Raw genomic sequence first — 57,671 nt, 5'->3', positions numbered from 1 at the left:
GGTTGGATTTGACCGTTTCAGGAGCAACTGCGAGTCTGGCAGCCGCTTCTTCCCTGCTAAGGCCTTCTATTTTTATCAGCTCATAGGCCAGACGCTGTTTTTCAGGGAGCCGGAGAATCGCCTTCTGCAATACAGCACGGATTTCCCGCACCTGTACATCATCATCCGGGCTCCCATCTGTAGCGGGATATTCCATAACAGCCTCCAGCGAATGCTTAGGTCTGTCTCCCATTAGCTTTACCATGTCGTACATACGGTTGCGGGCAATAATAAACAGCCAGGCACTAAAATCCTGGATGTCAACAAGCGTTTCACGTTTCAGCCATACCTTCAGAAAAACGTCCTGACATACATCTTTAGCACGTACCCGATCGCCCAGCAAATGCAAAGCAGCCGTATATAATGATGCCTCATAATGACGAAACAGCAACCGGAATGCATCCATATTGCCTTCACTTACCCGGTGTAAAATGGCTGGTTCGTTATCTATTGGTACGAAATTCAATTTTCCTGTTTTATCTCCAAATATAGAAATATAACAGTTATGCCCTAGCATAGGGCTACGGCATATACCAATTCCAATTTCATCCAGAACAATATTAACTATTTCACTAAACGCATTCAATTGACATGAATTAAGTTGTGTAATTAAAGCTGTTACATTAACGTGGTATTGATGCTGCTGTCTTCATTCAAAACGAAAATTGATAAATTTAAATTTCTTTTAAAGGAAACATAATTCATCCCTGTTTTATAATTGTAGCAGGCAGCAGTGAATTTTGATTATTTTAGCTTGTCAACTAAATCGTGCCACATATTGCTTTTTAAGGAACTATATCATGAGCCGCAACTATTATCTCTCGTAGCAACAGGAGATGAACGGGCATTTACAAAGATTGTGGCACATTACACACCGGTTATATACCGGCATCTGGTTATCTACATCAAGGATACCCAACGGGCAGAAGAACTTACACAGGACATTTTTATCAGCATCTGGCGGAACCGGGAAAAATTGCAGGCTATGGATAATTTTGCGGGCTATCTATATGTTATTACGCGTAACAAAATTCATATGGCCTTCAGAGAAAAACTGCATGCTACTGAAGAACCGCCTGCTGATATGCTACAAACCCTTTTTACCACCCCGGAAGCCGCCGTTGAATTCCAGGAACTGCGTGCTTCGCTGGATCACGCCATTGGGATGCTTCCCCCCAGGCGACAGGAAGTATTTAAGCTTAGCCGGATAGAAAACATGACCTATGAGGAAATTGCCCGCCAGCTACAGATCAGTAAAAGTGCTGTAAAACAGCATATCATCGAAGCACTTTTTTTTCTCAGGACTTATCTCAAGGAAGAACATGAGGTAATTGTTAGCATTTTACTATGGTTATCGGTTTGGCATTGATCAGGTCCAAAAAAAAATTTCGAGACGACCTGACCTCTCTCCTAAAAAATGCATTTATTATAATGTAAGATGACAAACAAACCTTTAGAATACTATATTGACCGCTATATAGACGGTACGATCAGCAAAGAGGAGTGGCAGGTACTGCGAACGCTTTTGGATCAGCCAGAATATGCGCGCCTACTGGATAAATTAATTGACAGGCAATTAATCGAAGCAAATCAGGAGGTATATGATCTTCCTGCCGTCACTGAGCGTGTGATAAGGGCGCTGCAGCCAGTATTGAATAACAAGCAAAAAAAACCACTGATTGTCCCCTATCGCACCCGCTTTCTGCGCCGTTGGAGCTGGGCGGCCGCCGTGGCTGTGTTAGTCTTGATTGCTGGTACTTTTTTCTGGATTCACCGATCAGCAAACCAGGATGTGGTCCGGGAACAGCCAACCACTGATATATCACCAGGCTCCAACAAAGCCATCCTGACCTTATCGGATGGATCCAAAGTAACTTTGGACAGCACCGGTAACCAGATGATCCGGCAAGGCCCAACGGTTGTACAGCAGCAGGGAGGGCAGTTGACCTACAATGCGCATACCGGAAGAACCGCACTGTCCTATAACACACTTACCACTCCTCGTGGAGGCCAGTTTCGTATAACACTGCCCGATGGTACCAGGGCCTGGCTGAACGCCGCTTCTTCTATTCGTTATCCTACAGCATTTAATGATAAGGATAGAACGGTAGCTATAACTGGGGAAATATATTTTGAAGTGGCGAAAGATGCAAGGAGGCCTTTCAGGGTTACCTCCGATAAACAAACTGTAATCGAAGTACTTGGTACTAGCTTTAATGTGAACGCTTATACGGATGAACCTTTTGTAAATACCACCCTGGTGGACGGGAGTGTGCTTGTGAGAACAGGTGACAAGTCAGTACAACTAAGCCCTGGTGAGGCAGCCCGTACGGTAGCTGGCGAAAAAATATCCATCGAGCAACATGCCAATATTGCCGCAGTCACCGCCTGGAAGAACGGCTTGTTCAATTTTTACGGAGCAGATTTACAAACAATCATGAAGCAACTATCGCGTTGGTACGATGTCGATATTATATATACGGGGAGTATACCCCAACGGAAATTCTGGGGCGAAATGCAGCGCACCCTGCACTTGTCCGAAATATTGGAAGTACTTAAAGAGTCAAATATTCATTTCAGGATAGAAGGTAAAACGCTGATCGTAGCGCCATAACATATTTATTCAGCCCAAAAATTAAGAACATGCAGGACATTTAGAGAATGCCTGCCGGAAAGTAAAACCGTCCCGGTGGGGCCAGGACGGTTATTGCCCGGTTATAGGCAGTTACAACAAACGTGACCGATTATTGAATTAACTACAAATCCAGACAAAGCAAATCTATGCAATTATTACCTTTTTGCTATAGGTCTGCCGGTATTTCCTATGCCTATACGGGCAGGGATCCTGCTGCCGGGACCTTATTAAATACAGTACAGCGAATTATGCGATTAACGATATTGTTGCTGATCATAGCCTGTTTAAAAGTAACTGCTGCCAGTTATGCACAAACAATCACATACAGTGGCCGGAACGTGCCGTTGGAAAAAGTTTTCGCCATTATCCGCCAACAAACGGGATACGTTACTTTCTGCGATTATACCATTCTTGAAAAAGCCAGGCCAGTTACAATAGAGGCGCAGGATACGCCATTGAAAGATTTTCTGGCGATGACGCTGAAAGATCAGGCTTTGCAATTTTCCCTGAAGCAACAAACGATTATTATCAGCCTGCGCCCAGAAATATCTTCTTCTGCCAATAGAAATGCAACAGCTCCAGGTGCAGACAGTGCACAGATCAGGCTAACAGGAACAGTGATGGATGCGGACGGTAACCCGCTGCCTGGTGCATCCGTACGGTTGAGAGATGGGCAACAGGGTACGGTAACGGATGCCAACGGATATTTCGTGGTGGAGGTTGCTGAAGGCAGTATACTGGAAGTGAGCTTTATCGGTTACCAGATACAACGTTTGCGTGTAAAGAACAGCAAGATGGTAGCCATGCAGGATGGCAGTAATGCCCATCTGTATACAAATGGCAGCTTACAGATAAAATTGGAGAAAGCTGAAAGCCAGCTAAACGCCATTACCATCAATAAAGGATATTATACGGAGAAACGACGTTTGTCTACCGGCAATGTAAGCACAGTAAGTGCAAAGGAGATTGCCTGCCAACCTGTGTCAAATCCGCTTGCAGCATTGGCAGGACGCGTACCGGGCCTTGAGATCACACAAAGCAGCGGTGTGCCAGGCAGCGGATTTAAAGTATTGTTACGGGGCCAGAGCTCACTGCTACAAGGCTCTCAGCCACTTTTCGTGATAGATGGGGTGCCATTTGCATCAGGCAATACCGCAATTAACCAGTTAAGCTCTGCAGCCGGGGCCCCTACTTCAGGTACCGGTATGAGCCCGATGAACATGATAAATCCGGCGGATATTGAAAGCATTGAAGTGCTCAAAGATGCCGATGCCACCGCGATCTATGGAAGCCGGGGAGCCAACGGCGTAATCCTCATCACCACCAAAAAAGGTGCAACCGGACCCATGAAAGCTGACGTAACGGTTTATAAAAGTTGGAGCAGGGCCGCGCGTACTATGGCGATGCTAAATACGGAAGAATATCGCGCCATGCGTTATGAGGCATTCCGCAACGATGGCGTTCCCCCCACGACAGCTAATGCACCGGACCTTTTCTGGCTGGATAGCACAAGGTATACTGATTTTCGCCAGCTGATGATCGGGGGAACAGCGGAAACTATCGACGGGCAAGTGCGCTTGTCTGGTGGTACTATACAAACACGTTATTCTGTAGGTGCCGGATATCATAAAGAAACTACTGTTTTCCCTACAGATCTTGGTAATACAAGAGCCGGGTTTAATACAACGCTTCAAAGTACTTCCGCAGACAATAAATTCAACCTCGATCTTACCGCCAGCTACAGTATTACCAATAACAAACTGGTAATAAGCGACCTTACCCGGTACACGAACACTAACCCGATGCTGAAATTATATAAAGAAGATGGATCACTGAACTGGGAAGAGCATGGAGAGCCCTATGCCAACCTGGGTATTTCCGATTCCAATCCAATGAAGTTCTTATTTGAAAACTATCATGGTCGGTTCCGCAATCTGAACAGCAACCTTCGTTTATCATATCTACTGCTGCCCCATCTGAAGCTGCGGGTAAACCTCGGATATAACGTGGTGCAAACAGACGAAAAGAGTGCGTCCCCCAGTACTTCTATAGACCCTTTTAGTCAGGTATTGCCCTCTGCTTCATTTGCAAATAAAACTCAGGCAAACTGGATCTTAGAGCCGCAGATCGAATATGGGCTACAGGCAGGGCCAGGCAAACTGTCTGTACTAGCAGGCAGCACCTGGCAGGAAAGCAGGCTATCGGGCGTTACCGTTTATGGATATGATTATACCAGTGATGTGCTGCTTGGTTCCATCGCGGCAGCAGGCCGAAGGGACGCTTCCAATACCGATAGACAATACAACTATCAGGGTGTTTATGGCCGCCTGAATTATAACGTCCAGGATAAATATTTAGTGAATATCAGTGGTAGAAGGGATGGCTCCAGTCGGTTCGGCCCCCAAAGCCGCTTCAGCAATTTTGGCGCTGTAGGCGCCGCATGGATCTTTAGTGAAGAGCAATGGGTACAGCGCGCATTACCGTTTCTCAGTTTCGGGAAATTAAGAGGGAGCATCGGACTTACAGGGAATGATCAGATAGGCGATTACAGATATCTGAATACTTGGAGCACTTCATCCTTTACTTACGATGGAACAAGCTCCCTAAATCCTACTGCACTTTTTAATCCGGTATTTGCGTGGGAAAGGAATAGCAAAACAGAATTGTCGCTTGATCTCGGTTTGCTGAAAGATCGTCTCATGCTATCCCTAACCTGGTTCCGTAACAAAGCCAGCAACCAACTAGTGAATTATACGTTGCCTTCGCAAACAGGTTTTGAATCAGTGCTGGCAAACCTGAATGCGTTAATTGAGAATAAAGGATGGGAATTGCAGGTAACCGGGACGGACTTGTTAAAGGGAGCATTCCGGTGGAATAGTAGTTTCAACATCTCATTTCCAGTCAACAAGCTTCTTGACTTCCCGGGGCTGGCAACATCTTCCTACCGCAACACCTACATCATTGGCAAAGCTGTATCAATGCTGCAGCAGTACCGTTACCAGGGCATCGATCCTGCCACTGGCAGCTATCTGGTAGAAGATGTGGATGGCGATGGGATGTACGGCATTGCAGACAGGGTAAGCATTATCAATAGGAACCCAAAGTACTATGGAGGTTTTCAGAATACATTCCGTTACCAGAATTTTGAACTCACCGTCGCGCTTGAATTCAGAAAGCAGACTGGCACCAATTACATGGGAGACTTTACGAACAGCGTACCGGGATATGGTACTTCTAATCAGCCACGGAATGTGCTGCAGCGTTGGCAGCAGAAAGGAGATGAAACCATTATACCGCGCTTTTCCGCCACCAACACAGATGTACTGATGACCGCACTTAACTACCGTATGTCTGACGGCATATATACAGATGCATCTTTTATACGCGGTAAAAATATTTCCATTTCTTACCATCTCCCAGGGAAATGGATGAAGAAAACATTCATCGGTAGTTGCCGCATCTACTTTGATGCCCAGAACCTCTTTGTGATCACAGGATACAAGGGCGCTGATCCAGAGAATCAGGACCTGTATACATTGCCGCCGTTAAAGACTATTGCCGGTGGAATCCAGTTAAATTTTTAAATAGCGATCATGAAATACTCCTTTATATATAGGCTTTTAGCCGGGTTGATGATACTGACATCCTGCAGCAAATTCGTGGACATTGTACCTTCCCCTCAACTGATCATAAGTGAAGATGTATTTTCAGATGAACAAAGCGCCCTGTCCGCATTGAATGGTGTATACACGCAGATGCGCAACTCCAATCTCACTTTTTCAAATTCCGGGCTTACGATATTTGCGGCATTGAGCGCAGATGAATTGATCAGAAGCGCACCCAATGTAACCTATGATGTGTTCTACCGTAATAACATACCGGCAAACGATCCGACGATTAATACTTTCTTTTGGACAGCACCTTATAACATCCTTTACAGGTCAAACGCCATTATAAACGGATTGTCAGCATCCACAGGTATTCCGGCGGATGCCGTCCGCAGGCTATCCGGGGAAATGAAGTTTATACGGGCATTCACCTGCTTCTATCTGATAAATTTGTTTGGCCCGGTGCCACTGATCACTACTACAGATTATACTCAAAATGCAACTATTCCTCGTACAGATACAACGCTTATTTGGCGTCAGATAGTGACCGACCTGGAGGAAGCTGCTGCTGCACTGGAAGGAACGGCTACAGGAGCTGGAACCGGAAAGGTACGGCCAGGATTTTTCGCGGTAAAGGCATTACAGGCAAGAGTACATCTTTACAGGAAAGACTGGGTGGCAGCGGAGCGTGCAGCTTCCATCGTAATAAATACCGGACCCTTTGAGATAGAAATGGATCCTGAGCGTACCTTTCTGATCAACAGCACGGAAACGATATGGGAAATTGCAAGCAGGAATGGTACCGGAAATACCGGTGAAGCGACTAATTTCATTCCACTGACTACCGCAACCGTGCCTGCATTTCAGCTTACACCATCTTTACAGGCTGCTTTTGAAATGGGCGATAAAAGATGGCAATACTGGGTAGGACAGGGGGGCTCAGGCACTGCAACATATCCCTATCCCCGGAAATACCGTAACAGAAATGTGCAGCCCGTAACTGAATATAATATTGTGCTCCGCCTCGCCGAACTTTATCTTATCAGGGCGGAAGCACTTGCCATGCTTGATGAAACAGACAATGCTGTAAAGGACATCAATGTAATCCGGAACAGAGCAGGGCTAGAGGCCCTTCCTAAAGACCTTTCCCAGCAACATTGCTTAGAGCGCATTGCGCAGGAACGGCGCATTGAGCTGTTTGCCGAATGGGGACATCGATGGTTAGATCTTAAACGTACCGTCGCAGCAGATACTGTCCTGGGTGCTGAGAAAACCTGGTGGCAACCTTACGCTTCCCTTTATCCAATTCCTTTGAACCAGCTTTTGTATAACTATTATCTCAAACAAAATAACGGATATGAACAATAAACCAACATGCATGCGCTATATGAAGTATAAAATTATACTGTTTTTCTTCTGCTTACCCATGCTTGCAAGCAGCCAGCACCAAAAGCCGAAGAAAGGAGAGAAAGTACCGGATATTATTTTCGGTGAAACGTTCAACAACCCCAAGGCAACAACAAGGCTCTCAGACCTGCAGGGGAAACTGGTAATCCTTGATTTCTGGGGCTTTACATGTGCAAGTTGTTTGGAGGCGTTCCCTAAACTAGACAACCTTCAGAAAGAATTTGGAGAAAAAATAAAGATCGTAGCTGTAAGCAGGGAAAATAGTGAAAGCGTAGCAAAGTTCTTTAAAACACATGTAAAAGTGCATTTTCCCAACCTGCTGTTTATAACTGGAGATACAACGCTACGCAGTATGTTTTCCGGTATAAACGGCGGTTATGTATGGATAGACAGCAAGGGTACTTTTCTTTTTGAAGCCGATCCATATAACCTTACAGCAGAAAACATTCGGGCTATATTGGAGGATCGGCCCTCCTCCATCCAAGAGTCGGTACGCCGGGTGTCTATGAAAACTGCTTTCGATGAAAGGATCAGGGGACAGATTGCCTACTCCTCCATTATTACAAGACACAATCATAAAACAGGCGTTCGGCCTCCGGGTTCCGAGCCCGGTATGCAAACGTTAGCAGATTTGGGAAGCATACAATACCTCTATCAGCGCGCTTTTGAGCAAACAACAGGAAACGTAAGAGATTTTTTTGAACCGGGAAGAGTAATACTGGAAGTAAAGGATACATCTCATTATACCCCTCCCCCTGGCCTAAAAGGCCTTGCTCATATAGAGTGGACGGATCAGCATCTATACGGTTACCAGCTGGTTCTGCCGGAAGGCAGCAAACACGACCTTCATAAACTCATGCAACAAGACCTGGATAGGTTCTTTGGACTGAAGGGTAGTGTGGAAAAACGCTATGTAAGCAGCTATGTGTTAATAAGAAAAGGCAGGAAAGATATGCTGCAGACGAGGGGTGACACAGCAAAGGACAGTTTTATACCTACTTATATTAAGAGCAGCAAAATAGAACCTCTCAGAGTCCTCGTAAATCAGCCTTTCAGTGTATTGGCAGATAGACTCAAGACTCTCGTTATACTGGCTGCAAAGAAACCGCTGGTAAACAAAACTGGATATAAAGGTAATATAGACATCACCATGACGGGTGAAGAAGTGGACAGTGAGAATATTCAGCTACTTAAAAAAGCATTGAACCGCTATGGACTCGATCTGGTAGAAAAAAAGGTGAAGATGGACGTATTGGTAATCAAAGAAAAAACAGAATAATGATAACAAAATCATTTCGGGTAACGTTCCTGGCTATAGGCATAGCGGGGAGCGCCTTTGCCCAGATAGAGAATCCGGTTAAATGGCATTTCAGCGCACAAAAAAAAGGAGCGCGTGTATACGAACTAAATTTCACTCCAGAAGTCAGCCAGCAATGGCATATTTACAGCCAAAGCAGCGCGCCTGATGGTCCAAGCCCTACTACGATCCGACTCGATAGTAATCCGCTGGTGCTGGCAGATAGCAGTGTTTCAGAACATGGGACGGTTGTTAGTAAGTATGAAGACCTACTGGGGCTTACTGTAAAATATTTTAAGGGGCCGGTTAACTTTGTGCAGACAGTACGTGTAAAAGCAAAAGCAAAAACAAAAGTCACCGGTACGGTGGAGTATATGGCCTGCAAAGAGGAACAATGTCTTCCACCTCAAAAGATTAACTTTAGTATTATGCTGGAGTAAATTGATCTTTGTTCTTTATTACCACCAATGAAGGATATCGGAGCCATCCGAATCAATTTTGAGGCTCAAAAAAAGGCCCTCTCCCCTACGAGAGGGCCTTTCCAGGTGCCCCACATTAGAATGGCTGGCATAGGGATGTCTGGAACAATTTTACGCGGGAAGCATGAAGTAGCTTCCAGCTATCGTGTCTCTTCTAAATCCCGCTTCACACTTTGTCAGGAAATGCAGTGGCGGCAGATCGTATGATGTCGATAATCCCCTCGTTTTCTATAATCTTCATTCCGTGCCGGTCCGCACTGATCCCCTTGGTTAGCTGATAGGTGTATCTGGGTACATTCCCTTCCATAATTGTTGGCATAAATAAAAATTGAATATCATCCGTATCCTCCTGCAGGGCAGCGCCTACTTCAACAATATGGGTCGATACAAGAAAGAAGCAATTCCTGAATGTAGCAAAGGCCTTCGTAACACTCAAAGTAGCATCATAAGCATCTTTCACATTAGTGCCCTTGAAAAGTTCATCGAAAATGATCACCAGATCTTTTGACTTCGCTACCGCTTCTGCTACTTTTTTCACCCTGAGCACTTCCGCATAAAAGTGACTATAGCCCATCTGCAGATTATCCGGTACATTGATGGAAGAAAACAATCCATCTTTTACAGAAAAGGTCATTTCACTCGCGGCTACCGGAAAACCGATATGAGCCATGTAAACGGCAATTCCGAATGATTTCATGATAGTGGACTTACCCGCCATATTAGCCCCTGTAAGAAAAATCAGGTTGCTTTGAGCCGACAACTCAAGGGTGTTTCCAACCGCTTTCTTTATACCCGGGTGCCGCAGATCACTTGCGCGAAAAACATGCTTTCCCTTTTCCAATGCAGTAGCATAAGAAAATCCCCGGTCTTTCGCGATATTACTAACAGTTATAATTACATCCAACTGGTACATCATCGTCAGCAATTGCTTCATTTCCGTATAAAGAACAGCGCGGAACAGGTAATCAAATTTTGCGAGGAGGGAAACGGAATTGATCCGCTCCGCTTTTTCCTTCCATACAACTGCTATTCTTTTATCATCCAGTATACGTTTCAGCTCATTTATTGAAGCGGAAAATGGGTGATCACCAGCATGTTCATCAATCTTATTAACGAAGGTCCGCATCAACTTCAACACGGCTATTGTGGTCTGCACCCCGGAGACTAAGGCAACAAATGATTTATCGCCAACGAATGCTCCGGTTAACTTCTTTCCAACAATGGCCAGCAGCGTTGCGGGCAATCTTTTTTGGTGACCCGCCCCCAGATAATCTTCCATGGCATCCGCCTGTTCCCTTGAAAAAGGAAAAACCAGGGATAATTGCTGAAAGTAGCGAAAAGTATTGCTACGGTCATTCATTTCCTGCTCGTTCGTTAAAACGTTCCGGAACATTTCTTCGAGCAATCTTTCGCCACCGTTTGTTTTTACCTGATTGAACAGCGTAAACACAGCATCAGACCTGTATCTATTCAGAATACCGAGGTCATCCAACGTTTGCTTGTCTGCAATAAAACTCATTATCCTGGTATTTGTGTTTTCGGTTTTTGCAAGAGCTCCAGAATGCCTTCGTTGTGGATGATAACCATACCATGCCTGTCGGCAGTGATTCCATTCTCCAGCCGGTAAGTGTATACAGGAGTATTACCATTCATCTTTGTCGGCAGGTACTGAAAGCTGATAGCAGGATTCTTTTCTCTCAACACTGCTCCTGCTTCGATAATATGTGTGGAAATGATAAACTTGCTCCGGTGATTCAACGCAAAAGCATTCACAATTTCGATAGTGGCTTCATAAGCATCTTTCACATTGGTCCCCCTGAACAATTCATCAAACATTACAAACAGCTTTTTCTGCGACTGTAGTTCTTTAGCTACTTTTTTTACTCTTAACACTTCAGCATAGAAGTGACTGGCGCCCATCCCAAGATTATCCGGCAGGTTGATAGCAGTAAAAATGCCGTCCAGTACAGAAAGCTCCATATGTTTTGCAGGAACGGGAAATCCCATTTGTGCCAGGAAAACCGCAATACCCACCGATTTCATGAAAGTGGATTTCCCGGCCATATTGGCGCCTGTGAGAAACACCATATTCTTTTCACGAATCATTTGAAAATTATTGGAAACAGCATTTGCCACCAATGGATGAAAGAGCCCCTGTATCACTAATACATTTTCCGTGACAGGCTTTACAGCAGGAAAACAGTAATTGAGCGCTACTGCCACCTGCGCAACGGAGATATAAACATCCAGCTGATAGCAGCATTGCAACAGCTGTCTCCATTTATCCGGATATCGAAACCTGAACTGCTCATCCAATGCCGCGGTTGTTTCATAACTTAACTTTTGCTCTATCCCAACCTGTAACGCCGATTGAATAGCAGGTTCTGCTAACAGGTCTTCGATATACTTTTGGTCCCCGCTATAAGCGGTGTCGTTACCGGTATTCAGGGAACGGATAAACAACTGCAGCAAATGCGCTATTTCAATAAGCGATAGCACACCTTTCTGTATTCCTTTGAACTTGGTATCTGCCGTTATAAGTGAAGCCAGTTTTTTGGCAGACGACTGATCTTCCGGCGTCAGTTTTGTTCGTTCATCAGTTTCAGCAAGGTATTGTTCCGATGCATCAAAGAGTGCAGCGGGAAAAGGGAAGGACATTTTCTTTGTGCCAAAAAACCGGAACAGGTTGCTTCTTTTTTCAATGGCTTCCTGGTTTGATAACGGATACGTAAACATTTCCTCCAGTACGGCGGCTCCTTTGCTCGTTTGGGTGCGATTGAATAACGCGTATACTGACGGCGACCCTGGTTTGCCAAAAATCCCCAGATCAGTAAGGGTTTGCTTATCTGTTGTAAAGGCCATAACAGTTACTTAATTATTCCTGCGTTTTAAAAGCAAGATGGTGGCAAATATCAGGAGCGCTCCTGGCAGTATCCAGATCCATAACAGTTTCAGCACAGAAAGGCTCCTATCGGTGAGACGCACTTTCGTATCCTTGTTAGGAGGTCTTAAAGTCTCTACCGGGTAGCGGTCATTACTCAGCCATCCGAATACCTGTGTACCAAAAGCAAAATTGTCAATCCTGGTGTCTTTCATGTTGCGGAAAAGTAGCACTTCAACATTGGAGAGAAAGTCAACATCTCCAGTTACAACAATCCGTTGCTCTTTACCGTTCACCTTACGGGTTAAAGCAGCAGCGGTAGTGAAGGTGCCTTTTTCATCTCCTTCGGATGCGGAGAATACAGGGTTGTTAGTATTCTCTGACTGCTTTGCTTCCGTAATCTGGCTCGTCTGAAAAGTTTTTACTTCCACTGTTTTTCCAGTATCAGAACTGGCGGCATCAAGATTCATCAAAGGATTTCTTTTTAGCCAGGTAGTGCTGCTGTTTGTCTCCAACAATGGTTTGATATCAAATGCTCCCTGCTGATATTTCAATCCGGCTGCTTTATTCATGGCTACTTTCGCTCCGCTTTGCTGCATAGCAAACATCTCTCTCGATAATCCCGCTGTTGTTTTGGTCACATCTGTCAATACCAGGTCAGGTGCAAAATCATCTGTTGGCTGTACCAATGTTCCATCCATCAATTGTATACCCAATGGCGCCAGTACCGGGTTCAGCAGCTGTTGTTTGCCAGGTTCGCCCCCAATGAGTAAGTTACCGCCACGGTCAATATACTGGCGAATATTTGTCATTGCTTCCGGAGAAAATGCTTTAAGCGGATCTGCAATCACCAGAATGGAAATATTAGCGGGCACCTGATTGGCGGAAGATACCGTCTCTACATCAAAGCCCTGATTGATCAGTGCATTTCTGAAACCTTTTTCATTGGCAAGTAATCCCATATCTCTGTCGCCCAATTTCTTTGAACTACGTTCCATTTCTCCTTCTAAGAAGCCAACCACGGGAAATTGATCATCCGTCAGGCGTTTGAATGCTGCCATCGTTTCCTGTTCATTGGGAAATATCATCTGATCTCTGAATAACCTCAGATAAGTACTTCTGCCATTATAGGAAACTCGCATTACATATCGCTTTCCTTCGGGCTCTAGGTCAATTATTTTTTCCATTTCCGCCGGCGTCTTAAATCTGCTCATGCCAACCTTATAGATCTTGGCCCGCTGTTCAGCAATCTGCTGCAATGATTTCCCTTTATTTTCCTTGTATATCAGCGGATCATAAGCAGTGCTATCATAATAGTATACATAGTTCAACCTGATATCGGATTTGAATCTGACATAACGCGCCCAACGCCCTTCCACATCATTCATTCTGGCCTTAGGTAATCCGCTTCCGAAGTTCTCTCCCAGCAGGTTAATGTAAGCCGTTATTTCTACAGGGCCTTTATTCATGCCTGCCAGGATCTTTTGGCCATTGGAAGAAATTGTATGGGCCTTGTTGGCAGATACATCGAGGTAAGCAATAAACCCGGGACGGGACGAAAAATAAATCACCATTGAAACACCCCCAAAAACGGCCAGGTATCTTCCGATTCTCACAAAAGCAGGTTTTGATTCTCTCGATGCTCTTAGCTTAAAATAACTGAAGGTCAGGAACATAAAAATAATTGACAGGAAATAAAGCACATCTTTGCTGCTGATCAATCCGCCAATCATTTTGCTTACGCGACCTGCAATAGAGAGATAGTAGGTGAACTCACGAACCGTATCATTATCCTGCCAAAGCTCGCCGATGTAGGCAAACAATGCAAAGGCTACAAATGTGCTCAGCGCCGCCACCACCTGGTGGCTGGTAAGGCAGGACATAAAAAGCCCGATAGCAGCATAAGTGCATAACAACAGGAACAGTCCAAAGAGACCAGACAAGATCTGTCCATAATCTACCGATTCAACAGTAAGTATAGCCGTTATACCAAAAATGGACAGAATAGCTATCAGCAAAAGGCTGAAAAATATCATGGCAGCAAATTTGCCTAAAACGATGTCCCGTACTTTTAATGGAGAAGAATACAACAGCTTGATTGTTCCGCTGCTGGTTTCGCGGCTGATCAGCCCCATTGTTATCAGGGGCAGATACAGGTAAAGCTTACTGGTAATAGTGGTAAACAGACCGCGATACCGGTCTTCAAACAAATCAGCCGTAACAAAAGAGTTATACCAAAAACGTTTACTATACAATTCCTGATTCTGAATCACTCTTGCCATTCCATCAGAGAACTGTATGCCGCACTGCACCAGAAATATAATCAACAGAAACCATGCTATTGGTGAATAGAACAATGTATTCAGTTCCATCTTAGCAACTCTGATTATCTTTTTCATCCGTAAATTGTTTTTTTTGGTAGGATGGAACTTCGTTTCACCCTACTACTTTTATTATAAAGTGGTTAGTTTTTACGATGGTTGGATAGGTGGGCAAATATTTCTGTAAGTGAGCTTTTTTCTAAGTTTATTTCCCGTAGCTCCCAACCTTGCTGTACGCTGAGCTCGACAATCCGTTTGGTGATTTCAGCATCACCATTGAACCACAGCCTGATTTGCCGCTCTGTCAGAAATTCCACCGCAGTGATATCGGGTATATTCTTCAATTCATCCTCGGTAGGCGGGTTATCCATTTGAAGCAGTATGCTATGCGGTGCAATATGATTATTGAATGCATCCATGGAGTCGGCAAATACAATCCTCCCGCCATCGATCATCCTGATATCCTGGCAAATCATCTGCACTTCAGATAAAATATGGGAGGAGAAAACAACTGCCCTTTCGGTAGCTACTTCTTTTATCAACCCTCTTAATTCTATGATCTGATTGGGATCGAGCCCATTGGTAGGTTCGTCCAGCACCACCAGTTTAGGCTTGTGTATGATTGCCTGCGCGATGCCTACCCGTTGGCGATAGCCACCAGACAGGTTCCGCAAGATTCTTTTACTGAAATGACCAATACTGCAACGTTCTTTCGCTTCATGAATGGCTTGCCTGATCTGGTGTTTTGGCACTGAGCGCAGGTGTGCACAATGGTTCAGGTATTCATCCACCGTCATATCCATATAGAGCGGTGGTGTCTGTGGCATAAATCCGATCTGCATTTTTGCTTGTTCCGGATTTTTCCGCATGTCGATACCATCTATATACACATTACCTGCTGTTTGATTAAGCACACCACAGAGAATATTCATGGTGGTGGATTTACCAGCTCCATTGGAACCTAAAAGCCCAACAATCCCCCTATAACCAATTTCAAGATTGATATCTTTCACAGCCCACGAATCGGTGTATTTGTGTGATAACCCTTCTATTTTCACCAATGTATCATTCATATGCATTTTTTTAGGAAATAAGTGTTGCATAGCGGTAGCTGCCTACCACTACACCCTATTGGAATATCAAAAGGAGCAATGCGCTTATTCTGTATATCCGGGATTTTGTTCAAGGAAGGTGTTCAGCCTTCTTTCGCCAAGGGGAATCGGATATAGCGCATCGGTAGATTGCCATTCCGGTTTTATCGCACCAATCACCTCATTGACAGTGCCGTTACGTTTCAGATCAAACCAGCGGTTGCTCCATTCGCAAAACAGTTCCGTTCTTCGTTCTTTCATAATGGCATTCAGAAAAGCTGGTTGCGTTGCAGGTGTAATTTCGTCCAGTCCGGAACGTACGCGTACCTCCGTGAGGTATGGCTGGGCTTCTCCCAGTTTCCCCTGCCGCGCCAGTGCTTCTGCCAGTATCAGGTATTGTTCTCCTAACCTGAATACCATATAATCTTCCCTTGGTGTGGCGGCAGCAGTGTTATTTTTATATTTGAAGGGATAGTAGAAATCGGTTAGTACCCCGTCTATATCCATGGTACTGACTGCTGTCCATTTTGTTTTACGCTGATCTTTTGATTCAAAAGCATCTAATAAATGTGTTGACAGATAATATTTAGGAATCATGAAAGGGAACATTGGAATCACGTCATTAGCTTCCACCGTCTGATATAGCTGGCTTTTGATAGTAGACAACTGCCAGATAGCCTCCTTGCTTCCAGCTACAAAAACATTGTTAAGATCTGTTTCAAGATTATATATTCCTGCACCGAGCACTTCTTTCGCCATCGTTTCGGCGCCACTCCAGTTTTGCTGATACAAATAAACTTTTGCCAGTAAAGCGGTAGCAGTATGCAGGTTGGGCCTTTCCCTGCCGGTGGTAGGGTAAGCAGGCTGCAACAGTTGTCGTGCCTCGGTAAGGTCAGCAACAATTTGTTGATACACTTCATTTACAGGGGTCCTTGGGATAGTTGCATTCACCCTGAAATCCGTACCCTTTATCAATGGTACTGGCCCAAACACATTTATCAGGTTAAAATAATAGAACGCACGCACCACTTTTAATTCTCCGATAAACTGCTGCTTATTCTTTTCACTAATGCCTGTACTATTATTGATCCCTTCTATACAGGCATTGACCACATACAGATTTGTATAGGCAGAACTCCAAACGCTGGCAACAGCATTATTATCAGAGCGCAAGGTATTATTGGCAAAATCCACAAAAGTATTGTCGGCGGAACTGGTCAGCAGCTCATCCGACAGCAGCCCTGTCTGCATGGTCATTACTCCGTTGAAGATCGCTCCCTGAGAGAGTTCATAATAACCAAAATTCAGGTAAACACCTTCAATGGCTAATACAGCTCCGGCACTATCTTTAAAAACGTCTTTGGGTGTTAACCTGTCTACCGGATTTGGTATTTCGATGAGTTTTTTACAGGCAGCACTTCCCATACACAGCAGCAAAACTGCCAGCAGCGTTTTTATATTATTGAAAGAAAAAATCTTTTTCATGTTATCTCCGGTTTAGAAAGTAAAAGATAGACCTGCAGCAATAGTACGTTGGGGGGGAATGCCATACAGCACACCAGGCATTTCAGGGTCCCCCACTTTGTATCCGGTGATGGTTAACAGATTTTGTGCATTGACAAATACACGACAATCGGTAATGCTGACTTTCTTCATCCATTTTTCCTGCATCGTATATGCCAGGGATACGTTCTTCAACCTGATATAAGAGGCATCTCCGTAAGCACCGGTCGAATTCACAAAATTGGCCTGCCCGGTTGCTGCAGCCGTACCAGCTTTAGTAGTGAGCTTTTGAACATCCGTTTCATCTCCGGACTTTTGCCAGCGATGCAGCGCTTCTACCGGAAGATTCATATAATAAGGATTTCCTAAATTGCTGATATTGTAAATACTATAGAGATAATTACGGTCTGTTTGTTTGGCAAACTGTAAATGGCATGTAAGCTCGAATCCTTTGTAGTTAAAGGTATTGGTAAGACCTCCGGTAAATTTCGGTTGAAGGTCAACGTAAGCCGACCTGTCATTGAGGCTGTTACTACCTGGTCCTGTTGGAGCATAAGTAGGTGTTTTCCCATCTGCCTTATAAAACTCAAACAATCCGGTTTCCTCATTCACCCCTTTGTAGTTGAATAAAAGCAGCGTGCTGGTAGATTTTCCAATGAGATAACTCGTCTTATAGGATGAATAGGAAAGATCTTTGTAAGCTACCAGCGTATTTCTGTTGAAAGACACATTGAAGTTTGTTCTCCAGGTAAATGGCTTGTTCTTTATATTCTCAGAAGAGATCAAAAATTCCCATCCCTTGTTTTCAACCACTGCGTCCTGATTTTGTATAACCGAAGTAAAACCGGTTTGAGTAGCCAACGGCGTTTGTGTCAACTGATTGCTGGTGCGTCCCCGATACCAGGTAGTATTAACGTTCAGACGTCCATCAAAAAAGCCAATATCCAGGGAGGCATTCCACGACTTTTTCACCCCCCAGCTATATTGCGGGTTAAAGAGATTTTGGGGCAGGTAAGGTATCATTCCTTTAATAGGTGTAAATTCAGACAGTGCCCAATAGTCTTGAAAACCATAAGGAGGAATATTATCGGACCCAACCGTTCCATAGTTAGCAGATAACTTTCCGAAGCTGACAAATGGTACCTTTTTTCTGAAGAAATTTTCTTCAGAAAAGATCCACCCCATCCCAGCTGACCCAAAATTCCCGAACTGTCTGCCCGGACCAAAATTGCTCGAGCCATCTCTTCTGCCGGTCAGATTCAGGATGTATTTGTCGTCGTGCACATAATTGACCCTGCCAAATACGGCCACGTATTTATACAATTCATTTACAGTTTGGATCCTGAGTGTTGCTGCACCGGCCGGTGTTCCTAAAAATGCGTCATTAGAATAATTACTGGCGTTCAGATTATCATTATCGGTAGCTTCCCTCCGGTAAGTTCCTCCTGCCAGCAGGCTCAGTCTGCCGTTTCCGATGGTTCTGTCATAGTTGATCTGTGGTTCTATGTTGATAGCCTGAAGTTTGTTCTTGCTAAAATCTGCACTGGATGGTCTGTTGGTCGCTGGATTGAGTGTACTGCGCGGATAACCGCCATACTGATCTGCCAGGAAAAAACTGTAGCCGGTATTTACACTCACGCGCAGGCCATGCATTATCTGGTAGGCAAGCTGCATATTGCTGTTAATACTGAGGTTTTTCGTAAAAAAGGGTTGTTGCAGAAAAGCGTTCATCTGGAGGTTGCCAAAGTCCAGGCCTTTGTAATTCCATACCAGACTACCATCAGGATTGACCATTTCCGGCAGATTGGGTGGCAAAGTAAGTGCCTTGCCTAAATTAGGTGAACTGGCAGTATTGTTTTTGCTATAGGAGAAGTCCGTTCCAAAATCAATGGATAATTTACTGCTGGCTGGTGCGTGCCGAAATCCTGTATGAAGCGTAAGCCTTTCATCTTTAAAATCACCGGGGAAGTTATAGGTTTCCCGTGCATAGCCTGTAGAAACGATGAAGGTAGTGGAACCGGTACCGCCACTCAGACTTGCATTAACGGTAGTATTGTTGGCTGTCCCTCCATAATATTTATCTGCGAAATTGGTATACTTCGTTGGGTCGAAAATTAACTGGTCAGGGTAATTACGGATATTGGCTGCAGTAACTGGCAAACTGGTAATACCATCATTGACCATCGCTTCTTTCCTTAACATCATATATTGATCAGTATTGAGCATCTTTACAACCCGGGTAGCTTTTGTGGGAGCGGTATAGACATTCAGATTCAATTTGGTTTTTCCAGCCTTTCCCTTTTTGGTGGTGATCAGCATTACACCATTCAAACCTTTCGATCCATAGATAGAGGTGGCATCTGCATCTTTCAGAAAACTGATACTTTCTATATCTGCCGGATTCAGGTTGTCCAAAGGACTCATTCCGGTAGTACCCGGACGTGAGGACAGGATGGTTCCTCCAAAACCGCTGAGTGCATAGAGATTCTTATTCTGCGCTGCGAGCGGCACCCCATCAACAATGATCAATGGCTGGTCTGCATTTGTTACACCGTTGATGCCGGCGTTGATGCTGTTTTGCCCTCTTACCTGAATAGTTGTTCTTGAACCCGGAGCGCCACTGGTAGTATTGACCACCACACCCGGCACCTGTCCTTGTAAGGCTTGCAATACGTTCATTACAGGTTGCCGTTCGAGCACCTCACTCTTTATAGTGGCCACACTGCCTGTTTGAAATCGCTTGCTTGCTTTTCCATATGCGATCACCTGTATCTCATCTACTGCTTTAGTAGACGTGGCCAGTACTACAAAAATTTCCGGATTCTCCTGCTCTACATTGATTTTTTTGAATTGCCTTTCATAACCCACGTAAGAAATAGAAAGTATCTGTGATCCTTCTGCAACTCCTGTTAAGCGGAATCCTCCCTGTGCATTGGTAGCAGTACCCAGCTTTAATGTTTTGATTTCAACAGACGCGCCCTCCAGTGGTCGTCCTGATGAGTCCATCACTTTTCCGGTGAGGACAATATCAGTCTCTTTTTTTTCTGTCGCGGATAGCATATCAGATGTATGATTGGCGGCTACGGCAATCGCGATATTCTTGTCGGTGATCCGGTAGGTGAGCGGCTGGTTCCTGAATACTTTATCCAGGAAGGACACCAACGGCTCGTCCTGGGCGGTAACCGTTACTGGTTTGGCTTTAGACAACACAGGGTCGCTATAAATACATACATAACCTGTCTGCTTTTTCACCTCAGAGAAAATTGTTGTCAGCGGTACATTTCTTCCTGAAAAAGTAATTTTCTGCGCAGTTACGGCAGCAACATTTAGTAAAAACGTGACGAGCAAAATTGCAGTCAATTTCATAAGCATTAAAGTTTTGGCACTGCGGCTCCTATGCCCATAGGCTTGCCTGCCGCATCTAGCAGTTTTTTGCATAGCTTTACGCTGTTGGTTGATAAGTTTTTGATCTGTGAGAGACCTGTTATCGTTTAATTCCCGTCATTCACCTGAGATGTTCATTACATCCTTTGGCTTTTTTAATAAAAGAAGCAGTTCAATTATGTTGTTCCATGAATGGTCAATACCCTTCCATTTAATTGGTATTTGATGCCCATGCCTTGTAAAATATCGAGTGCTTTTACTAAAGATAAATTCCTGTATAATTCTCCCCTGAACACCAGATTCGCAGCCTTTTCATCATACTTCACCTCAATATCGTACCAGCGTTCGAATTGCTTCATCACTACCGACAACGGCATACCGTCAAAATTGAACAGTCCATTTCTCCATGCTACTACCTTTTCAATATCTATTTCATTGACCACGGTGAGTTGCCCAACAGCATCCATGTTGATTTTCTGTCTGGCCTGTTGGCGCGGTTTAAGCACCTTGGTTTGGCCAGCACCTGCAGCAGACACCCTCACACTCCCTTCAAGCAGGGTGGCTTCAATAAATCCGGCATCACCATATGCATTTATATTAAACGTTGTGCCTAATACTTCTACCATCGTTTTCCCCTGAACGTCAACCACAAATGGTTTTTGGCTATTCCTGACAACTTCAAAATATACTTCTCCGTCAATCTTTACACGGCGTTGCGCACCCTTAAATGCGGTTGGGTAAGTAATAGCGGAAGCTGCATTAAGCCAAACCTTGGTTCCATCGGGTAGTACCAACCTATACTCACCTCCATTGGGTGTATGCATAGTATTCATTCCAACTGTCCCATCACCCTCCTTTCCCACAGGCCGGTATTCAATCTGGCCGTCAGTTGCCTTTACTACATCCATATTGCCCTGCTGCGCCAGAGAGCCGTTTACCGCACTATCCAACATAATCGTACTACCATCCGCCAATGTCAACATGGCCTTTTCGGAGCCTGCCGGGATATCTGTATTCGACACTATCGGCTGAGAGGTAGACTTATTGGATGGCAATTGGTGCCATAAAAATGTGCCAGCACCTATGATAAGCAATACAGCAGCAGCCCATCCCCATTTTCTAAGGAAATGAATCTTACGTACCGGACGGGAGGTCTTATCAATAGACAACACGGAAGTAAGTACCGGCTCCCACACCGTTTCGTCATAAGGTGCCTCCCGCTTATCTAATGAAAGCATCTCCAGAATGGCTTCAGCCATCGCAGGCTTATCTTTTTCCAACGCCGCAAACAAAGCCGCTTCCTCTTCCGTGAAAACTTCATTGTTTGCATGCTTTTGTAAAAGCGATATAATCTTGGATTTTTCCATACTCCTAATACTTAATCAATCGAACCGGTGTTTAGGACTATAAGAGAAGAAAAAAAATTAAATAAATATCCAGCAGAAGAAAAGGGTAATGGGATAACCCGCCTTTTTAGCGTATTCACGAATGGATTTCAGACTGGTTACCAATGTATTTTTAACGGTATTCGGAGATATCCCCAGGCGTTCTGCTATCTCGGGTATGGTTAATCCTTCTTCTCTGCTGAGCCGATATATGTTTCTTTGAGAATTTGTCAGTTGCGAAATACCATCTCTGATGATCCGTTCAAGGTCCTTTAAGGCGATGCTATCTTCGGTTGGATTGGTCTCCTCAGAAGTCCTCCGTTCCATTTCGTGCATAATGCGTACACCAATTGCTGATCGCCGGATATAATTTACGCATACATACGAGGCCACTCTTAATATATAAGTATGTGGATATTCTACTTCCGCCAACCGCTCCCTTTGCAACCAAAGGCGGGTGAAGGTATCCTGGATGACTTCCTTTACCAGTCCTTCATCCTTCGTCATGCTCTTTACCAGAGGGATCAAACGTGGTACATACGCACGGTATAGCGATGAAAATGCATGCTCATCTCCATCAGCAATCTTCTTTAAGAGTTCCTTATCTCCGTATAATAGGTTAGATTTCAATTACTTAAGTTACAAATCGGTGCTGCAAACTACAAAAAAAAGGGCAATAAAGGCAACTAAATCCATGGGGCCCGGGGCGCCCTCCTTCCCCAACATCACTGTTTTTTCTCCAGTTTAATTAAAAAGCCACCACCGGGAGCCATGTGAATTTTCATTGTTGCGTGTTGTTGTACCTCCATGTGTTCTATCACATAATCCGATGCATACTTATCTGCGTTGATCCCATCACGGCAAATGGTTGCCTTGTACCCGACATTGTCCAGGAAATCCAGTTGAAGGTTGATATCCCTGGCCGTCCAGTCTGTCATACCGCCAATGTACCAGTTATCCCCATTTCTTCGGCTGGTAACGATCCATTCTCCCACCTTTGCATCCAATACATGCGTTTCATCCCATACTGTCGGAATACTGCCTGTTAATTCCATATAGGCAGGCTCTAAATAACCCTGGGAAGGGTTTCCTGAAAAAAATTGCATTGGATTGTCATAGACAACCAGCATAGACAACTGGTGCGCTCTTGTACCGGGGCTCATTACATGGCCTTCAACAGGGCGGAAACTTTTTTTGGTACCGTTACTCAGCAATCCCGGTTCATAATCAAAAGGACCTGCCAGCATTCTTGTAAAGGCCAGCAACACGTCATGACCCGGTGATACATCCGTACCCCAGATATTATATTCTGATCCCAGCACCCCTTCTCTGGTGATGGCGTGCGGATAGGTGCGGTTAAATCCTTTAGGAGGAAATGTTCCATGAAACATCAGCATGATGCGGGAATCTGCACATGCTTTTGCAATACGATGATGCAGCTCTACCGCCAGCTGATCATCCCTTTCAATAAAATCAGTCATGATAAAATCTACATCCCATTTTTTAAACTGGGCCAAAGCACTATCCAGCTGACGTTCCAGCGTAAGGGCAAGCGTCCACATCGCGATCTTAACACCTTTTTCCCGGGCATATGCCACGAGCGTATCCATATTAATATTGGGATTGACTTTAAAAAGATCATTATTATCACTCCATCCTGCATCCATCATAATACGGTCAAAACCAAAGCGGCTGGCAAAATCGATGTAATATTTGTAAGAGGCCGTATTTACACCTGCCTTAAAAGGAACATTAAAAAGATTAACATCAATGATCCATTCATCTGTAATATTACCCGGTTTGATCCAGGAAACATCCTGCACGCGGGATGGAGCACCCAACCTGTAAACGATATCATTAACAGGCAGGTCTTTATCTTCAGCAGCTATCATCATTACCCGCCATGGAAAAGTTCTGCTTCCCGCTGTATGGGCAATGTAATCAGCCCCTTTACTGACCCGGTTGGCAGAATACAGTCCCTCCTGTACTTTTAACGCCAAGGGATATGGTGGAAAAACCGCTTTCAGCGATGCGCCACCATTAGACTTCAAAAACAACCCCGGATAAGCCTCCAGATCAGATTCCGTAATAGCGATCTTTGGATTGGATGCAGGAGCGATAAGCAATGGTGTGTAAGTCATATTTTGTGCCGGGTAATCCGCAATTTTCCGGTGCACGTACAGATCTTCGAAACTGGTTGAAAAGGAGTTATGCGCTCTGCCGGGAGTTTCCGGAAAGTAAGCAGTGGGATTACCAGGAAAGTTAAATTCCGCTACTTCGTTTTTTACAATGATATTTCCCTTAAAAGCAGTACCAATACGATATGCCACACCATCATCGTACACCCTGAATTCTACCGTATAAGGCTGCCGGAAACGCAGGGAAAGGTGGTTGTACACGTCTGGTATCAATCTGCGCTTTTCCGGCACAGGAGATGTGATCTGCTCATTCACTTTTACAACCGAAGCAGAACGGATACCCCTATCTGCCGACAGTGTCCCCTTACCGGCTATTTCCATATCAATAAAAGAAGGCGCTATAATCGTGCGGCCTTCGTAAGTAACCTCGTAGGCAAGTTTTTCGGCCATCCATACTTTTACACCGACCTTTCCTGAAGGCGACTGTACACGGAGCGTATCCTTGCCCATCGCTGTGCCGGCGATCAATATGCTACACACTAACAAGCTTACTTGTATATAAACCAGTTTAATTTTCATCATAGGGGGATTGATGGATTGTCTATATAGGTATATTAACATTAAAAACTATCATAAACATAATAGATTATTCGTTCTGAATTACTACCTCCTCCCCGTATTCATAGCAATATCTTGTTTGTATAAATATGTTCTTTCCATCAACTTTATACAAATCCTTTGATTTGTTGGAAATATCCAGGAAATTAATTCTCCAGTATTTCATTTATCACGATTTTCTGGACTTGAGGGGCCTCTGAAATCAAGATGTCATGACTGGCACTTTCAAACCAATACATATTTTTCTTCGGGGCAGAAAGTTGCTTATAGTACATTTTGGCAAGCTCACAATTAGTTTGATAATCTTTCCCACCCAGGAAAAAATAGGTTGGACATTTCACAGCTGGTAGTTCGGTGAAAAGGTTGCGTTTCATCGCCTGCTGCCAGGTGGGAAGCCAGGTATTTGACCAGGATTTAAGATAATCCCTGACAAAGGACGAGTCTTTGTCGGCGATGGGATGGCCGTCATAACTGAACCACCACATTCGCAGGTAATACAACTGCTCATAATTTTCAAATGGTATTTTAACCACCGATAGTTGGTTTTTAGCGGTTGTGTTATCCTTCTTTTTGGCATCTTCCATCAATCTGGATAACAGCATTTTTTCACTTTTCACCTGGTCGGTTACCGGACTAAAAGCCAGGTAGGCATGTAGCAGTTCCGGGTATTTTTCAGCTATTTCAAACCCCAGAACAGTTCCCCAGGACTCACCGGCCAGATACAACTTCTTCTTATGAAACCTGTTTAGTAAGGTATCTATCAATTCACGGGTATCCGCAACCATGAGTTCAAGAGAGATAGGGTGGTCTGTTTTGTTCAGCTGCAATGTTCTGCCGGATTCCCGCTGGTCCCATTGCACTACCAGGAACTTAGCCTGGAGCTGATTGCTGAATATATCTGCCTGTTTCATCCTGGAGCTACCCGGACCACCATGCAGAAATAAAATGATAGGGCCGGCATCAGCCCCCTTAGTTGCAATTACTTGCTGGATGCCACCAATTGTTATCGTGTCACAAACCCATGTATCCTGTGAATAGCCACTGTTTGAAAGCAGCATGGCTGCAAAACAAAAAATAAAAAACTTCATTACTATGTTCTTGTGAATAAAACTAATCCATACCTCTCCCAACAAATATAGCAGATTTATCAAGATTCTTCGGGATACTCGCGGCGATGACAGGCACTTTGTGTTGCGCTATCCATACAGGATGGTTGCAGGGAGCTTAGATATAGCACTATTAAAAAATAGACTGCTCAATCTACACCCGCAGGCTTAGGTACCGAAGTGACGGACGGTAAAGAAATCAGGAATTTTTCGGGAAAGGATTACCCCAGGGAATATGCCTTCGATGCAGATTTTACAATCGTAAAAGCATGGAAAGATGAAACTACCAGCAACCTTAATTTGTTCTAAAGTTGTGTTTGTGTTATAATTTGGTACTGGTACTACCTTACTATACTTTTTTGTCATAGTTTGTGAAGGATAATATTAAACTTATTAATTCATTGTCGGCCAGGCATACTTACGAGGAAAAAGAGCTGCTGCAGCGGGTATCAGAAGGTGGTGAATCTGCCTTCACAACCCTCTTTGGCCAATATTCAACATCCCTGGGTGCATTAGCCTATAAAGTACTCCAGGATGAAGCTGCAAAACAGGATGTATTACAAGAAGTATTTATAAAGTTATGGTTGCACCGGGATCAGCTACCAGAAGTCCATTTCTTAGCAGCATGGTTAAAAAAGATAACGCTCAACGAAGCGCTGATATACCTCCGGAAAAATGCGGCTTATGACAAACGGCTGTCAGCCTTAAAAATCCCTGAATATATAGAAAATGGCGCCCTGCAATCCCTGGAGGTCAAAGAATTGCAGCAACGGGTGGGTGAGTTTATTAAACGCATGCCTGAACAACGGAGAACTATTTTTGAACTGAACCGGCTGGAAGGTCTTTCCGCCATGGAGATTGCAGCAAAAATGAATTTGTCTTACGGGCATGTCAGAAATTCATTGAGCATCGCCGTTAAAAGCATCCGGCAGCACCTGGAATTGGTTGTTCATTTGACCGTTTTATTCCTGGCTTCGCAGTTTTAAGCCGGTTTTCCACTTTTTTTAAAAAAATATGGCTACCAGGCATGACAATGCTGCTATCAGGTGCATCCTTATAAGAGGAACATGGATCAACAAAAAACATATCACTTAGTCTCGAAATTTATAGCAGGCCAGTTGAGCCCTCAAGAGCAACAGGAATTTTATGCGTTGTTGCAGGATGAGGAGCACTCTGCCGAGATGATAGCCGCATTGGAAACCCTGACAGAAGATCTATACAGGGCGGATGTCAGGGACGAAACCCTGCTGCCCTTATTGCAACGGGCTACCCAAACAGACAAGCCGCTTCCGTTGCAGGCAACATCACCTGCCCCCACACACCGTTTGCATTTTCTGCGTAGATGGGGCTGGGCGGCTGCATCCATTATGGTATTATTTTCAGCCGGCATTTATTTCTGGTGGCAACATAACAGGGAGCATACACCTATAAAAGACGCCGGTTACCTGGCTACAGATATTCCCCCCGGTACCAACAAAGCCATTCTTAACCTGGCCGACGGTTCTTCTATTACACTGGATAGTGCAGGTAACCAGACGATCAGACAGGGTGCCACCACCATCAAGCAATCGGGCGGCCAGTTGGTATATGATGCACAGGATGGTAACACAGCCGTTAGTTATAATAATCTGGTTACACCACGTGGCGGTAATTTCAAGTTGCAGTTGCCAGATGGCTCCATGGTATGGCTTAATGCAGCGTCCTCTTTACGGTATCCTACTGCTTTTAAAGGAAAAGAACGCAGGGTGGAGCTTACAGGCGAAGCCTACTTTGAAGTGGCGAAGAATGCGGAAATGCCTTTCCGGGTAAGTGTGAAGGACCGGGTAGAAATTGAAGTGCTGGGAACCAGCTTTAACATAAATGCCTATACAGAAGAAAATAAACTGAGTACAACACTGCTGGAAGGTGGTGTGCGGGTGCTTCCGCTGAATACAAACGAAAAGGCGGTAACCCTCAACCCAGGCCAGCAAGCACAGATCAGGCCATCCGAAAAAACAAAAGTGGTCAGCGATGTTGACGTTGAAAAGATCATGGCCTGGAAAAATGGACTGTTCAATTTTGAAAATGCCAGCCTGCAGGAAGTGATGCACCAGGTGGCAAGGTGGTACAACATTGAGGTGGTATATGAAAAAGGTATTCCGGAGATGAATTTTGGTGGAGAGGTCAGCAAAAATGTAAGTCTGGCCAGACTGCTTGACGGATTAAAAAAAGCAGGCGTCCATTTCCGTATAGAAGAGGGCCGGCGGTTGGTCGTAATGCCCTGACCGGCTAAGTATACTTGTTTATCATTAAAAATCCTTAACCATGTGAATGAAGAAACTGTAATTTTTTACTGATCAACTGAAAAAAAAGCCGGAAATGGTGAAGCACTTCCGGCAAGACATTCGGTTGAAAGAATCCCGTCTTTCACAACATTCGTCATCAACCAAACTAGTGCAATTTATGCAAAAAACTGTTCATGAGCACCAGGCTACCTGGTGGAGATCCCGGTATCTTACCAAAACACTGTTAGTGATGAAGCTAGCTTTTATTTTACTATTCGCTGCGCTACTGAATGCACACGCTAGTGCCGTTTCTCAAAACATCACCTTTTCCGGTAAAAATGTGGCACTTAAAAAGATTTTCTCTGTTATAAAAAAGCAAACCGGCCACGTTGTTTTTTATAATACTTCAGACCTGAAAGGTACGGTTCCTGTATCGGTCTCCGCACATGATATGCCGTTGGATGATTTCCTGGAAATCATTCTCAAAAACCAGTCTTTAAGCTTCACCAACGAAGACAAGACTATAATGCTTTATCATAAAACCGATGGCCAGTCTGCGTTAAAGAGCATTATTCCGGACCAGCATATTGCGGATACCTCTATTACTGGTAAAGTTTTTTCTGCCGATGGCTTGTCGCTCGGCAGAGCATCTGTGACAGTAAAGGGTGGAAACTCCAGAACGGTTACGGATGAGGCAGGGAATTTTAAAATAAGGGCCGCCATCGGCGAAACACTTGTTTTCACTTTTATTGGTTTCGAATCCAGAGAGGTTGTAATTAAAAATAACGACCCGCTTATTGTAGAGCTTAAGCCCCGGGATAAGGAACTGAGTGGAATTGTAGTGACTGCCCTCGGAATCGGAAGGCAGAAAAGATCGCTTGGATATGCGGTAGGTGAAGTAAAAAGCGATCAAATGGCTAAGGTGCCGCAGGAAAATGTCGTGAATGCACTCACCGGCAAAGTAGCCGGTCTTAAGATCAGCAATCCAAGTATGGATATCAACAGTGATCCTCAAGTCGTTATCCGTGGAATAAAATCGCTTTCAGGAAATGATGCGCCGCTTATTGTCGTAGATGGTTTGCCCACCGGCAACGATGCTGGGGTATTATCCAACCTCAGCGCCGATAACATTGAGAGCGTTACCGTTTTAAAAGGTCCCAGCGCAGCAGCACTCTATGGATCCCGTGCCGGAAGTGGCGTATTGCTGGTGACCACTAAAAATGGAGCGAGTATAAAAAAAGGAATAGGCGTTACTGTAAATTCTTCCTATGCTGCAAGCATCCCCTATCACTTCGTGAAGCAGCAGAATCAGTTCGCCAATGGTAGCAATGGCGCATTTGATGCCGCACAAACAGGATGGTGGGGCCCCGCCATGGGAACACCTGCCATCCAATGGAATTCCAATGGGCAGGCAGTTCCCTTAAAGGCTTATCCTGATAACGTAAAGAATTTTACACAAACGGGTAACAGCTTTATTAATGATGTGAGTGTTCGGGGGGCCAATGAAAAGGGTAATTTTAGTTTGTCTATGACCGATACCCGGGCAAATGGTACTTACCCTGGCGTGGAACTGAAAAAGGATGCCATCTCTTTTTCCGGATCGTACAACATCACCAAGAAAGTAAAAGTAAGCACTAATATTAATTACTTAATTTCAGGGTCAGACAACTTCAGGTCACAGAGCTGGGATAACTATCCGTTTGAAGATATTTATTTCATGCCTAATTATATTAACATTAACGATGTTAAGAATTATTGGAAAGTAGACGGCATACAACAAAATGTATGGGACGATCATTTCAATAACCCCTGGTTCACAGCTTATGTGAACGTAAATAAATTCGAGAAAATAAATCCTTACGGGAATATCAAATTTGACTGGACTATTACCCCGCAATTAAGCCTGATGGCACGCATAGGTACGTTTAGTCAAACCTACACCACACAATCCCAGCACGGCTGGTCAGAAGTACGAAACCGCCAGGGAAGTTATAATTATGCTTCCAGCAATAGCCAGGAAACAAATGCGGATTTTCTGCTGACTTATAAAAAAGGATTCGGTGATTTTTCCCTGAATCTATCCGGTGGCGGTAACTTAATGTATCAGCATGGCGCCAGTTCTTCCATAGGAGGCCAGAACCTGGTGTTGCCGGGATTATATACGTCGGGCAACGTAGACAAGGGTTTCTTAAATTTTGGCAATTCTTTCTATAAAAAAAGGATCAACAGCTTGTATGGCATGGCCTCACTGGATTATAAAAAAGTGGTTTACCTCGATCTGACCAGCAGAAATGACTGGTCCAGTACGCTGCCGGAAAATAACAGGTCCTATTTTTATCCATCAGCCTCGCTGAGCTTCATTATGTCTGATATACTTCAATTGCCTTCCTTTGTATCGTTGTTCAAGCTCCGTGGCGGTTGGGCGCAAGTGGGAAAGGATACCAATCCTTACCAACAATCTCAGACACTTGTCAAATCCACCTGGGGTACAACCACTATTTATTCCCTGCAAACAACGATGGCAAACAACAACTTAAAACCTGAAAGCATTGTCTCTTCCGAAGCCGGGGTTGACTTATCGCTGTTTAATAACCGGTTAGGGTTTAATATTACCTACTACAAGGTTGACGACAAAGACCAGATCATGAGTATAAGTACCCCTGCTACAACGGGGTACACTTTAGCAAGTGTCAATGCAGGTATCGTGAGCAATAGTGGCGTAGAGATCGTGCTTCATGGCGTGCCTGTGAAAACCAGCGCGCTTACCTGGGATGTTAATTTTGTTTACACCAGGGACCGCAGCAAGCTAAAGGCCCTTCCTGAAGGGATATCAGTATTTCAGTTCTGGGCCGCTCAGAATGCATACAACCAGACCAAGGTGGGTGATAATATAGGGGATGTTTGGGGAAATGATGTAGTTCGTGTTGCAGATGGACCTTACCAGGGTTGGCCATTACTGGATGGGAACGGATATGTTCAGCGCGAGCCCGTGCTGAAGAAAATAGGAAATGTCATCAATGATTTCACAGTAGGGTTTCAGACAAACGTTTCATATAAAAGGTTTACCGTTTCTGCCAGCTTCGACTGGAGACAAGGAGGTAATTATTATTCTGAAAGTATGCTGCGCATGACCAGGGATGGACGTCAGGAAAGCTGGTACAAAGGCGATGGTTCAAGCACATTTACCGGAATCCTCAGCAATAATTCTTTCAATGGCAACAAAGATCAGTTGGCCCAGGAAATTAAAAACAATCCGACAAGATATAATGGCGCCAATGGTCTTACGTGGGTAGGTGGAAGAACAGAGGCCCTGGGTGGATTCCCCCTGGCCAGTACAGGGCTTTCCAACGGTGCGTTTTTCCCAGGTGTCCGCTCCGATGGTAACGGCGGGTACATCGAGAATTTCGGTGGTGCAGGTACCAAATATTTTGCTGCCGATAATATAGCCGGCGGCTCCGGATATTGGGATCAGGGTGTCCAAACCTGGATGTACGATGCTTCTTTTTTAAAACTGAGAGAGCTGGCCGTTGCCTATAATTTTTCCCCTGCAATGGCAAACCATATAAAAGCACAGGCGTTATCGCTTTCCCTTTTCATGAGAAACCTGATCTTATGGACCAAAGCCAAAAATAATATTGACCCTGAGTCTGCCGGTTATTTCAAAACAGATCCGGGAGCTCCTTATGAACTGGGGTATGATCGCGCAAACATGGCGCCATGGACAGCGGTAATGGGTCTTAAACTAAATGTTCAATTCTAGAACTATCAACCAATGAAATCACTACATCTATTTTATAAAGGGGTTCTTTTCTTATTCATCCTTTCAGGTTGCGGAAAAACCCTGACAGATACCAATATAAATCCTAACACATTATTGGCGGAGCAGGTAAATCCGGCATTTATCATGAGCCAGGTTATTTCGAGCTCTGCCATGACCATGGCGCTGACAGAGTTTGCAGGAAATACCACCCAGTGTGTGCTTCCGGCGGCAATGCAATATGTTCAGCAGGATTTTTCAGGAATTGCCATCACGAACACATTCGGCTGGAAGTCGGGCGACTGGGCATACCGGCAGTTTTATCTGGCCCTGTCCAATTCGGCCTATCTGGAAAAGCGCGCGGCGGGAACAGCGGATTCTGCTTTTTTTCGGGGCATTGCGCTTATCATGAAATCTTACTGGTTCGGATATTATACTTCGAGCTGGGGAGATATTCCCTTCAGCGAAGCGATGAGAGGAACTGAAGGTGTGTTGAAACCTGCTTTTGACAAGCAGCAGGATGTATTCAAGGGTATATTGAATGATTTGGAAATGGCTAACACTACTTTAAAGAAGGCCACTTCCGTAACTACTTTCACCCAATCGGCTGATATTTTGTTTAAGGGAAATGTACAGAAATGGAGGGCCTTTGCCAATTCTCTGCATATCAGATTCCTGATGCGGTTATCCGAAAAAACAAACGACATGCAGGCAATAGGCGTTGATGTAAAGTCAGAGTTTAAGAAGATCGTTGCAGACCCGGCTAATTATCCGCTTATCGTAAACAGCAGCGATAACGCAGCTGTATATTTTCCAGGCACTTCTGCTTTGGATAGCTGGCCATTGGGTCCTTTTAACCAACCCGATCCCTCTGTGTATTATAGATTGAAACCCGGCGCACCAATCATTAACTTCCTGAAGAATAGCCATGATCCAAGACTGACGGTGTGGTTTAAACCAGTGGATGTGCCAACCATCATCAGGGATGCAGGTGCTGATGAAGTGATTATGAAAGATACCGATGGGAAAGTAAAACGTTTCCTGAGGACTTACCAGGAGGGGGTGGATACTTCTCTGTATGTGGGCCTTAAAGTAGCCCTGCCCAATCCCGACACCTACAATAAAAAAACACCTGCTGCCGTGAATACGGTTAAAACATTGGATCCTGCTATTTATACAGCGGGGGCAGCCAATCCATTTGTTTCTTACCTGGCAAACATGTTCAGAGATAATGCAAATGCCAACCTGCCTGTTGTATTCATTTCTGCAAGCGAGGTCAATCTCACCCTGGCGGAAGCAGCGGTAAGAGGATGGATATCCGGCTCGGCAGTTGATTATTACACAAAGGGTATCAGCACTTCCTTTAACCAGTATGGTATTTCCGATGGCGATAAAAAAGTCTATAACCCCGAAAACCATCAGATCGAAGCGTTCGATCTGAATGCTTTTCTGACCAATGCAGCCACTGCTTTTAAAGCTGCACCAGATAAAATACTGCCCATCATGGAGCAGGTGTGGGTAGCAGATTTCACTTCCGTAGAAGCCTGGTTTAACTGGAGAAGGACAGGTTATCCCAACCTGGGCAAAAATATTGTTAGCGGCCCGCAGGGAGAGAAAATACCCGTGCGGTTTTTTTATGGCGCCAATGAAAAGAATTTCAACGGCGATAATGTAAATGCCGCCATACAAAACCTGCAACCGGCTGTAGATGATCAATGGTCGAAGATGTGGTTGATTCAAGGTACAGGGAAACCCTGGTAAAAATATTCCGCTATAAATGAAGAAAGCTGCCTTATAGGTAGCTTTCTTCATTTATATGTATATCTGTTTGGTTTCGTCCTCTCGCCTCATTTCATTTTTCACTCCATTTATCAGAATTCATTAATATTGCAACTTGGCGAAAATTAATGGGCATGTTATATGAGCCATTGTCAACCATCAACAGTCGTCAATTTTTAACTATTTTAGACAGGGGACATAATGCACATTCATTTTGCCTGAATACAACTTACATAATGAGAAGGAGCTGCTCACCCGTTTCGGGCAGGGAGATGAACTTGCTTTCCGCTCTCTCTATGTACGCTTCCAGGGAAAAATCTTCGCTTTCGCACTTAAGCATACCAAATCCGATCAGATCGCTCGTGAAGTATTGCAGACTGTATTTATCAAGCTATGGGAGAAAAGGGCGCAAGTAAGACCTGACGATAACTTTGAAGGCTACCTGGTACGCATTACGCACAACCATATCTTAAACATGCTGCGCGATGCCGGGCGTGACCGCGCGAAAATGAAGCATGCCTGGACATTGATGCAGGAGATGCACGACAACCCAGAAACCAACCTGATTGCAAAGGAACTATCGGAGGTCTACCAAAGAGCGATCGAGGCATTGCCCCCACAGAAAAAGATTATCTACCGCCTTCATCGTCAGGAAGGATTATCACAGGCGGCTATTGCCGAACAATTGAACATTTCTCCATTAACAGTAAAAAAACACATGGTAGAAGCTTCAAGAATGATCCGGGAATTCATTACAAAATACGCCGAATTGGGGGTATTGTTATTCGCCTTGGTACGTAGCTACCAATTCTCCTGAAAAAATTTCTTTCAACAGACTACTCCCTTTGATGCCGTGCGGTGTATACATGTTAAAACCGCTGATTTTTACGATAGCTCATGCAGAACGATATACAATATAATGATGAGTTGCCTGACCTCTACCGCAAGTTCCTTGCTAACAATATGAGTGAGGAGGAGTTTCAGCGATGGAATGCACTGCTAGCCGAGAAAAAGCACGATGGTGAATTGTTACAGCTGATGAAAAAAGCTTGGGACGAGACTGTCGAAGTGCCGGATTACATGCTGGAAGATATGGACCTTCGGTTGCAGCGAGCGTCAGATGCAAAACCAGTAGGGAATCGCGTTCATTTTATACGCCGGTGGAGCTGGGCTGCTGCAGTGGCTGTATTACTGGCGGGCACAGTTACTGATTATTATATGTCGCGCCGTGTGTCTCAACAGCCGGTGACAGTCGTTGCCGATATTGCACCGGGCAGCAACAAAGCCATTCTCACGTTGGCAGATGGCTCAACGGTTACTTTAGACAGTGCCGGCCACCAGGTTATTCGGCAGGCCGGTGCAATAGTACAGCAAAATGGCGGACAACTGCAATACCATGTGCAGGGAGGTACTGCTTCCGTCAGCTATAATGTGCTTACCACGCCACGCGGAGGCCAGTTTCAGGTTAAATTACCAGATGGCACAATGGTGTGGTTAAATGCCGCCAGTTCGCTCCGGTATCCTACGGTGTTTACCGGTAAAGAGCGGCTGGTGGAAATTACTGGGGAGGCCTACTTCGAGGTGACCAAAGATGTAAGGCAACCTTTTAAAGTACAAATAGATGAAAAAACCGCTGTCGAAGTGCTGGGCACCCATTTTAATGTGAATGCGTATGCCAGTGATCCGCAGTTCACCACTACGTTGCTGGAAGGAGCGGTGAGGGTCCGGCAGGGAAACAACAGCCTGCTGCTACATCCGGGCCAACAGGTACGTATAAAGGGCGAGGAAGGTATGCGGCTACAGAAAGATGCAGATATAGATAAGGCGATAGCCTGGAAAAACGGATTGTTTGATTTTAATGATGTTCAGTTGGAAGAGTTAATGCGACAGGTGGCCCGCTGGTATGATATTGAAGTGGTGTATGAAAAAGGGATTCCGGACGTGGAGTTTGTGGGTAAAATGGGTCGGGATGTACCGCTTTCTGTGTTATTAAAATGGCTACGCGACTTTGATCTTCATTTCCGGGTGGAACAGGATGGCAGACGTATTATTATAACACCATAGTTGTTAATATATAAAAGAAACCGCCACGGATTAGGCCCCGTAGCGGTAAAAATAGGTGACAGACTCAACCAAAGCATGTTTCGAAACTTTAATTTTTAATCTGCCAAACTGCAATTTATGCAAAAAACTGCGTATTGTAGCCAGCCTTTCGCTGTGCCTGGTAAAACCAAGCCGGCCGGACAAGGGTGGTATCCAACCAAATCTAAAATGGTGTTAATGATGAGATCAACCAACGAGAGATCCCATCACACCAATCGAAAATTGATCATGAATGTGATGAAACTAACCTTCCTGCTACTGACGGTTGCTTTATTGACTGTGCAAGCCCATACAGCCGCGCAGACCATTACTTTGTCAGGAAAAAACATCTCCCTTGAACGGGTGGTTTCCCAAATAGAAAAGCAGACCGGCTACACAGTATTCACTACCAGGAAACTGCTGGCAGGTGCAAAACCGGTTTCTGTTCAGGTACATAATATGCCGCTTGTGGATTTTTTAGACTTATCCCTTAAAGATCAACCTCTAAAATACCAGATTTCAGGGAAGACTATATCCCTTACGAGGAGGGATACTGTTCCAAAGGAAAGTAAGCAGGAGCGTTCCGGGGGAGTGAGAGATTCTAGTATAAATTCGATAACGCTGACCGGCCAGGTGCGGGCGGCTTCTACGCAAAGCCCCTTACCTGGTGTTACCGTATTATTGAAAGGCACAAAAAGGGGAACAACTACAGATGCCGATGGACGGTTCAGGCTGGATGGTGTTTCCTCTTCCGCCGTACTACAACTTCGGATGCTTGGATATGAGCTTTTAGATATAGCAGTCGGCGCTAATAATAATTTCGATGTCGTAATGAAAGAAAGTGCATTGGAAATGGAAGGGGTCACCATTTTAAGTACTGGTTTCCAGGATATCCCTAAAGAAAGAGCAACCGGCAGTTTTGAATTTGTGAATAATAAATTGGTAAACCGTAAAGTATCCACCGATTTTGCCAGCAGGTTACATGATATTGTGCCTGGTATCAGTTCATATAAGGAAACCCCCAGATCCAGGAATACTTTACTCGGCGTGAATATAAGAGGCCGTAGTTCCTTGAAATCCAATTATTGGCCGTTGGTGGTGCTTGATGGAATTCCTTATGAAGGAGATTATAACAATATTAATCCTAACGATATTGAAAGCATGACAATATTAAAGGATGCTGCTGCTGCTTCCGTGTGGGGTGCAAAATCCGGGAATGGAGTAATTGTTATTAATACTAAAAAAGGCAGATACAATAGCGGCTTTAATCTTTCGGTGAATACCAATCTTACCATTGAAAGCAAACCAGACCTATACAGCTTATCACAAATGAGCGCTTCAGATTATATTGATCTCGAATTGGAGCTTTATAATTTAGGACGCTACGAGTGGTCTTTGGATGCATATTACAGTGACAAAACCCCGGTAATACAATTACTGAAAAAATTCAGGGATGGAGAAATTTCACAAGATAAACTGGATAACGGGATCAATCGTTTAAGAACAATTGATGGCAGGGATGATTTCCTGAAATATGTTTATAGAAAGGCCATTAAACAGCAGCATAATATTCAGCTTTCTTCAGGAAACGATAAGATGGCTTACAATCTTTCAATTGGCTTTGATGATAATAAAAATAAATTGGTAACCTCTGATTATGATCGTTTAACCATAAGAAACGCGCTTATGTTAAAGCCTGTTAAGCGGTTAAACATGGACTTTACCATGCAATATACGAGTGCTAAGACAAGGGAAACCGCTCAGGAAATAGAATATAATTACCTGTCAAATGGCTATGGCACATTACCTTATCTGGAATTAGCTGACCAGCAAGGTAATGCCTTAGCAGTACATCAGGCAACCTACGGGTGGGATCCTATTTTTAGGGATACCATTGCAGGGGGACGATTGCTTAACTGGGAATATAAACCACTGGATGAATTATATGCCACCAGTTTTATAGCTAAAGAAAGGCAAATAATGCTGAATGCAACTATTTCCTACCAGTTATTCCCCTGGTTAAAATCAGCTGCTATATACGGATATAGTTTTAGCAACAACCAGGCGGAGAGATGGGAAGGCATAGCATCTTATTCAATGAGATCTTCACTTAACTGGTTTGCCTCCTGGGATGATAAGAATGTGTATTGGGGCATACCAGTAGGAGATAAATTGGGCATTGCAAATAAGAATAATCAGAACCATAATGCCCGGTTGCAATTTGAAGTGGATAAAACAATAGCTGATAAACATCAGATTAATGCATTGATAGGCGCAGAACTCAGGGAAAATATCTATTCCGGCTATAATACTTTGTTTTGGGGTTATAATAAAGATAATCTTAGCTATGCCGATGTCGATTATACTTCTCTGAAGCCTAATCTTAATGGGATGAACAATTCTTTTATTGATCATGGTAGCCCTCTTATGGAACAGTTGAAAAACCGATACCTTTCCTCTTTTGCAAATGTTTCGTATTCCTATAACAGAAAATATATTGTCAGTGGAAGTGCGAGGCGGGACGCTTCCAATTTATTCGGGGTAAAGCCTAATAACAGGGCTAAACCTTTCTGGTCTGCCGGATTGGCATGGGTGATTTCTAATGAAGATTTCTATCAGAGCAACAAAGTTCATTCTTTAAAACTACGGGCAACCTATGGATATACCGGTAATGTAAATAATACCACCTCTGCTTATCCGATTATGAATCGTTCCGGAGATCTGCATACTACCACCCAACTAAGCTATGCTACCATTGTAAGCCCGCCTAATCCGAGCCTGCGCTGGGAGAAGGTTTCCAACCTGAACCTGGGGACAGACTTCGCGGCTTTTGATAACCGGATTTCCGGTAGTATCGAATATTATATTAAAAACCCTAAAGACCTGGTCTATTCAACATTGCTGGATCCAACTACGGGTTTTACCAATATGAATATTAACGGTACCAGTATGCAGACAAAAGGTTGGGACATTTCATTGAATACTGTCAACATCAGAAGTAAAACATTTCAATGGAGCTCTCATTTGATTTTTTCATACAGCAAAACCCGTATTACCAAAGCATATGTTAATAATTTTCTGGGGAAAAATTACCCCGCAGGTGTTATTACTCCGTTTGCAGGAATGGATGCTTATTCTGTTTTGAGCTTTCCCTCGGCAGGTTTAGATCCCGCTACCGGAGCTGCCAGAGGATATGTGGATGGCGAAGTTTCTATGGATTATGCCGCGATATACAATGGCACTACCGTATATCAAATGAATAACAACGGGCCAAAATTTGCGCCCTATTTCGGTGGTTTCAGAAATGCTTTTCAGTATAAAAATTGGGAATTATCATTCAATATAGCTTACCAGTTGGGGCATAAATTTATCAGAGGCAACATGTTTACCGGGTACAACTTCGTTGAATATGGAATTGGCAGCCCCGATTACGCTAAGCGATGGCGTAAACCCGGTGATGAAGCAACTACCGACATTCCATCCTTCAGATACCCGGCAGATTATTATGAATCTATGTTTTATTCCAATAGTTCATCACTTGTAGAAAGCGCCAGCCAGATCAAGCTGAGAGATATACAGTTTAGTTTAACATTACCTATGAAAACAATGGGGATTAAGCAAGCCCGGTTCTATGGATATGTTAACAACTTAGGAACTATATGGAAAGCCACCAAAGCATATACAGATCCAGAGTATCACTATATGGTTCCTGCGGATCCTTTAGCTTTCTCCTTAGGCCTCAACGTAAATTTCTAAAATATGAATGCTTCTTATAAATTTCTTATTGCATTAATGTTGCCGGCTGTTTTAACCGGATGTTCCAAGTATCTGGATCTAAAACCAGATAAGCATATGATTATTCCTACCACCCTGGAAGATTGTGAGGTATTGTTAAATGACTATAGTACATTAAATACCAGGTATCCTACATTCGGCGAGATCAGTGCAGATGATTATTATGTTACCGATATCAATTTAAAATCCATCTCGGATGTTGATGAAAAAAATGCCTATTTATGGTTGGAACAACCTATTTCCCAACCTTTTCAATGGCAGAATTCTTATAAAGTGGTTTATCAGGCTAACCAGATCTTATCTGTTGTGAATGATATTGCAAAAACGGCTAAAAATGAATCGCAGTATAATAATATAATTGGAGCAGCTTGTTTTTATCGTGGTTTTGCTTTTTCACAACTAATTTCTGTTTTTGCCCTGCCTTATAATAAAAGTACAGCTACGCAAACACCAGGCATTCCGCTACGGTTAAGCGCTGATATGGACTATGTTTCAATCAGGGCCAACCTGGAGGAAAGTTATAACCAGGTAATTAGCGACTTTAAAACGGCGGTAAAATTACTTTCCATTAATAAAGTAGATAAAATCCGTCCGGCTAAAGCCGCTGCTTATGCTGCATTAGCTAGGGTGTATCTTGATATGCAGAATTATGAAAATGCCTATTTATATGCTGATTCCACCTTGCAGATTAAAAGCGATCTGATAAATTTCAATTCTCTGAATACAGCCCTATCACTTCCTATTCAGCGATTTAATGAAGAAGTTTTATTTCCTGCTACTACACCTATCAGTAGCCCAATGAGTATATCCTTTGCAAAAATAGATACCTTTTTATATAAGAGTTATGAACAGCATGATTTAAGAAAAAAGGTTTTCTTTAAGGAAAATACCGGCGTTAATGCTAAAACTTATGCGTTTAAGGGTTCCTACGATAATACTAACTCAACATCGTTCGTGGGATTATCCACCAGCGAAATACACTTGATAAGAGCTGAAGCTGCAGCGCGCACCGGCCGTATTTCAATTGCACAGGATGATATAGAACAACTGCTTTTACATAGATATCTACCCGGAGAAAGCCCTGAGATCACTGAATCAGATCCCCAATTATTACTCACTTTCATCTTGAATGAACGTAGAAAGGAACTTGTGTTCAGAGGCAGGAGATGGGCTGATTTAAAACGCCTTAACGCGGATGCAAGATTTGCTAAAACTATTCTGCGTTATATGGATGGAAAAGAATATCGCCTTGACCCTAACAGCCTTAAATATGCAGTGCTGATTCCTCAGACCGTTATTGATGAATCTGCTATTGAGCAGAATCTCCGTTAAGATAATTACTGCAAGTTGTCGATCAAATGAGGGAGAGCACTGATTGCATCGCCTGATTTGATCGGCAACGTCCTTAATATTCATTCACCTATAGTCAATGTTTTTTAGGGGACTTGTATAAAGTTCTTTACTTTAAAATAATAGTATTATGCATAGATACCTGGTTTTTATTTTGACAGTATTTTGTTCAGTAATTTCATATGCCCAAAATAGCGGGATTGACCGTAGCGGCGAATTACAGATGAATGCAAAAATCCCCGATTGGCCTTCTTTCCGGGTTATACAGCATGCTAATCCAACAATCCGGATAGAAGCGATTAAAGATAAAGTAATTATACTTGATTTCTTTACTACTTATTGCACCAATTGCATAGAGTCATTACCAAAACTACAGGCGTTACAAGATAAAATGAAACAACAGGTAGAAATTATCATTGTTACTCCACAAGACAAGGCAACTATTGAAAAGTTTTTTAAAACTAATAAGCTTGTAAAAGAAAATAAGGTAAGGTTACCCATCATTTATAGTGATACGACACTTATAAAAAGTTTTCCATTTCTGGGTGTTCCCCATGTTGCATGGATTTATAAAGAAAAAGTACAGGCTATCACCCATTCTGATTTTATCACCCAAAAGAATATTGGCGAGCTTTATTCAAAAGGAAATATTAAGCTTCCCAGAAAAAATGATTTCATGGACGCAACAACGCTCACCAATTCAAGTTTGATTGGAAGTGTTGCCCTTTCAAGGTATAAAGATGGCGTTCCGCAGACGGGTTTAAAATTTGAATTTGATTCATTGACGCAGTTCAGAAAAACATCTTTTTACAATATGTCTGTTGCAGGAGCTTATACCTCCATATTCTTTCATATGCAGAAAACAAATTTTCTCATTGCTAATAGGGTGGTTTGGGAAGTAAGCGATTCTTCTAAATACGAGCATCCAACTGAATCAGGCAATCCGAATGAATGGATGGTCAATAATGCCATTTGTTATGAACGCTACGATACGGTAAGGCGGAGCGAGAAAGAACAGGCATCCCTCCTGTTAAAGGATTTAAATAATTTTTTGGGAATGGAAGTGTCCTGGGGAAAGAAGGTACGTAAATGTACCGTAATCCAGCAAAACGGTCCCCCTGCAAAATCAGAGAACATGCCAAAGGAAGGAATGAACGTAGAAGGGAGTGCACCTTTATGTTTTTTTCTTGATTACTCTGGCAAATTTGCAATTGCAGTGGATGAAAGCGGATTTAAAGGCAAAATGATTCTTCCTGACTATAATAATTTAGCTGAGCTGAATAAACATTTATCCTTTTATGGATTGAAAGCTATAGAAGCTGAACGGGAAGTGGACGTTTTAATATTCAGAGAATTACATAGCATGTAAACAGTCCTGCCTGGAAGCGAGGTTATTTGGCGAACTTGATCAAGAATACTCCTTGCAATTTCTCGTAGAATTGGGTATAATTGGGTAAATTTGTGGGTATGATTAATACATCGACCATAACAATCACTTCGGACAACTAGTTGACCCTGTAATAGGTGGTGCTACTTATAATGGGATGTTCGCTCGAGCTGAGCGAACATCCAGGTATTGGTGCAGATGTCGATCAGGCTTACCTGGATAAATATGAGTGCGTAAAAGTATAATTTGCACCTAATGCAATAGTCCCTCCAATTGATACATCGCTATTTGCCCTGTATAAAGCGCTACTATCATATCGTCTACCACCCGGATCTGATTAACTTCATGTCCCTCTATATGAGGAATGTAAAAGCTGTTAAAGTAGTCCCCGTTGGACATTTTATATATATCAATCACGGTATTTTTATCAAAATCAGCATCATTTTCGTTTTCAGATTTTAACGAAGAGCCGATGTAAATATATCCGTTGTTAGCAGTAATCAGTGTATTGGTTTGCCATAATGGAACGCCAGGCGTGATGCTTCCATCTCCTGTTTTTCCGGTATTACGTGTAATTAGTTTATTAGTATTGGTAGTATCAATTGTATTCCTCTCGTATAAAAGATTAAGATTACTATCAAGACAGAAAAAGCGATTCTGATAATATTGAACATATAATATTCGGCTGGTAGATTTATCGTACTCTAAAATTCCATCTGTAGAAAACCCGCCATCATTCATTTCGTTGAATGGATTCCATGTTGTTAAAATTTCACCTGTATGTTTCTCCGCCTTTACAAATTGTTGAATCTGTCTCGAAGAATCCAAGGCACGAAGTACAATACTGTTATCCGATATTATTGCCGATCTGGTGAACAGCGGTGATTTGAATTTTATTTTTACTGTTTGTGTCGAATCCTTTGCATTAAACGGTGAGAAAAAAGCCAATCCGTAATTTCCGGCAAATAAAGTTGCACCAATGGAATCACTTACAATATTGTATGCACTAAGTACTTTTTCATTAATCGGGAATACCAAATAGCTCGTATCCCATTTTTTTATTTTTTGATCAAATGAAAACATAATTCTGGGGTCAGCAGCTGAAAAGAAGAATTTAGAATCCGTCATTCCGCATATGCTTTTAACAGGCAAATTACCTGAACTTGAAAAAATCAATTTGGGAATTTGTAGAAAAGACCTTTTAAACCCATTAGTTTGCAAAATGCTTTTTTCCGCATTTATCACTAGTACGGATAATATAGCAAGCACTGCTATTGTAATGATCAATAGATTGATGTACATCCTTTTTTTCATTCCTATAAATTTAAACATGGCTTGAAACGTAGCTATTAAAATACCAACCACTTCATTGTGGTTGGTATTTTAATCATTTTTGATTTATTGCAGTGCTGTACCGCAAACAAATGACTGCATAACCCCATGTTTCAGTTGAACGCAGCAAAGTGGAGTTGTTGGCGTAGCGCAGTTTACCTCAGGATTAGGTAAAAGGTTAGTTGCGTTACCATCGTCAACATTCGTATTAAATGGTAAAAAAAGTGGACAATCATCACCACTATTAAAGTGCATTCCCAGGTTATTAATAACATTTTTGTAACAACCATCAGGTATACTGGCTCTTTTCAAAGAAGCATTAAATACCCCAGCTTGAGAAGCCACTGTTAGACAGATTGTCAGCACAGCAATAATTGAAACGAAACCAATTTTTAAATTTTTCATGCTTAAAGGATTAAGTTTTTAAAATAAACGAATCATTCATGCCTATTTTACAGGAATAGACTACCTGTTTATTGCAATAAAAATTTAAGTAGTTACATTTTTGTATGGACAGGTATTTATGACGCCGTTGTAGTTTTCGGGTCACTCATCAGGTTAAATGGTTCAAAAAGATTGGTTTGAAGTATAACACCGAACAATGCAAATAAGGTATAGATAATATTAAAGATCAAATGCTGATTCCAGGATAATATAGCCAACACTCCACCACAACTGCATGGAACATAATAACTGTAGTGCAACATTGCATAAATGTACCCGGTAAATAATAACATTAAAAAGAATGAGGCATATAAACCTAATAGCCTGGTACGTTTAAATACCAATAACCCAGCTACCATTACCTCAAAGGCTGGCAAAGTTACTGCGACCAACCCCGCAATTGGTTTTATAAAAGGAGAGCGCCCCATTTGGAACCTGGTATCTGCGTAATTAATCATTTTAGTTAGGCCGGTATAGATCCAAAGGATCACCAAAAGGGCTAGTATAATTTCCAGGCTGATTTTATAGAAGCTAATTTTACGCATAGGAAAGGCTTAAAGATGTATTTCTTTGTGGATCTGTAATAAACTTTTGAACTAATCTGTATTAGTTCCCAACTCCTGCTGCTATTGCGAGTGAATATTACTCAGGCGAGATATTATTCTGAAGGGCACAACATTCTCATACAGCGCCCCCTTCTCATTCATCTTAAAGCCGGCAACATGACAATTGAGTGCCATAGAAAAGGCAAGTCCACTTTGCGGAGGTGCACAAAAGGTGCTTTCATCGTGATGTTGAACAGCACAAATAGATATAAGGGATATCGTCATATGATAGTTAAAAAAATATAGGTTAAAACCAATTCATAGATAATACAATGTGCCCACTTAAACCTATACTTTTTAAACAATTACCCATCTTTTTTGTGTTTTCTTATCAAGTGTAGCCAATAGAAAAAGCTGCCACCTCAATAATTAACTGAGAGGGCTGCCCTTTTTTAGATACTGTTTTAATCAGCAAACTTCCATCCAGATTTGAATATTCCTGCCGGTATCCTCTATTTTCGTTATATTCACTGCATGTCAAAATTAAAGATGTTAACGTAACCCTGTCCAAGAAGCACCCCAAAACCGGAGAGCCAGTTCAGGCTGGCCATATATACGTAATAGGCTTACTAGGCAATAAATCGGACTTCTATGAAATAGATACCGAGAAGCTCAATGGGTTGAAAAACGAAGATCTTCAGAAAGAACTCTTCAACAGGCTGCACAAAAGGTAATACTGCCTTTCTCTCCGGTTAAACGATCACCAGATTGGCTAAAAAGCACGTCCGGCGCTGCGTGGTTTGGCCTTCCCAACAATGATGCCGCTGTATAAGCCACCATTGGATTTTTGCCATTGAGTGCCAGGAAATAGATCAGCTGCCGGAGGTAGCCATATCTTTCCAGGATACTAAAGGCAAGCAAAGCCATAAAAGCTAGGCCCGTAGTCACAAAATAATAGCTGAAGGTAGATGGATCCTTTTTAATCCCTCCTTCCCATGCTTCAAAAAACAGGTCGAGCAACATTAAAGAAATAAAAAAGGCACTAGGTATCAGCGGTGTGCAAACAACTACGTCATCATGGATAAGCACCAGTACAGATACAGGTGCACAAATTGACCTGATGATTGACAGGCTTGATCAGGTGATCAATATTTGTGAAATGAAATTCTCGATTAATAATTTTGCAATCCACAAAAAATATGCGGAAGAGTTGAGAAATAAGATTGGCATTTTTAAAGAGGAAACAAAAACGCGCAAAGCAATTTTTCTAACTATGATAACAACTTTTGGGCTGAACAAAAATAATTACTCGAATTCGCTTGTTCAGAACAGTCTGAAGATGGATGTTTTATTTGAATGATAGTGTGGTCATTCAAACAAAACATCTCCTAAACGAAAAGCCGAAAACTCTTTTATCAAGAATTTTCGGCTTTTTTCTCGTAGCGAGGATAAGGGAATTATCTAACCAATTGATAACTGATTTATTGGTCTTCGATGATTTGCCAGAATGTCTTTAAAGTCTTTTAATAGGCTATTTTAATCTATTTTTTGGCCATTACCAGGGTTGATAATTTATTAAAATATTTCCCCTGGTATGCACCTAAAGGTATCTATACGAATATAATTATTTATGTTTACAATAGAATCATACTTTCCAATGGATTAATTACAAAGAAATACTGATGGTTAACAATCAGATTATCATATACCAAACCCCAGACGGGCAAACCGCTATTGACGTCAAACTTGAAAATGAAACCTTATGGCTTTCACAACGCCTTATGGCTGAACTCTTTGACAAGGATACCGATACTATCGGATTTCATATTAAAAATATTTACACTGATGGAGAATTAGAAGAAAGAGCAACTACCGAGGATTTTTCGGTAGTTCAAGAAGAGGGTAAAAGGAAAGTTACAAGAAAGATAATACATTATAATCTTGATGTTATTTTATCGGTAGGTTATCGGGTAAGTTCCAAGCGCGGCACCCAATTCCGTATCTGGGCAAACAAGGTTTTGAAAGAATACCTGGTTAAAGGATATGCACTGAACGAAAAACGGTTGAACGAAGAAAGTAAGCAATTAGCCGCTCTCAAGCAAACAGTCCGCCTCATGGGTAACGTGTTGGATGCTTCTCAGCAGCTCTCCAGTGACGAAACAAGCGGGTTATTAAAGATCATCACCGATTATACCTATGCATTGGACGTTTTGGATAAATACGACCATCGTAGCCTGACAATCGAAGCCACACATAAAGAACAGGTTTTCACAGCCACTTATGAAGAAGCCATGAAAGCCATTCAGGGGCTAAAAGATAAATTCGGAGGTAGTAGCCTATTCGGTAATGAAAAGGATGAATCTTTCAGAAGTTCGATTGCAACCATCTATCAGTCATTTGATGGGCTAGAACTATATCCCAGCATTGAAGAAAAGGCCGCGAATTTTCTGTACTTCGTTGTTAAAAATCACTCTTTTTCGGACGGGAACAAGCGGATTGCAGCTTTTCTTTTCGTTTGGTTCCTTGAAAAGAACAATATTCTTTACCGCGAAGATGGGTCTAAACGGATTGCGGACAATGCACTGGTTGCATTGACGTTAATGATTGCAGAAAGCAAGCCAGAGGAGAAGGATATTATTGTCCAGGTAGTGGTAAATCTAATTAATGGGTATAATTAAAAAAGCTCTCAGATAATATATGAAAGTCTTTTCCCTTATAATGGGATCAGAAAAATTATCTAACCGATTACGGCAGTCTTAAGTTTTTTCTTTGCCATGACTTATTATTTAGGCCTCACAATCCGAAGTTCTGGGAAGTTCGGTTTCAACCCATGACCACATTCATAAGCTACTTTAAGTCACTTACTGAACACCGCCATGTCATCCCCCTACGGGTGCGTGGTAATAATAATATTACTCCGGTCGACTACATCCTTGGGAATTGTCAACTACTGGCGACTGGGCCTAAAAATGGCATCGTAAAGATCTTGAATTTTTTTCTTTGGAAAAAGTATTGAACCAAAAAAGGCTTCCAAGCAACGCCTGAAAGCCTTTTAAAAAATCCTTGTAGCGGGAAGGAGCCCTCATTTGAACCAATTTTAAAAATGGCGGCATTTTTATTAGACCTTCGAAAGAGGTCTATAAAATAAAACTTATTCATTTGGGAGTAATTTACCCCGCCTGGAATTAGTTAGTCTGCTGAGTGAAGATACTGGTAAAGGCAAGTACTTTAGTTAAACTTAAATAACAGTTCACTTTATTCGCCAATTTGTTACATCCCCGAAAATATTGTATTTATGTATTAAAAGTAGCCGAATGGGACAACGGGCTAATTACATTATTAAAGACGGCGACAACATTAAAATTTACTACCATCACTGGAGAGCTAACACCATTCCATCAGACCTATACTTAGGTGAAAAGGCTTTCTTACAGTACGTGCAAGCCTGCACATTGGCCGATGACCTAATGGATCCGGTTTGGATGGAAGGTTTTGTAATAATGGACATCGAAAAAAAACAGGTTGGATTTTGGGCATGGGAGTTTGAAAATGAAACATCCATAGTAAGATATCTTCTGTTGGCGTTGCACGAAAAATGGCCAGGATGGGAAATATTACATTTGGCCAATAGAATGTACCAGGCAGAAAAAGTGTTTGGCATCGACTATATATCCAAACAAACTCCCAACACATTTACCGCCCCAATTGAAGTCGATATTCCCACAATTGGTTTAGAGATGCCAGAGGATGAAGTGCGTAAAACGTTTAAGTGTCTGACAAAATTCCAGGAAACATATGATCCTAGCGGAATTATAGATCACTTATCTCAGGAGCTTAATACAAAAATTGAAGTCATAAATCCGTACTTCTATGACAATGTAACACCTACTAAGCCTCCCATTCACAGAATCGTTGATCGGATACTATATCTTTTTCGCAAAACTTCTAGAGATTAGCCGTCGATACCTCAGATGAATGGGCAATGAAAAGCTCTTCTTTCCTCCATTGTTTCTCTTCATTTGCATCGCATATATTTTTAAGAATAAAATACAGCTGGTTATTACTACATTGCTACTAAACTAAAGATTAGCATCAGTTTGATTTTCACGCTCCATTTCATGCTCAAATTGTCCTAAAGCTTCTTCTGTATATTTGTATTTAGCCCTGCACTTATTTAATACTCCTACTAAGTTGAGTGAGAAAGAGGTTTTATAGATACCATCACTATATTTTATATCAATTCTATTACATGAATCATACGCCAGACTATGAGGACTATTTTGTTCACAATAATTGATTAAGTCCAGAGTTGAAAAGATTTCATTTTGCCAAAGTTGGACTTTAGTTATTTTTTTCATCGGCTAAACTAAATCGCCAATTTCCACTCGTTAAAAACCCAACCAGTTCTCTCATGTTTCTATAGGCCAATTATAAATGATGAATATAACTGTTGACGACAACTTCAAAGAAGGACTTATTTCAAAGGAGAAATTACAACTGTCCCAAGAGCAATTAGCATATCTTATTGTAGAATTAGTTGTAGAGAGCTACTTTCAGGAAAAATATGCGCATAAAAAAAATGGAAATGGTTCAACAAAACGTGTTACATTCAAAAAGTAAGGACCTTCACCTTTCGTAGAATATGATGTATCAATATAAAATGGCTTATAGAAGATCAGACAATTCCCTACTTTTTCCATAATATACCCCTGAACAGGAGTTGAACCAATTTAGCTTGAAAATTAATACATTATGAAACTGAGGTTTTGAATTTGATATGATATAATCTAGCGATGCAAATTTCTGTTGACGATGTAAAACAGTATAATTCATTGAAACGCAAAATCATAAAAATAAAAAAGGTTACCATTTTTGGTAACCTTTCCAATTATGTGTAACATTCGTAGCGAGAATAGGGAAATTATCTAACCAATTGATAGCTGATTTACAGGTCTTTGTTGATTTACCACAATGTCTTTAAAGGTATTTAAACAGACTGTTTAATCTATTTTTAGGCCATTTATGGATAATTACATAAATAATTATTACATATTACAAGTATAGGCTGAATTCATTTCTTAATCCTATTGATGCTATGCTTATTATCAAGTTGATAAATAAGTACTCAGTCATTTAGCTTATTGCGTAAATGATTGAGCCGCTGATTGGTATTGGCTAAACAAATAAAAATGAGATCCCATTAACTTGCTGTCAAGTTCAAGTGGGAAACATATTTATTCTCCCAAATATGATACTTATTTGCAAAGAGAATACAAAAATGTCCTAAAAGCTCTTATTGCCTAATTGAATAACGTAAAATAAAAGAACTTCAAACAAATAATCGTTGACCCAAATCCAGCTCAATGAATAATTATTTATGAGGACTACTATTCCCTTGAATGAAACTATCTGGGTTTATTACACCAACGATTCTTCCTGCTATTGCATTGGATTAGACTACTCAGTACTAGTAAGACTCTTTGACCTAAAATCGATTTTGTAAAAATGATACCCACCATTATCACTAATGAAAGAAGTAATAGTTGCTGATAAAATTAGTTCAATTGGAAGATCCCACCCTGCCAAAACCTCACTTATTTTTTTGAGTACATAAAAAAACTATTTTTGTATACAAAACAATAATATATTTGTATTCAAACAAGCACTTTAATCAACCAAACAAGTACACATGTCATCAAAATTGAAAGATTGGAGCGGCTCCCTTATTCCCGGTATAATCACGCTAGCAGTGGTTTTTGGACCCAGCAAAATGACTATTACTACTAAGCTTGGAGCTGAATTTGGATATACGTTGTTATGGATTGTAGCTGTTGCCATATTCTTTATGGCCATTTTCACATCTATGGCAGCCAGAATAGGGATGGCCACTAAACAATCACTATTAAATACCATTAAGTTAAAATGGGGCAGTAAATTCTCGGCGATTATAGGCATAGGCATTTTTCTGGTAACCATTTCGTTTCAGGCAGGCAATGCCATTGGATCTGGCGTAGCATTGGCTGAACTAACGGGTACCTCCACTGGCTTGTGGGTAATCCTCTCTAGTCTTATAGGCATAAGCCTGTTATTCTTCCGGCGTTTTTATAAGATTCTTGAAGTTGTAATGATAGGCATTGTGATCTCTATGCTATTTTCTTTCCTGGTTACCTGTATCGTAGCACGCCCTTCCATATCAGAAAGCTTGGCAGGCCTTCGTCCCCAGGTACCAAAAGGTTCCCAGGGCTTAATCATTGCATTTATCGCATCCTGCTTTTCATTGGTAGGTGCATTCTATCAATCTTATCTTGTACAAGAAAGAGCCAGGAATAATAAAAACGGAAATGAGATAAAGGACAGAAGTCTTACAGGTATCCTACTACTTGGATTAATGAGCATCATTGTAATGATCTGCGCCGCTTCTGTTCTTCATGCCAACAATATACAGGTGAATACTGCAGCAGATATGGGTCGCGCACTTGTACCACTCTTCGGCAAACAGGCCACAATGTTTTTTTTGATAGGTCTTTTTGGCGCGTCTTTCTCTTCCCTTATCGGCAATGCTACACTAGGAGGAACTTTATTGGCAGACTCCCTTGGCTATGGCAGCAGTATGGATTCCCCGAAAGCCAAAAGCTTCATTGCTTTGATCATAATTATCGGTGCGGCAATAGCCATACTTTTTGGACATATTCCACTTGAACTGATCGTTTTTGCACAAAGCATCACGGTATTGATCGTACCATTGATCGGGATAGCCATGTTTGCTGTTAGCAATGATATATCTATCATGGGCAAACATAAAAATACACTGTCAGTTAATATCGCTGCGATAGCGGGGCTTGTCCTCGTATTTATCTTGGCCGGTTTAAATATTCAAAAACTCTTCTTTTAAATATTTCTATAAAGTTCATAGCATGACCAAGATCAATGATATTTATAAGCAGCTACTGAAGCCTTCAGATGCACTTATCGAAGACATTTCAAAAATTGATGGAGACATTCTCTTACTGGGGGTTGGAGGAAAAATGGGACCTTCTATGGCCAAATTAGCAATGGATGCTATTTCCGTTGCTGGCCTGAAAAAGAAAATATACGGCGCATCCAGATTCTCTCAGTTTGGCCTTGAGGCTGAATTAAAACAATATGGCGTCAAAACGTTTCAGGTGGATCTATTGGAACCTGAACAACTGGCATCCTTACCTGAAGTGCCAAATGTGATATATCTCGCTGGAACAAAATTCGGAACCACTGGCAATGAATCATTAACATGGGCGATGAATAGTTTTCTGCCCGGGCTGGTAGCAGAAAAATTCAAACATTCAAAAACTGTTGTTTTTTCTACAGGTAATGTATATCCATTAACCCCGGTTATTGCAGGTGGCGCGACAGAAGAAACTGCTGCTGCTCCAGTTGGGGAATATGCACAATCCTGCCTTGGAAGGGAACGGCTCTTTCAATATAAATCCTTGAAGAATGGTACGCCATTACTCATTTATAGGTTAAATTATGCCAATGATGTCAGCTATGGCGTATTACTTGAAATTGCAAAATGCGTGAAAGAAGGTATTGCAATTGATCTTCACATGGGGCATGTAAATGTGATATGGCAAAAAGATGCAGACGAAATCGCCATCCGTTCGCTGCTCCACTGCAGCACACCTGCAAAGATATTAAACGTTTCAGGTCCGGAAACGGTATCTGTAAGATGGATAGCAAAGGAATTTGGTAAGCTGTTCAATCTTCCGCCGGTATTCAGTGGCGAAGAACAACCGACTGCTTTGCTCAGTAATTCCGCAGAGGCTTTTAGTCTATTTGGTTACCCATCTGTCTCCCTCATGGAAATGATCCGGATGATTGCCGAATGGCTGAAACAAGGAGGAAAGATCTCTAATAAACCAACTCATTTCCAGGAAAGAGAAGGAAAATTTTAAAGATATGGCAACAAAAAAAATGAATCCCGCAGTAAAAACTTTACTGCACCAGGGCACTTTCATACCTGCGCACCCACTAGCGCTTACCAGGGAATTAAAAATTGATGAAAAACGGCAAAGAGCGCTGACGAGATATTACCTTGAAAGCGGATCAGGTGGTATTGCTATTGGCGTGCATACCACACAATTTGAAATCAGGGATCCTAAATTTAATCTGCTGGAAAGGGTACTGGAATTAACAACTGATGAAATCCAACAGGCAGCAGGTGGTAAAACCCTGGTTAAAGTTGCCGGTATCTGTGGCCCCACCATCCAGGCTGTTAAAGAGGCTGAACTAGCTGTTAAATATGGTTATGATATTGGCTTGTTGAGTCTCGGCGGGTTAAACGACTGGACGGAAGAAGCGTTGATAAACCATGTGCGAACGATTGCTGATATTCTGCCCGTATTTGGTTTTTATCTGCAGCCTGCTGTTGGTGGCCGCATTCTCAGTTACGAATTCTGGAAGGCCTTTGCCGAAATACCAAACGTGGAAGCGATAAAAGTGGCTGCATTCAACCGTTACCAGACACTGGATGTGGTAAGAGCTGTGTGCAACTCCTCCCGGATAAATGAGATAGCCTTATATACCGGTAATGACGATAATCTGGTGGCAGACCTCTTAACTCCTTTCAGATTTGTAGTGAATGGGAAAACAGTGGAAAAAAGGTTCATAGGGGGATTACTTGGCCATTGGTCTGTCTGGACGAAACCAGCTGTTGAACTGTTTAACAGAATAAAAAAATGCATTTCCAACGATAATGAAGGAATAGCGGATTTACTAGCCATTGGCACAATGATTACAGATATGAATGCGGCCATCTTTGATCCTTCAAATCAGTTCCATGGATGCATTTCGGGGATACATGAAGTACTCCGTCGCGAGAAACTTCTCGACGGGATCTGGTGCCTGAATCCCCATGAAAGTCTTTCTCCTGATCAATCTTTAGAAATAGACCGCGTATTGCAGGCGTATCCATCATTAACAAGACACATCTATAATGCTGATAGATAAAATTAAAACGTTGTGCAGCCTGTATTCCGGAGAGATCATTGCAGACAGGCGTCATATGCATCAGCACCCGGAACTTTCATTTCATGAGCATGAAACGGCTGCTTATATTAAAAAGCTGTTGGATCTGCTTGAGGTTCCGTGGCGGGCATCAGCGGGAACCGGCATTATTGGTACCATTACCGGAAGCAAGCCCTCCTCAACGGTGGTGGCATTGCGGGCAGACATTGATGCACTTCCGATCGATGAAGAAAACGATACCCCTTACAGATCAGTGCACAAAGGCATTATGCATGCTTGCGGCCATGATGTACACACTGCATCATTACTGGGTGTAGCCCGTATTGCACAAGCTTTGAAAGATGATTTTGCAGGACAGATCAAACTCATTTTCCAACCGGCAGAAGAAAAATACCCTGGCGGAGCTAAAGCCATGGTAGAAGAAGGATTCCTAAACTATCCGGGACTTGATGCAGTTATCGGTCAACATACCATGCCCGAACTGGAAGCTGGGAAAGTAGGAATGAAACCAGGAAGATACATGGCATCAAATGATGAATTGTATATTACGATCAGAGGCAGGGGCGGGCATGGCGCACAACCGCATTTAAATGTTGATCCAGTGGTAATAGCCAGTCATGTTATTATTGCCCTGCAGCAAATTGTAAGTAGAATAGCTAATCCCGCTATGCCAACTGTTCTCTCCATCGGCAAGATGTTCGCAGCTGGCTCTACTAATATCATCCCTGAAGAAGTTTACCTGGAAGGAACGCTCAGAACACTGGATGAAACATGGAGAAAAGAAGTACATGCCCATATCGAAAAGATTGCCAAAGGTATTTCAGAAAGCATGGGCGGCACCTGCAATGTAAAAATACAGGGATTTCCCGGCGTACATAATAATGAGGAACTTACAGCTAAAGTATTTCAATATGCTGTTGAATACCTTGGAAAGGAAAATGTAGTAACGCTTAACACCTGGATGGCCGGAGAAGATTTCGGTGAATTTTCCCAACTGGCAGAAAGTTGTTATTATAGACTCGGGGTAGGAAACAAAGCCAAGGGAATAAATTCATCTCTCCATACACCTACATTTGATGTTGATGAACTCAATGTGTTCAATATGAGCAGTGGCCTGATGGCTTATATTGCATTAAGGCGACTGGGCAATAAATAATAATACAAGATTATGGAAAAAAGATCAAATATTAACCGGCGGGATTTTCTACAAATGGCGGCAACTTTGGGAATAGGTATTAGCCTATACCCCCATTCCTCTTATGGAGCACTCCCCGCACAGCGGAAAGGGAAAAGAATCGGTATAATTGGCCTGGATACTTCTCATTCCATTGAATTTGTAAGAACACTAAATGCTCCGGATATTGGTGATGCTTACGAAGGTTATACCGTAACAGCAGCTTATCCTTATGGGAGCCGTGAAATAAAAAGCAGCTACAGCAGAATAGAAGACTACACAAAACAAGTAAAAAAGCATGGCGTAACCATCGCCTCTTCCTTAGATGAACTCTTAAAAGTAACAGACGTAATAATGCTGGAAACAAATGACGGCAGATTACACAAGGAACAGGCAAAACGTGTATTTGAAGCAGGCAAAACCGTATTCATTGATAAACCGGTAGCGGCATCCTACCGGGATGTTGTTCGCATTTACGAAATGGCAGAGCAATATAAAGTGCCCCTTTTCTCCTCCTCTACCTTACGGTATGTTGAAAATATGGAAATGCTCCGGAATGGCTCCCTGGCTGGAAAAATACTGGGTGCAGACACATTTTGCCCCTGTGAAATTGAGCCATCCCATCCTGACATCTTCTGGTACGGTGTACACGGAGTAGAAATGCTGTTTGCTGTAATGGGTATAGGGTGCAGTACCGTACAAAGAGTACATACAGCATCCACGGATATAGTTACAGGTGTATGGGAAGATGGTAGAACAGGTGTATTCAGAGGAACAAGAACAGGTGTTTCATCCTTTGGAGGGATGGCATATGGTGAAAAAGGGAATGTGCCTATTAAAGGGTATAATGGATATGAACCACTACTTCATAAGATCATAGATTTCTACAAAACGGGCATCCCTCCTGTTAGTTCTAAAGAAACAATAGAGTTATATGCTTTCATGGAAGCTGCAGACGAAAGTAAAAGGCAGAATGGGAAAGCGATATCATTGGCAAAACTTGAGTTTTGATCAGCATAGCGCATTACCGGAAATAGCTGGAGCGCTACCCGGCCACTGCATTATGCCCTGTAGGAACCATTCCAAGCATGGCTTTCTCTCCCCTATCCAGATGTATGATAAGCGTTTCCCTTGCAGTCTCGTAGTCTTTCTTTTTCAAAGCTTTCACTATTTTCCTGTGCTCTACATCCGTTAATTCATAATCATTCATTTCAGACTGGGAACTACCTAGTTTGAAATGAAACAAAGGGATATTACTACTTTTGTAAATATGCAAAAGACGGGCATTTTTTGAACCTTCCATAATAGCTTCATGGAACTTCACATCTGCTTCACATGCCCCACTCAGATATCCGCCACTTACCATCACTGAAAAATCTTCACAGATCTTTTCCAATTTTGCGATCACTTCTTTGTCATATCTTTCAGATAATAGTTTCAAAGCACCAAGCTCTAATACTTCCCGCAATTCTTTTATTTCTACCACATCTTCAGCAGTAATAGATTTTACGAAACATCCTCCTTTTTCACCAAATTCAACCAGGCTTTCACCTGATAATCTGATCAGCGCTTCCCTTACAGCTACCCTGCTCACATTTAATTTTTGTGCCCACCAACTTTCCACAAGTCTTGATCCCCTGGTTAACTGATTAGACAGGATCATTTTTCTGAATTCAGCGTATACCATATTTGCTAAAGAACCTTCTTTCATAAAGCAGTAATTTGTATACAAAATTAGCCTAAAAATGTCTTTTAAACAAATCAGCCATTCTTCCTGCCTTAATAATTTATGACGAACGCTAATTCGGCCCAGTTATTAATGTTGTTCCAGTCACTTCCATTAAAGCGAAGCGTTACAGACCAGTACCTGGCTTTATCATTTCCGGTAATAACACCTTTCACCATATAAGTTTCCTTTCCGGTAATTTTGACCTGATATACGCTTTCCAGGCCAATGGTTATCTCCTCATGTATCTTCACAAAATTGCAAGCCATTATACTGGCCTTGCATTTCTCCTGCTCCTTTGCTGGCATTACTGCTTTAGTGATAACAACTTGCTTTTCAGCGCTGCTATCTAGCATACAGGCACCAAAAACAATAATAGGCAGCAGCAACAGCATTTTATTTTTTACTGAACATTTCAGCATAATGATCTGAAGGCCGGAATATTCCTCCGGCAGATTGATAAAAACTGTCATCCAGCTCAAACACTCCCTGTTTCGCCTCTACCCATATAGCATCCTTTGCCGGAAGATATCCTTTCATGGCTTCCCATCTCAGATAGTTCTCCTTTCCATTAGTTTCCATCATTCCAATTCCTAATTCCGGAAAAGGCTGCAGTCTTGCTGCCAGGTTCTTATGCCAGTCTACCAGTATAGGATTTACCGTAAGGTCTGAACAAAAACAAGGTATTTGATGCGCTTGCGCCACCTTGGCAATCTTTAGCGTGAGGCTCAGTGTTTTGGCTACCGCCTTCAATACTATGGCCTTATATCCCTGCTGGATACGTTTCAATGTATTCTCTTCATTGTTCGCACTTTCATCTGCGGCAATACGCACCCCAAGGTCGCCCACAAACTCGTTGTTTGTTTCAGGAAAAGGCTCTTCTATCAGCAATAAGCTATCCAAAAGACCGTACCCCTTGATCTTTTCTATCAGTTCGCGAAGAGTAGCTTTCTTTTCGTATCTGCCATTACAATCCAGCGTATACAATATCCTGTTATGCTGGGTATGCAGCGTATTTTTCTGCCGGAGGGCTTCGTGGATCAACTTGATACGGGCGGCATCTTTTTCCATCATTTCCCGCTGCGTTCCTGGTTGCCCTGTTTTTATCTTAATAATAAAATATCCTTCGTCCGCGGCTTTC

Annotated in this window: 41 protein-coding genes and 1 pseudogene (2 of these 42 running past the window's edge); 23 read left to right on the top strand and 19 right to left on the bottom strand. The window is 42.5% G+C overall.

Annotated elements, in window-relative coordinates:
* Positions 1–505, bottom strand: the 5' portion of a protein-coding gene (locus ABR189_RS23400) for an RNA polymerase sigma factor (protein ID WP_354662917.1). It extends 89 nt beyond the left edge of the window; 505 of the gene's 594 nt are visible here — the first part of the coding sequence; its start codon is at positions 503–505; the stop codon falls past the left edge of the window.
* Between the two features lie 312 nt (positions 506–817).
* On the opposite strand from ABR189_RS23400, the gene ABR189_RS23395 reads away from it, so the two are divergent.
* The 6 genes from ABR189_RS23395 to ABR189_RS23370 all read left to right on the top strand — a co-directional run bounded on the left by ABR189_RS23395 (position 818) and on the right by ABR189_RS23370 (position 9,426).
* Complete coding sequence (locus ABR189_RS23395; RefSeq protein WP_354662916.1) at positions 818–1,408, top strand: RNA polymerase sigma factor; 591 nt, start codon at positions 818–820, stop codon at positions 1,406–1,408.
* Positions 1,409–1,477: 69 nt separating this feature from the next.
* Entirely contained in the window at positions 1,478–2,653 is a 1,176-nt protein-coding gene (locus ABR189_RS23390) for a FecR domain-containing protein (RefSeq protein WP_354662915.1), read from the top strand.
* 269 nt (positions 2,654–2,922) lie between these two features.
* On the top strand, positions 2,923–6,258 hold the full coding sequence (locus tag ABR189_RS23385) for a SusC/RagA family TonB-linked outer membrane protein (protein ID WP_354662914.1): 3,336 nt from the start codon (positions 2,923–2,925) through the stop codon (positions 6,256–6,258).
* Between the two features lie 9 nt (positions 6,259–6,267).
* Positions 6,268–7,650 carry a RagB/SusD family nutrient uptake outer membrane protein gene (locus tag ABR189_RS23380; RefSeq protein WP_354662913.1) on the top strand — a complete coding sequence of 461 codons (1,383 nt, stop codon included), beginning with the start codon at positions 6,268–6,270 and terminating at the stop codon, positions 7,648–7,650.
* Positions 7,651–7,669: 19 nt separating this feature from the next.
* The gene (locus ABR189_RS23375; RefSeq protein ID WP_354662912.1) at positions 7,670–8,968 is read left to right on the top strand and encodes a redoxin domain-containing protein; all 1,299 of its coding nucleotides are present in this window, start codon (positions 7,670–7,672) and stop codon (positions 8,966–8,968) included.
* Positions 8,968–9,426 (top strand): protein-disulfide reductase DsbD domain-containing protein, encoded by a 459-nt coding sequence (locus tag ABR189_RS23370; protein ID WP_354662911.1) that lies wholly within the window; start codon positions 8,968–8,970, stop codon positions 9,424–9,426. Before ABR189_RS23375 ends, ABR189_RS23370 begins: the two co-directional genes overlap by 1 nt.
* Before the next feature lie 205 nt (positions 9,427–9,631).
* Here ABR189_RS23370 and ABR189_RS23365 read toward each other — a convergent pair whose 3' ends face one another.
* From ABR189_RS23365 to ABR189_RS23320, 10 genes are all read right to left on the bottom strand, one after another.
* A complete protein-coding gene (locus ABR189_RS23365; protein ID WP_354662910.1) occupies positions 9,632–10,984 on the bottom strand; it encodes a MutS-related protein in 1,353 nt (450 codons plus the stop codon).
* Entirely contained in the window at positions 10,984–12,327 is a 1,344-nt protein-coding gene (locus tag ABR189_RS23360) for a MutS-related protein (RefSeq protein WP_354662909.1), read from the bottom strand. The genes ABR189_RS23365 and ABR189_RS23360 overlap by 1 nt, the downstream gene beginning before the upstream one ends.
* A gap of 9 nt (positions 12,328–12,336) precedes the next feature.
* Entirely contained in the window at positions 12,337–14,745 is a 2,409-nt protein-coding gene (locus ABR189_RS23355) for a Gldg family protein (protein WP_354662908.1), read from the bottom strand.
* Between the two features lie 65 nt (positions 14,746–14,810).
* Positions 14,811–15,740 (bottom strand): ABC transporter ATP-binding protein, encoded by a 930-nt coding sequence (locus ABR189_RS23350; RefSeq protein ID WP_354662907.1) that lies wholly within the window; start codon positions 15,738–15,740, stop codon positions 14,811–14,813.
* 84 nt (positions 15,741–15,824) lie between these two features.
* Complete coding sequence (locus ABR189_RS23345; RefSeq protein WP_354662906.1) at positions 15,825–17,243, bottom strand: RagB/SusD family nutrient uptake outer membrane protein; 1,419 nt, start codon at positions 17,241–17,243, stop codon at positions 15,825–15,827.
* A 12-nt stretch (positions 17,244–17,255) separates the two neighbouring features.
* Complete coding sequence (locus ABR189_RS23340) at positions 17,256–20,627, bottom strand: SusC/RagA family TonB-linked outer membrane protein (protein ID WP_354662905.1); 3,372 nt, start codon at positions 20,625–20,627, stop codon at positions 17,256–17,258.
* A gap of 194 nt (positions 20,628–20,821) precedes the next feature.
* Positions 20,822–22,012: a FecR family protein gene (locus tag ABR189_RS23335; protein ID WP_354662904.1), complete on the bottom strand. Its 1,191-nt coding sequence runs from the start codon at positions 22,010–22,012 to the stop codon at positions 20,822–20,824.
* 57 nt (positions 22,013–22,069) lie between these two features.
* The gene (locus ABR189_RS23330; protein ID WP_354662903.1) at positions 22,070–22,660 is read right to left on the bottom strand and encodes an RNA polymerase sigma factor; all 591 of its coding nucleotides are present in this window, start codon (positions 22,658–22,660) and stop codon (positions 22,070–22,072) included.
* A 95-nt stretch (positions 22,661–22,755) separates the two neighbouring features.
* The gene (locus ABR189_RS23325; protein ID WP_354662902.1) at positions 22,756–24,750 is read right to left on the bottom strand and encodes a glycoside hydrolase family 97 protein; all 1,995 of its coding nucleotides are present in this window, start codon (positions 24,748–24,750) and stop codon (positions 22,756–22,758) included.
* A 182-nt stretch (positions 24,751–24,932) separates the two neighbouring features.
* The gene (locus ABR189_RS23320) at positions 24,933–25,874 is read right to left on the bottom strand and encodes an alpha/beta fold hydrolase (protein WP_354662901.1); all 942 of its coding nucleotides are present in this window, start codon (positions 25,872–25,874) and stop codon (positions 24,933–24,935) included.
* 183 nt (positions 25,875–26,057) lie between these two features.
* Between ABR189_RS23320 and ABR189_RS23315 the strand changes: the two are divergent.
* The 10 genes and pseudogenes from ABR189_RS23315 to ABR189_RS23270 form a co-directional block, all read left to right on the top strand.
* A pseudogene (locus tag ABR189_RS23315) lies at positions 26,058–26,201 on the top strand (succinyl-CoA--3-ketoacid-CoA transferase); the annotation flags it as partial.
* Between the two features lie 62 nt (positions 26,202–26,263).
* Positions 26,264–26,878 carry an RNA polymerase sigma factor gene (locus ABR189_RS23310; RefSeq protein WP_354662900.1) on the top strand — a complete coding sequence of 205 codons (615 nt, stop codon included), beginning with the start codon at positions 26,264–26,266 and terminating at the stop codon, positions 26,876–26,878.
* A 132-nt stretch (positions 26,879–27,010) separates the two neighbouring features.
* Positions 27,011–28,156, top strand: coding sequence for a FecR family protein (locus ABR189_RS23305; RefSeq protein ID WP_354662899.1), 1,146 nt, complete (start codon positions 27,011–27,013; stop codon positions 28,154–28,156).
* 178 nt (positions 28,157–28,334) lie between these two features.
* Positions 28,335–31,916, top strand: a complete 3,582-nt coding sequence (locus tag ABR189_RS23300; RefSeq protein WP_354662898.1) for a SusC/RagA family TonB-linked outer membrane protein — start codon at positions 28,335–28,337, stop codon at positions 31,914–31,916.
* A gap of 12 nt (positions 31,917–31,928) precedes the next feature.
* Positions 31,929–33,674, top strand: a complete 1,746-nt coding sequence (locus tag ABR189_RS23295) for a SusD/RagB family nutrient-binding outer membrane lipoprotein (protein WP_354662897.1) — start codon at positions 31,929–31,931, stop codon at positions 33,672–33,674.
* Positions 33,675–33,906: 232 nt separating this feature from the next.
* Entirely contained in the window at positions 33,907–34,509 is a 603-nt protein-coding gene (locus ABR189_RS23290) for an RNA polymerase sigma factor (RefSeq protein ID WP_354662896.1), read from the top strand.
* A gap of 80 nt (positions 34,510–34,589) precedes the next feature.
* Positions 34,590–35,756, top strand: a complete 1,167-nt coding sequence (locus tag ABR189_RS23285) for a FecR family protein (protein ID WP_354662895.1) — start codon at positions 34,590–34,592, stop codon at positions 35,754–35,756.
* 216 nt (positions 35,757–35,972) lie between these two features.
* Positions 35,973–39,530, top strand: coding sequence for a SusC/RagA family TonB-linked outer membrane protein (locus ABR189_RS23280; RefSeq protein ID WP_354662894.1), 3,558 nt, complete (start codon positions 35,973–35,975; stop codon positions 39,528–39,530).
* Between the two features lie 3 nt (positions 39,531–39,533).
* A complete protein-coding gene (locus ABR189_RS23275; protein ID WP_354662893.1) occupies positions 39,534–40,901 on the top strand; it encodes a RagB/SusD family nutrient uptake outer membrane protein in 1,368 nt (455 codons plus the stop codon).
* Positions 40,902–41,049: 148 nt separating this feature from the next.
* Positions 41,050–42,288: a redoxin domain-containing protein gene (locus tag ABR189_RS23270; protein ID WP_354662892.1), complete on the top strand. Its 1,239-nt coding sequence runs from the start codon at positions 41,050–41,052 to the stop codon at positions 42,286–42,288.
* Between the two features lie 270 nt (positions 42,289–42,558).
* Here ABR189_RS23270 and ABR189_RS23265 read toward each other — a convergent pair whose 3' ends face one another.
* From ABR189_RS23265 to ABR189_RS23250, 4 genes are all read right to left on the bottom strand, one after another.
* Positions 42,559–43,620: a hypothetical protein gene (locus tag ABR189_RS23265; RefSeq protein WP_354662891.1), complete on the bottom strand. Its 1,062-nt coding sequence runs from the start codon at positions 43,618–43,620 to the stop codon at positions 42,559–42,561.
* An 84-nt stretch (positions 43,621–43,704) separates the two neighbouring features.
* Positions 43,705–44,043 carry a hypothetical protein gene (locus ABR189_RS23260; RefSeq protein ID WP_354662890.1) on the bottom strand — a complete coding sequence of 113 codons (339 nt, stop codon included), beginning with the start codon at positions 44,041–44,043 and terminating at the stop codon, positions 43,705–43,707.
* Between the two features lie 116 nt (positions 44,044–44,159).
* On the bottom strand, positions 44,160–44,627 hold the full coding sequence (locus tag ABR189_RS23255) for a MauE/DoxX family redox-associated membrane protein (RefSeq protein WP_354662889.1): 468 nt from the start codon (positions 44,625–44,627) through the stop codon (positions 44,160–44,162).
* 711 nt (positions 44,628–45,338) lie between these two features.
* Positions 45,339–45,650 (bottom strand): hypothetical protein, encoded by a 312-nt coding sequence (locus ABR189_RS23250; RefSeq protein WP_354662888.1) that lies wholly within the window; start codon positions 45,648–45,650, stop codon positions 45,339–45,341.
* A 659-nt stretch (positions 45,651–46,309) separates the two neighbouring features.
* Here ABR189_RS23250 and ABR189_RS23245 point away from each other — a divergent pair.
* Both ABR189_RS23245 and ABR189_RS23240 read left to right on the top strand, forming a co-directional pair.
* A complete protein-coding gene (locus ABR189_RS23245; protein WP_354662887.1) occupies positions 46,310–47,305 on the top strand; it encodes a virulence RhuM family protein/type II toxin-antitoxin system death-on-curing family toxin in 996 nt (331 codons plus the stop codon).
* 636 nt (positions 47,306–47,941) lie between these two features.
* The gene (locus tag ABR189_RS23240) at positions 47,942–48,583 is read left to right on the top strand and encodes a hypothetical protein (RefSeq protein WP_354662886.1); all 642 of its coding nucleotides are present in this window, start codon (positions 47,942–47,944) and stop codon (positions 48,581–48,583) included.
* 123 nt (positions 48,584–48,706) lie between these two features.
* On the opposite strand, the gene ABR189_RS23235 is transcribed toward ABR189_RS23240, so the two are convergent.
* The gene (locus ABR189_RS23235) at positions 48,707–48,985 is read right to left on the bottom strand and encodes a hypothetical protein (protein WP_354662885.1); all 279 of its coding nucleotides are present in this window, start codon (positions 48,983–48,985) and stop codon (positions 48,707–48,709) included.
* Between the two features lie 1,331 nt (positions 48,986–50,316).
* Between ABR189_RS23235 and ABR189_RS23230 the strand changes: the two genes are divergently transcribed.
* Genes ABR189_RS23230 through ABR189_RS23210 form a run of 5 tightly spaced genes read left to right on the top strand, consistent with a single transcriptional unit; the run spans position 50,317 to position 55,815 of the window.
* Positions 50,317–51,519, top strand: coding sequence for an Nramp family divalent metal transporter (locus ABR189_RS23230; RefSeq protein ID WP_354662884.1), 1,203 nt, complete (start codon positions 50,317–50,319; stop codon positions 51,517–51,519).
* A 22-nt stretch (positions 51,520–51,541) separates the two neighbouring features.
* Positions 51,542–52,558 (top strand): NAD-dependent epimerase/dehydratase family protein, encoded by a 1,017-nt coding sequence (locus tag ABR189_RS23225; protein WP_354662883.1) that lies wholly within the window; start codon positions 51,542–51,544, stop codon positions 52,556–52,558.
* Between the two features lie 4 nt (positions 52,559–52,562).
* Positions 52,563–53,612, top strand: coding sequence for a dihydrodipicolinate synthase family protein (locus tag ABR189_RS23220; RefSeq protein WP_354662882.1), 1,050 nt, complete (start codon positions 52,563–52,565; stop codon positions 53,610–53,612).
* The gene (locus tag ABR189_RS23215; RefSeq protein WP_354662881.1) at positions 53,599–54,786 is read left to right on the top strand and encodes a M20 metallopeptidase family protein; all 1,188 of its coding nucleotides are present in this window, start codon (positions 53,599–53,601) and stop codon (positions 54,784–54,786) included. Before ABR189_RS23220 ends, ABR189_RS23215 begins: the two co-directional genes overlap by 14 nt.
* A gap of 12 nt (positions 54,787–54,798) precedes the next feature.
* Positions 54,799–55,815, top strand: a complete 1,017-nt coding sequence (locus ABR189_RS23210; protein WP_354662880.1) for a Gfo/Idh/MocA family protein — start codon at positions 54,799–54,801, stop codon at positions 55,813–55,815.
* A 34-nt stretch (positions 55,816–55,849) separates the two neighbouring features.
* Here ABR189_RS23210 and ABR189_RS23205 read toward each other — a convergent pair whose 3' ends face one another.
* The 3 genes from ABR189_RS23205 to ABR189_RS23195 form a co-directional block, all read right to left on the bottom strand.
* Positions 55,850–56,515, bottom strand: a complete 666-nt coding sequence (locus ABR189_RS23205) for a GntR family transcriptional regulator (RefSeq protein ID WP_354662879.1) — start codon at positions 56,513–56,515, stop codon at positions 55,850–55,852.
* Positions 56,516–56,583: 68 nt separating this feature from the next.
* A complete protein-coding gene (locus tag ABR189_RS23200; RefSeq protein ID WP_354662878.1) occupies positions 56,584–56,838 on the bottom strand; it encodes a hypothetical protein in 255 nt (84 codons plus the stop codon).
* Between the two features lie 88 nt (positions 56,839–56,926).
* A protein-coding gene (locus ABR189_RS23195; protein ID WP_354662877.1) for an enolase C-terminal domain-like protein crosses the window boundary here: on the bottom strand, positions 56,927–57,671 show its 3' portion. Its footprint extends 629 nt past the window's final position; only the last 745 of its 1,374 coding nucleotides appear in the window; its start codon lies off the right edge, out of view; it ends in the stop codon at positions 56,927–56,929.

Origin of the sequence: Chitinophaga sp. H8 (assembly GCF_040567655.1) — a bacterium.
Classification (GTDB): domain Bacteria; phylum Bacteroidota; class Bacteroidia; order Chitinophagales; family Chitinophagaceae; genus Chitinophaga; species Chitinophaga defluvii.
This window is presented reverse-complemented; position numbering and strand designations above follow the sequence as displayed.

What these genes read in the sequence shown, in the direction of transcription:
- ABR189_RS23380 (WP_354662913.1), top strand. Translation starts at nt 6,268, where the DNA reads ATGAAATACTCCTTTATATATAGGCTTTTAGCCGGGTTGATGATACTG.
- ABR189_RS23385 (WP_354662914.1), top strand. Translation starts at nt 2,923, where the DNA reads ATGCGATTAACGATATTGTTGCTGATCATAGCCTGTTTAAAAGTAACT.
- ABR189_RS23205 (WP_354662879.1), bottom strand. Translation starts at nt 56,515, where the DNA reads ATGAAAGAAGGTTCTTTAGCAAATATGGTATACGCTGAATTCAGAAAA.
- ABR189_RS23320 (WP_354662901.1), bottom strand. Translation starts at nt 25,874, where the DNA reads ATGAAGTTTTTTATTTTTTGTTTTGCAGCCATGCTGCTTTCAAACAGT.
- ABR189_RS23345 (WP_354662906.1), bottom strand. Translation starts at nt 17,243, where the DNA reads ATGAAAAAGATTTTTTCTTTCAATAATATAAAAACGCTGCTGGCAGTT.
- ABR189_RS23295 (WP_354662897.1), top strand. Translation starts at nt 31,929, where the DNA reads ATGAAATCACTACATCTATTTTATAAAGGGGTTCTTTTCTTATTCATC.
- ABR189_RS23250 (WP_354662888.1), bottom strand. Translation starts at nt 45,650, where the DNA reads ATGTTGCTCGACCTGTTTTTTGAAGCATGGGAAGGAGGGATTAAAAAG.
- ABR189_RS23200 (WP_354662878.1), bottom strand. Translation starts at nt 56,838, where the DNA reads ATGCCAGCAAAGGAGCAGGAGAAATGCAAGGCCAGTATAATGGCTTGC.
- ABR189_RS23325 (WP_354662902.1), bottom strand. Translation starts at nt 24,750, where the DNA reads ATGATGAAAATTAAACTGGTTTATATACAAGTAAGCTTGTTAGTGTGT.
- ABR189_RS23285 (WP_354662895.1), top strand. Translation starts at nt 34,590, where the DNA reads ATGCAGAACGATATACAATATAATGATGAGTTGCCTGACCTCTACCGC.
- ABR189_RS23265 (WP_354662891.1), bottom strand. Translation starts at nt 43,620, where the DNA reads ATGAAAAAAAGGATGTACATCAATCTATTGATCATTACAATAGCAGTG.
- ABR189_RS23220 (WP_354662882.1), top strand. Translation starts at nt 52,563, where the DNA reads ATGGCAACAAAAAAAATGAATCCCGCAGTAAAAACTTTACTGCACCAG.
- ABR189_RS23375 (WP_354662912.1), top strand. Translation starts at nt 7,670, where the DNA reads ATGAAGTATAAAATTATACTGTTTTTCTTCTGCTTACCCATGCTTGCA.
- ABR189_RS23275 (WP_354662893.1), top strand. Translation starts at nt 39,534, where the DNA reads ATGAATGCTTCTTATAAATTTCTTATTGCATTAATGTTGCCGGCTGTT.
- ABR189_RS23280 (WP_354662894.1), top strand. Translation starts at nt 35,973, where the DNA reads ATGATGAGATCAACCAACGAGAGATCCCATCACACCAATCGAAAATTG.
- ABR189_RS23300 (WP_354662898.1), top strand. Translation starts at nt 28,335, where the DNA reads ATGCAAAAAACTGTTCATGAGCACCAGGCTACCTGGTGGAGATCCCGG.
- ABR189_RS23235 (WP_354662885.1), bottom strand. Translation starts at nt 48,985, where the DNA reads ATGAAAAAAATAACTAAAGTCCAACTTTGGCAAAATGAAATCTTTTCA.
- ABR189_RS23350 (WP_354662907.1), bottom strand. Translation starts at nt 15,740, where the DNA reads ATGAATGATACATTGGTGAAAATAGAAGGGTTATCACACAAATACACC.
- ABR189_RS23390 (WP_354662915.1), top strand. Translation starts at nt 1,478, where the DNA reads ATGACAAACAAACCTTTAGAATACTATATTGACCGCTATATAGACGGT.
- ABR189_RS23255 (WP_354662889.1), bottom strand. Translation starts at nt 44,627, where the DNA reads ATGCGTAAAATTAGCTTCTATAAAATCAGCCTGGAAATTATACTAGCC.
- ABR189_RS23365 (WP_354662910.1), bottom strand. Translation starts at nt 10,984, where the DNA reads ATGAGTTTTATTGCAGACAAGCAAACGTTGGATGACCTCGGTATTCTG.
- ABR189_RS23355 (WP_354662908.1), bottom strand. Translation starts at nt 14,745, where the DNA reads ATGAAAAAGATAATCAGAGTTGCTAAGATGGAACTGAATACATTGTTC.
- ABR189_RS23215 (WP_354662881.1), top strand. Translation starts at nt 53,599, where the DNA reads ATGCTGATAGATAAAATTAAAACGTTGTGCAGCCTGTATTCCGGAGAG.
- ABR189_RS23245 (WP_354662887.1), top strand. Translation starts at nt 46,310, where the DNA reads ATGGTTAACAATCAGATTATCATATACCAAACCCCAGACGGGCAAACC.
- ABR189_RS23225 (WP_354662883.1), top strand. Translation starts at nt 51,542, where the DNA reads ATGACCAAGATCAATGATATTTATAAGCAGCTACTGAAGCCTTCAGAT.
- ABR189_RS23370 (WP_354662911.1), top strand. Translation starts at nt 8,968, where the DNA reads ATGATAACAAAATCATTTCGGGTAACGTTCCTGGCTATAGGCATAGCG.
- ABR189_RS23230 (WP_354662884.1), top strand. Translation starts at nt 50,317, where the DNA reads ATGTCATCAAAATTGAAAGATTGGAGCGGCTCCCTTATTCCCGGTATA.
- ABR189_RS23270 (WP_354662892.1), top strand. Translation starts at nt 41,050, where the DNA reads ATGCATAGATACCTGGTTTTTATTTTGACAGTATTTTGTTCAGTAATT.
- ABR189_RS23335 (WP_354662904.1), bottom strand. Translation starts at nt 22,012, where the DNA reads ATGGAAAAATCCAAGATTATATCGCTTTTACAAAAGCATGCAAACAAT.
- ABR189_RS23360 (WP_354662909.1), bottom strand. Translation starts at nt 12,327, where the DNA reads ATGGCCTTTACAACAGATAAGCAAACCCTTACTGATCTGGGGATTTTT.
- ABR189_RS23340 (WP_354662905.1), bottom strand. Translation starts at nt 20,627, where the DNA reads ATGAAATTGACTGCAATTTTGCTCGTCACGTTTTTACTAAATGTTGCT.
- ABR189_RS23260 (WP_354662890.1), bottom strand. Translation starts at nt 44,043, where the DNA reads ATGAAAAATTTAAAAATTGGTTTCGTTTCAATTATTGCTGTGCTGACA.
- ABR189_RS23210 (WP_354662880.1), top strand. Translation starts at nt 54,799, where the DNA reads ATGGAAAAAAGATCAAATATTAACCGGCGGGATTTTCTACAAATGGCG.
- ABR189_RS23240 (WP_354662886.1), top strand. Translation starts at nt 47,942, where the DNA reads ATGGGACAACGGGCTAATTACATTATTAAAGACGGCGACAACATTAAA.